The 52,483-nt window shown below is 41.4% G+C and carries 55 protein-coding genes and 4 pseudogenes; 29 read left to right on the top strand and 30 right to left on the bottom strand.

Annotated features, from left to right (window positions below):
- Positions 1-397: 397 nt before the first annotated feature.
- The 5 genes from eno to IM509_RS09250 form a co-directional block, all read right to left on the bottom strand.
- Complete coding sequence (gene eno / locus IM509_RS09270; RefSeq protein WP_004161573.1) at positions 398-1,696, bottom strand: phosphopyruvate hydratase; 1,299 nt, start codon at positions 1,694-1,696, stop codon at positions 398-400.
- A 46-nt stretch (positions 1,697-1,742) separates the two neighbouring features.
- Positions 1,743-2,504: a DUF3887 domain-containing protein gene (locus IM509_RS09265; protein WP_185238001.1), complete on the bottom strand. Its 762-nt coding sequence runs from the start codon at positions 2,502-2,504 to the stop codon at positions 1,743-1,745.
- A 115-nt stretch (positions 2,505-2,619) separates the two neighbouring features.
- Positions 2,620-4,698 carry a glycogen debranching protein GlgX gene (gene glgX, locus IM509_RS09260; protein WP_185238002.1) on the bottom strand — a complete coding sequence of 693 codons (2,079 nt, stop codon included), beginning with the start codon at positions 4,696-4,698 and terminating at the stop codon, positions 2,620-2,622.
- A gap of 506 nt (positions 4,699-5,204) precedes the next feature.
- Positions 5,205-6,098 carry a DUF4351 domain-containing protein gene (locus tag IM509_RS09255; RefSeq protein WP_185238003.1) on the bottom strand — a complete coding sequence of 298 codons (894 nt, stop codon included), beginning with the start codon at positions 6,096-6,098 and terminating at the stop codon, positions 5,205-5,207.
- A gap of 85 nt (positions 6,099-6,183) precedes the next feature.
- Positions 6,184-7,098 (bottom strand): DUF4351 domain-containing protein, encoded by a 915-nt coding sequence (locus IM509_RS09250; protein WP_072923937.1) that lies wholly within the window; start codon positions 7,096-7,098, stop codon positions 6,184-6,186.
- A gap of 150 nt (positions 7,099-7,248) precedes the next feature.
- Here IM509_RS09250 and IM509_RS09245 point away from each other — a divergent pair, with 150 nt between their 5' ends.
- The gene (locus tag IM509_RS09245; protein WP_079210197.1) at positions 7,249-8,955 is read left to right on the top strand and encodes a potassium channel family protein; all 1,707 of its coding nucleotides are present in this window, start codon (positions 7,249-7,251) and stop codon (positions 8,953-8,955) included.
- The gene (locus IM509_RS09240; RefSeq protein ID WP_002750132.1) at positions 8,952-9,206 is read left to right on the top strand and encodes a hypothetical protein; all 255 of its coding nucleotides are present in this window, start codon (positions 8,952-8,954) and stop codon (positions 9,204-9,206) included. Before IM509_RS09245 ends, IM509_RS09240 begins: the two co-directional genes overlap by 4 nt.
- Positions 9,207-9,323: 117 nt before the next feature.
- On the opposite strand, the gene IM509_RS09235 is transcribed toward IM509_RS09240, so the two are convergent.
- Positions 9,324-9,935, bottom strand: coding sequence for a Uma2 family endonuclease (locus IM509_RS09235; RefSeq protein WP_002793139.1), 612 nt, complete (start codon positions 9,933-9,935; stop codon positions 9,324-9,326).
- Positions 9,936-10,303: 368 nt separating this feature from the next.
- Here IM509_RS09235 and IM509_RS09230 point away from each other — a divergent pair, with 368 nt between their 5' ends.
- Entirely contained in the window at positions 10,304-10,510 is a 207-nt protein-coding gene (locus IM509_RS09230; RefSeq protein WP_002740011.1) for a UPF0223 family protein, read from the top strand.
- A 78-nt stretch (positions 10,511-10,588) separates the two neighbouring features.
- Here the strand turns inward: IM509_RS09230 and IM509_RS09225 are convergent.
- The 3 genes and pseudogenes from IM509_RS09225 to IM509_RS09215 form a co-directional block, all read right to left on the bottom strand.
- Positions 10,589-10,861, bottom strand: a pseudogene (locus tag IM509_RS09225) (pentapeptide repeat-containing protein); the annotation flags it as partial.
- A 50-nt stretch (positions 10,862-10,911) separates the two neighbouring features.
- Positions 10,912-12,828 (bottom strand): pentapeptide repeat-containing protein, encoded by a 1,917-nt coding sequence (locus IM509_RS09220; RefSeq protein WP_260441367.1) that lies wholly within the window; start codon positions 12,826-12,828, stop codon positions 10,912-10,914.
- Positions 12,829-12,869: 41 nt separating this feature from the next.
- Positions 12,870-13,370, bottom strand: coding sequence for a hypothetical protein (locus tag IM509_RS09215; protein WP_396754481.1), 501 nt, complete (start codon positions 13,368-13,370; stop codon positions 12,870-12,872).
- A 73-nt stretch (positions 13,371-13,443) separates the two neighbouring features.
- Here IM509_RS09215 and IM509_RS09210 point away from each other — a divergent pair, with 73 nt between their 5' ends.
- The 8 genes from IM509_RS09210 to IM509_RS09175 all read left to right on the top strand — a co-directional run bounded on the left by IM509_RS09210 (position 13,444) and on the right by IM509_RS09175 (position 18,776).
- Positions 13,444-13,698: a hypothetical protein gene (locus tag IM509_RS09210; RefSeq protein ID WP_185238005.1), complete on the top strand. Its 255-nt coding sequence runs from the start codon at positions 13,444-13,446 to the stop codon at positions 13,696-13,698.
- A gap of 383 nt (positions 13,699-14,081) precedes the next feature.
- Positions 14,082-14,318: a hypothetical protein gene (locus IM509_RS09205; protein ID WP_002768195.1), complete on the top strand. Its 237-nt coding sequence runs from the start codon at positions 14,082-14,084 to the stop codon at positions 14,316-14,318.
- Positions 14,319-14,320: 2 nt separating this feature from the next.
- Positions 14,321-14,761 (top strand): hypothetical protein, encoded by a 441-nt coding sequence (locus tag IM509_RS09200; RefSeq protein WP_185238006.1) that lies wholly within the window; start codon positions 14,321-14,323, stop codon positions 14,759-14,761.
- Positions 14,761-15,351 carry an RES family NAD+ phosphorylase gene (locus IM509_RS09195; protein WP_052277993.1) on the top strand — a complete coding sequence of 197 codons (591 nt, stop codon included), beginning with the start codon at positions 14,761-14,763 and terminating at the stop codon, positions 15,349-15,351. Before IM509_RS09200 ends, IM509_RS09195 begins: the two co-directional genes overlap by 1 nt.
- A 383-nt stretch (positions 15,352-15,734) precedes the next feature.
- Positions 15,735-16,301 (top strand): nicotinate-nucleotide adenylyltransferase, encoded by a 567-nt coding sequence (locus IM509_RS09190; protein ID WP_072923928.1) that lies wholly within the window; start codon positions 15,735-15,737, stop codon positions 16,299-16,301.
- Complete coding sequence (locus IM509_RS09185; protein WP_185238007.1) at positions 16,298-17,026, top strand: NUDIX hydrolase; 729 nt, start codon at positions 16,298-16,300, stop codon at positions 17,024-17,026. Before IM509_RS09190 ends, IM509_RS09185 begins: the two co-directional genes overlap by 4 nt.
- 12 nt (positions 17,027-17,038) lie before the next feature.
- Positions 17,039-18,697, top strand: coding sequence for an NAD+ synthase (locus tag IM509_RS09180; RefSeq protein WP_185238008.1), 1,659 nt, complete (start codon positions 17,039-17,041; stop codon positions 18,695-18,697).
- Entirely contained in the window at positions 18,654-18,776 is a 123-nt protein-coding gene (locus tag IM509_RS09175) for a hypothetical protein (protein WP_287716813.1), read from the top strand. The genes IM509_RS09180 and IM509_RS09175 overlap by 44 nt, the downstream gene beginning before the upstream one ends.
- A 75-nt stretch (positions 18,777-18,851) precedes the next feature.
- On the opposite strand, the gene ygfZ is transcribed toward IM509_RS09175, so the two are convergent.
- The 3 genes from ygfZ to gap all read right to left on the bottom strand — a co-directional run bounded on the left by ygfZ (position 18,852) and on the right by gap (position 21,787).
- Positions 18,852-19,865, bottom strand: coding sequence for a CAF17-like 4Fe-4S cluster assembly/insertion protein YgfZ (gene ygfZ, locus IM509_RS09170; RefSeq protein WP_185238009.1), 1,014 nt, complete (start codon positions 19,863-19,865; stop codon positions 18,852-18,854).
- Positions 19,862-20,230 (bottom strand): hypothetical protein, encoded by a 369-nt coding sequence (locus tag IM509_RS09165; protein WP_002743680.1) that lies wholly within the window; start codon positions 20,228-20,230, stop codon positions 19,862-19,864. Before IM509_RS09165 ends, ygfZ begins: the two co-directional genes overlap by 4 nt.
- 522 nt (positions 20,231-20,752) lie before the next feature.
- Positions 20,753-21,787, bottom strand: a complete 1,035-nt coding sequence (gene gap / locus IM509_RS09160; RefSeq protein WP_052277988.1) for a type I glyceraldehyde-3-phosphate dehydrogenase — start codon at positions 21,785-21,787, stop codon at positions 20,753-20,755.
- Between the two features lie 710 nt (positions 21,788-22,497).
- Between gap and IM509_RS09155 the strand changes: the two genes are divergently transcribed.
- On the top strand, positions 22,498-24,918 hold the full coding sequence (locus IM509_RS09155; RefSeq protein WP_052277987.1) for a phosphoketolase family protein: 2,421 nt from the start codon (positions 22,498-22,500) through the stop codon (positions 24,916-24,918).
- A gap of 427 nt (positions 24,919-25,345) precedes the next feature.
- On the opposite strand, the gene IM509_RS09150 is transcribed toward IM509_RS09155, so the two are convergent.
- The 7 genes from IM509_RS09150 to IM509_RS09120 form a co-directional block, all read right to left on the bottom strand.
- On the bottom strand, positions 25,346-25,591 hold the full coding sequence (locus IM509_RS09150) for a PIN domain-containing protein (RefSeq protein WP_002768185.1): 246 nt from the start codon (positions 25,589-25,591) through the stop codon (positions 25,346-25,348).
- 3 nt (positions 25,592-25,594) lie between these two features.
- Positions 25,595-25,855, bottom strand: a complete 261-nt coding sequence (locus IM509_RS09145) for a hypothetical protein (protein ID WP_185238010.1) — start codon at positions 25,853-25,855, stop codon at positions 25,595-25,597.
- 395 nt (positions 25,856-26,250) lie between these two features.
- Positions 26,251-26,490: a type II toxin-antitoxin system HicA family toxin gene (locus IM509_RS09140; RefSeq protein WP_072923910.1), complete on the bottom strand. Its 240-nt coding sequence runs from the start codon at positions 26,488-26,490 to the stop codon at positions 26,251-26,253.
- Positions 26,483-26,746 carry a type II toxin-antitoxin system HicB family antitoxin gene (locus IM509_RS09135; RefSeq protein WP_072923908.1) on the bottom strand — a complete coding sequence of 88 codons (264 nt, stop codon included), beginning with the start codon at positions 26,744-26,746 and terminating at the stop codon, positions 26,483-26,485. Before IM509_RS09135 ends, IM509_RS09140 begins: the two co-directional genes overlap by 8 nt.
- 806 nt (positions 26,747-27,552) lie before the next feature.
- Positions 27,553-27,792: a type II toxin-antitoxin system HicA family toxin gene (locus IM509_RS09130; protein ID WP_002747313.1), complete on the bottom strand. Its 240-nt coding sequence runs from the start codon at positions 27,790-27,792 to the stop codon at positions 27,553-27,555.
- Positions 27,789-27,998, bottom strand: a complete 210-nt coding sequence (locus IM509_RS09125) for a hypothetical protein (RefSeq protein WP_002747310.1) — start codon at positions 27,996-27,998, stop codon at positions 27,789-27,791. The genes IM509_RS09130 and IM509_RS09125 overlap by 4 nt, the downstream gene beginning before the upstream one ends.
- A 387-nt stretch (positions 27,999-28,385) precedes the next feature.
- Positions 28,386-28,625 carry a UPF0175 family protein gene (locus IM509_RS09120; RefSeq protein WP_002754053.1) on the bottom strand — a complete coding sequence of 80 codons (240 nt, stop codon included), beginning with the start codon at positions 28,623-28,625 and terminating at the stop codon, positions 28,386-28,388.
- Between the two features lie 809 nt (positions 28,626-29,434).
- Between IM509_RS09120 and IM509_RS09115 the strand changes: the two genes are divergently transcribed.
- The 3 genes from IM509_RS09115 to IM509_RS09105 all read left to right on the top strand — a co-directional run bounded on the left by IM509_RS09115 (position 29,435) and on the right by IM509_RS09105 (position 32,141).
- Positions 29,435-30,718 carry an O-antigen ligase family protein gene (locus tag IM509_RS09115; protein WP_185238011.1) on the top strand — a complete coding sequence of 428 codons (1,284 nt, stop codon included), beginning with the start codon at positions 29,435-29,437 and terminating at the stop codon, positions 30,716-30,718.
- Positions 30,719-30,741: 23 nt separating this feature from the next.
- A complete protein-coding gene (locus IM509_RS09110) occupies positions 30,742-31,695 on the top strand; it encodes a glycosyltransferase family 2 protein (RefSeq protein WP_228020893.1) in 954 nt (317 codons plus the stop codon).
- A gap of 293 nt (positions 31,696-31,988) precedes the next feature.
- Positions 31,989-32,141 (top strand): PIN domain-containing protein, encoded by a 153-nt coding sequence (locus IM509_RS09105; RefSeq protein ID WP_072923905.1) that lies wholly within the window; start codon positions 31,989-31,991, stop codon positions 32,139-32,141.
- An 11-nt stretch (positions 32,142-32,152) separates the two neighbouring features.
- Here IM509_RS09105 and IM509_RS09100 read toward each other — a convergent pair whose 3' ends face one another.
- The 3 genes from IM509_RS09100 to pheT all read right to left on the bottom strand — a co-directional run bounded on the left by IM509_RS09100 (position 32,153) and on the right by pheT (position 35,644).
- A complete protein-coding gene (locus IM509_RS09100) occupies positions 32,153-32,494 on the bottom strand; it encodes a helix-turn-helix domain-containing protein (protein WP_002763718.1) in 342 nt (113 codons plus the stop codon).
- A gap of 4 nt (positions 32,495-32,498) precedes the next feature.
- Complete coding sequence (locus tag IM509_RS09095) at positions 32,499-32,840, bottom strand: type II toxin-antitoxin system RelE/ParE family toxin (RefSeq protein WP_002763716.1); 342 nt, start codon at positions 32,838-32,840, stop codon at positions 32,499-32,501.
- A gap of 368 nt (positions 32,841-33,208) precedes the next feature.
- Positions 33,209-35,644 (bottom strand): phenylalanine--tRNA ligase subunit beta, encoded by a 2,436-nt coding sequence (gene pheT / locus IM509_RS09090; RefSeq protein ID WP_185238013.1) that lies wholly within the window; start codon positions 35,642-35,644, stop codon positions 33,209-33,211.
- A 170-nt stretch (positions 35,645-35,814) separates the two neighbouring features.
- Here pheT and IM509_RS09085 point away from each other — a divergent pair, with 170 nt between their 5' ends.
- A complete protein-coding gene (locus IM509_RS09085; RefSeq protein WP_185238014.1) occupies positions 35,815-37,155 on the top strand; it encodes a DNA cytosine methyltransferase in 1,341 nt (446 codons plus the stop codon).
- Here the strand turns inward: IM509_RS09085 and IM509_RS09080 are convergent.
- Together IM509_RS09080 and IM509_RS09075 are read right to left on the bottom strand one after the other, a co-directional pair.
- Positions 37,147-37,917 carry a hypothetical protein gene (locus tag IM509_RS09080; protein ID WP_254064523.1) on the bottom strand — a complete coding sequence of 257 codons (771 nt, stop codon included), beginning with the start codon at positions 37,915-37,917 and terminating at the stop codon, positions 37,147-37,149. The genes IM509_RS09085 and IM509_RS09080 overlap by 9 nt on opposite strands.
- On the bottom strand, positions 37,898-38,143 hold the full coding sequence (locus IM509_RS09075; RefSeq protein WP_002749478.1) for a helix-turn-helix domain-containing protein: 246 nt from the start codon (positions 38,141-38,143) through the stop codon (positions 37,898-37,900). The genes IM509_RS09080 and IM509_RS09075 overlap by 20 nt, the downstream gene beginning before the upstream one ends.
- A 191-nt stretch (positions 38,144-38,334) precedes the next feature.
- On the opposite strand from IM509_RS09075, the gene IM509_RS09070 reads away from it, so the two are divergent.
- From IM509_RS09070 to IM509_RS09060, 3 genes are all read left to right on the top strand, one after another.
- On the top strand, positions 38,335-38,967 hold the full coding sequence (locus tag IM509_RS09070; protein ID WP_185238018.1) for a 2OG-Fe(II) oxygenase: 633 nt from the start codon (positions 38,335-38,337) through the stop codon (positions 38,965-38,967).
- Between the two features lie 27 nt (positions 38,968-38,994).
- Entirely contained in the window at positions 38,995-39,774 is a 780-nt protein-coding gene (locus tag IM509_RS09065) for an ABC transporter ATP-binding protein (protein ID WP_185238015.1), read from the top strand.
- A gap of 114 nt (positions 39,775-39,888) precedes the next feature.
- Positions 39,889-41,265 (top strand): MlaD family protein, encoded by a 1,377-nt coding sequence (locus IM509_RS09060; protein ID WP_185238016.1) that lies wholly within the window; start codon positions 39,889-39,891, stop codon positions 41,263-41,265.
- A gap of 75 nt (positions 41,266-41,340) precedes the next feature.
- Here the strand turns inward: IM509_RS09060 and IM509_RS09055 are convergent, their stop codons facing one another.
- Positions 41,341-41,562 carry a type II toxin-antitoxin system HicB family antitoxin gene (locus IM509_RS09055; protein WP_052277980.1) on the bottom strand — a complete coding sequence of 74 codons (222 nt, stop codon included), beginning with the start codon at positions 41,560-41,562 and terminating at the stop codon, positions 41,341-41,343.
- A gap of 358 nt (positions 41,563-41,920) precedes the next feature.
- Between IM509_RS09055 and IM509_RS09050 the strand changes: the two genes are divergently transcribed.
- The 9 genes and pseudogenes from IM509_RS09050 to IM509_RS09010 all read left to right on the top strand — a co-directional run bounded on the left by IM509_RS09050 (position 41,921) and on the right by IM509_RS09010 (position 50,081).
- A complete protein-coding gene (locus IM509_RS09050) occupies positions 41,921-42,352 on the top strand; it encodes a DUF29 family protein (RefSeq protein ID WP_052277978.1) in 432 nt (143 codons plus the stop codon).
- A 272-nt stretch (positions 42,353-42,624) separates the two neighbouring features.
- Positions 42,625-42,828, top strand: a pseudogene (locus IM509_RS09045) (DUF5678 domain-containing protein); the annotation flags it as partial.
- A 36-nt stretch (positions 42,829-42,864) separates the two neighbouring features.
- Positions 42,865-43,878: a WD40 repeat domain-containing protein gene (locus tag IM509_RS09040; protein WP_052277977.1), complete on the top strand. Its 1,014-nt coding sequence runs from the start codon at positions 42,865-42,867 to the stop codon at positions 43,876-43,878.
- A gap of 46 nt (positions 43,879-43,924) precedes the next feature.
- A complete protein-coding gene (locus IM509_RS09035; protein ID WP_052277976.1) occupies positions 43,925-44,497 on the top strand; it encodes a Uma2 family endonuclease in 573 nt (190 codons plus the stop codon).
- Between the two features lie 186 nt (positions 44,498-44,683).
- Positions 44,684-45,592: a 2-carboxy-1,4-naphthoquinone phytyltransferase gene (gene menA, locus IM509_RS09030; RefSeq protein ID WP_072923901.1), complete on the top strand. Its 909-nt coding sequence runs from the start codon at positions 44,684-44,686 to the stop codon at positions 45,590-45,592.
- 172 nt (positions 45,593-45,764) lie between these two features.
- The gene (locus IM509_RS09025) at positions 45,765-47,459 is read left to right on the top strand and encodes a helicase HerA domain-containing protein (RefSeq protein WP_072923899.1); all 1,695 of its coding nucleotides are present in this window, start codon (positions 45,765-45,767) and stop codon (positions 47,457-47,459) included.
- Between the two features lie 56 nt (positions 47,460-47,515).
- Positions 47,516-47,968 (top strand): DUF29 domain-containing protein, encoded by a 453-nt coding sequence (locus IM509_RS09020; protein WP_185237647.1) that lies wholly within the window; start codon positions 47,516-47,518, stop codon positions 47,966-47,968.
- Positions 47,969-47,970: 2 nt separating this feature from the next.
- On the top strand, positions 47,971-49,338 hold the full coding sequence (rlmD, locus tag IM509_RS09015) for a 23S rRNA (uracil(1939)-C(5))-methyltransferase RlmD (RefSeq protein ID WP_052277973.1): 1,368 nt from the start codon (positions 47,971-47,973) through the stop codon (positions 49,336-49,338).
- A 341-nt stretch (positions 49,339-49,679) separates the two neighbouring features.
- A complete protein-coding gene (locus tag IM509_RS09010) occupies positions 49,680-50,081 on the top strand; it encodes an ATP-binding protein (RefSeq protein ID WP_002763681.1) in 402 nt (133 codons plus the stop codon).
- Here the strand turns inward: IM509_RS09010 and IM509_RS09005 are convergent.
- On the bottom strand, positions 50,078-50,359 hold the full coding sequence (locus IM509_RS09005; protein WP_002735085.1) for a DUF6439 family protein: 282 nt from the start codon (positions 50,357-50,359) through the stop codon (positions 50,078-50,080). The genes IM509_RS09010 and IM509_RS09005 overlap by 4 nt on opposite strands.
- A gap of 72 nt (positions 50,360-50,431) precedes the next feature.
- Here IM509_RS09005 and IM509_RS09000 point away from each other — a divergent pair, with 72 nt between their 5' ends.
- Positions 50,432-50,833 carry a sll0565 family protein gene (locus IM509_RS09000; protein WP_002763677.1) on the top strand — a complete coding sequence of 134 codons (402 nt, stop codon included), beginning with the start codon at positions 50,432-50,434 and terminating at the stop codon, positions 50,831-50,833.
- Positions 50,834-50,874: 41 nt separating this feature from the next.
- Here the strand turns inward: IM509_RS09000 and IM509_RS08995 are convergent, their stop codons facing one another.
- The 4 genes and pseudogenes from IM509_RS08995 to IM509_RS24065 form a co-directional block, all read right to left on the bottom strand.
- Positions 50,875-51,489, bottom strand: a complete 615-nt coding sequence (locus IM509_RS08995) for a pilus assembly FimT family protein (RefSeq protein ID WP_185237646.1) — start codon at positions 51,487-51,489, stop codon at positions 50,875-50,877.
- Positions 51,467-51,961 carry a type 4 pilin gene (locus IM509_RS08990; protein ID WP_185237648.1) on the bottom strand — a complete coding sequence of 165 codons (495 nt, stop codon included), beginning with the start codon at positions 51,959-51,961 and terminating at the stop codon, positions 51,467-51,469. Before IM509_RS08990 ends, IM509_RS08995 begins: the two co-directional genes overlap by 23 nt.
- A 170-nt stretch (positions 51,962-52,131) precedes the next feature.
- A pseudogene (locus tag IM509_RS24070) lies at positions 52,132-52,284 on the bottom strand (RNA-guided endonuclease TnpB family protein); the annotation flags it as partial.
- 26 nt (positions 52,285-52,310) lie between these two features.
- Positions 52,311-52,483 (bottom strand): annotated as a pseudogene (locus tag IM509_RS24065) (RNA-guided endonuclease InsQ/TnpB family protein); the annotation flags it as partial.

The raw sequence follows: 52,483 nt of genomic DNA, 5'->3' as shown, positions 1-52,483 counted from the left end.
GCAAGATTTTGAGAGAATCGTCGTTCAAAACCTCGCGTCTTCATCGGCCCGCGTCCTGTAGGGGCGAAGCATTCGGGCAATAACCTATCGGTGAAACCGGAGATTTTCTATCCGAATGCTTCGCCCGTACTTTTTCAGCAAACCCTAAATAAATACTTCGCCGAAAAAGGTTCCAGCGAAGTACCACAATAGTCAGTGACCAGTTATCAGTTATCAGTACCTTTACTATAACACCTTTGATCCCAAAATCATACCTTCGTGCAGAAAAAGGCCAAAAATAAATACTTCGCCGAAAAGGGTTTCAGCGAAGTACCACAATAGTCAGTGACCAGTTATCAGTTATCAGTTTCTTTAGTATAACACCCTTTTTCGATCAGTGCAAGACTTTTTGCAAATTTTAGGCCAAGAATTTTGGACCCAAACCGACTTTCGGCGCGTACACCGCCCGATCGCCTAATTCTGCTTCGATGCGTAATAAGCGATTATACTTAGCCACCCGTTCACTGCGACTGAGAGAACCAGTTTTAATCTGTCCGGCATTAGTAGCCACCGCCAGATCTGCGATCGTAGTGTCTTCCGTTTCTCCAGAACGATGACTGATGACAGAACGATAACCGTGACGGGTAGCCAGGGCGATCGTTTGTAGGGTTTCCGTCAAAGAACCGATCTGATTGAGCTTAATCAGGATCGAGTTAGCAATACCCAGATCGATCGCTTTTTGCAGACGGATAGGATTAGTCACCATCAAATCATCGCCCACCAACTGAATCCGCGCCCCCAGTTTATCGGTCAATAATTTCCAGTTATCCCAATCTTCCTCGTGTAAACCGTCTTCAATGGAAACAATCGGATAGCGATCGACTAAACTGGCCAAAAAATCCACCATTTCGGCGGGAGAATGGGCCGAACCATCGTAGAGGTATTGACCATCCTTATAGAATTCACTGGCGGCCACATCCATAGCCAAAGCCACCTCCGACCCCGGTTTATAACCAGCACGTTCGATCGATTCAATCAAAATATCCAAAGCTTCCTGATTTGAAGCCAAATTAGGAGCATAACCGCCCTCATCGCCCACACCGGTCAGTAATTTGCGTTCGTGCAAGGCCTTACCCAAAGCGGCGAATACTTCCGCTCCCCAACGCAAACCCTCCTTAAAAGAATCGGCCCCGATGGGGAAGATCATAAACTCCTGAAAATCGACGTTATTATCAGCGTGAGAACCACCATTGATCACGTTCATCATCGGGACGGGTAGCACATTGGCCATCGGACCGCCGAGATAACGATAGAGAGGCAATCCCAGATCCGCCGCCGCTGCTTTGGCCGTAGCCAGAGAGACGGCTAGGATAGCATTAGCCCCTAATTCTCGTTTATTGGCCGTGCCATCGCGATCGATCATCGCTAAATCGATACTAGCTTGGTCGAAAGCATTCATCCCCTCCAAAACCGGGACGATTTTTTCGTGGACATTGCGAACCGCTTTCAGGACACCCTTACCACCGTAACGCTGGGGATCATCATCGCGTAATTCGTGGGCCTCAAAACTACCCGTAGAAGCACCACTGGGAACCTGGGCCAAACCGAGTGCCCCCGATTCTAATAGCACTTCCGCTTCGATCGTGGGACGGCCGCGGGAGTCTAGAATCTCCCTAGCTGCGATCGCTTCGATGGGAACTTCGATTTTATCTAACATAACTTATCGTCTCCAACTCAATTTACGGGGTAATTTCGGCTGATTACTAATTGCCTAAAGGGAAATCCACGTTGACAATCTGCTTTTGATCATCAAAAACGAGGATTAAGGTATCCGTCAGTTTTTCAAATTGAATCGTCACCAACACCAGATCCACACCGTCCGCACCCGAACCTCTTCTGACCTGAGTTCCCACGATCCGACGCACGGGGCCGGTACGCTTGAGTAAATTCTCCCAAGCGCCTTGTACTCTGGTGGGGAAAACTTCCGCTTTCAGGAGAGGATGTAAAAAACCTCGGGCCAGGCCGTAGTCTTTATTGGCCAAGGCCGTGACAAAAGCGGTGCCAATCTCAGAAATACTGCGAAATTCGGGAAAATCGGCGGCAACTATCTGACCGGACCGGTTAAAGGTAACTATCACATCGTCGGTAACTTTCTCAAATTCAACGGTGACAATCACCAGATTGGCATTGATAGCATCGAGTACCTTGGTTTTGACAATGCGCTTAAACGGTCCAGTATTGTCAGTAACCTGGCTTTCCCAGACCTTTTGCAATTTTTCGGCAGTCCAGAGGGGTTTTAGTTGGGGTGACAAAGCTGCAATAACTTTACCGTATTGTTTAGTTCCCAACCATTCTACTAACTGCCGAGCTTGCTTTTCTTCCCGAACAGGATCACCAAGAGCGATCGCATTCGGTTCTAGGTTCGCCTGTACCGGTGAAACAATGAAAGTGGTCGAAGGCAGGGAAAAACCAATTAAACACAAAGAGAGAATCGATACCCGTTTCGCTAATGAAAGCCGCATCATTTCAGCTATTGCTCCGCAAATAAATAACGTTTTTCCACTTGACGATTGAATTGATGCCATTGTTCATTAGTTAAAGCATTCAACATCGGTCGATCGAGCAATATCTCTCCTCTTGTTATACTGGTTTAACGATTAAGACTACCGCGGAACGCGCTTGCACCCGATAGGTTTCCGATTCAATAGCGGCTGCGGCATCTAAATCACAGGCTGCCTCGGACAATTGCCAAGCAGTATCGATGACGCGATGCCATTTTTCCCCTTGTCCCAAGGGGGGTAACTGGAAGTTGAGAGATTCCCAGTAAGCGTTCAGCATAATGTGTAAATACTCGTTCGCCTTGGGATGACGCAGGGAAAAAGCTAAACTGTGGGAATCTTCCGACCAATCGGGTTTACTCAACTGTACGCCATGCCAACTGAGATGGGGTTCAAGACTGGTATAGGTGACTTCTAGCAATTTTTCCTGACGGAAAAGAGCTAATTTTTGATTAAAATCGATCAGTCTCCTTACGAAACACCAAAGATCGAACTCTTGCTCTACCGCACTCCAATCGAACCAACTTAACTGGTTATCCTGACAATAGGCGTTATTGTTGCCCTTTTGGGTGCGTCGCACTTCGTCCCCCATCAACAGCATAGGTGTTCCTTGGGAAATAAACAGGATCGTTAAGAGATTTTTTATTTGTTGCAGTCGCAGGGTTTTAATCCTCTCGTTATTGGTTTCCCCTTCTACCCCACAATTCCAGCTAAAATTATCGTTGCAACCGTCCCGATTCTCCTCGCCGTTAGCCTCGTTGTGTTTCTCGTCGTAGGAAACTAGATCGTTAAGGGTAAAGCCGTCGTGACAGGTAACAAAATTTATACTTCTATTGACATCGGTATCGGGTCTGTGGTATATGTCGGGGCTTCCTAAAATCCGCGCCGCTAATTTGCTGACTATGCCGGCATCTCCCCGGACAAAAGCGCGCACATCATCGCGAAAAGGACCATTCCACTCGGAAAACCAATCGGCAAATTCGACAAATTGACCGACACTATACAATCCTGCTGCATCCCAAGCTTCGGCGATTAATTTTGTGCCGGCTAAGACCGGATCCGATTCGATCGCCCAGATCATGTTATAACCTTTTTGCAGAATCGGTTCCCCGTCCACATTGCGCGATAATACGGCCGCCAGGTCAAAGCGAAAACCATCGACGTGCATTTCCGACACCCAATAGCGCAAACAATCGAGAATCATTTTGCCAACAATGGGATGACTGCCCTTGAGGGTGTTACCACAGCCGGTATAGTTGCTATAGAGGCTTTTATCTTCCCCGTCGAGGATGTAGTAGGTGCGATTATCGATACCTTTCAAGGAAAGAGTCGGCCCGGTTTCGTCCCCCTCGGCGGTATGATTGAAAACCACATCGAGAATCACTTCGATCCCCGCTTTGTGTAAAGCTTTCACCAGATCCCGAAATTCATTCAAAGGACCCAGGGGTGAGCGATCGCTACTGTAACCGGCATGGGGCGCAAAAAAGCCGATCGTGCTATAACCCCAATAGTTAGTTAACCCTGGCATAGCGGCAGCGGGATCAAAGTAATGAATCGGTAACAATTCCACGGCAGTAATGCCTAGGTTTTTCAAATAGGGTATTTTTTCGATTAATCCCGCAAAAGTACCTCTTTTTTCCTCGCTAACGCCGGAATTCGGGTTACGAGTAAAACCACCGACGTGCATTTCGTAGATCAAACTGGCAGAGTAGGGAGTGCGTAGCGGTGCGTCATCTTCCCAATCGTAGCGGCCTGGATCCACTACCAGACCCCGCAAAGCTCGATGACAATTATCGCCTTTTTCGCTGGCAGCTTGTCGATCATAAATTTCCGCACCGACAATCGCTTTCGCATAGGGATCGAGAACTACTTTATCAGGATCGAAGCGATGACCCTGGGCCGGATTATCCGGACCATAGACTCGATAAGCATACACTTGACCGACTCCAATGCCGTGAACGAAAATATGCCAATAGAAAAAAGTGCGATTTTCTTGGGGATTCAGACGAATAATTTGACTAGGTTGCGGGGAATTGGCATCATCAAATAATAATAATTCTATGGCAGTGGCATACTTAGAAAATAGTGAGAAGTTGACACCATCGGCCAAGACAGTCGCACCGACGGGATGGCTTTTACCGTGATCGGTTTTTAAGGTCATTGTCAAGAGATAAGAAGTGATTAGGAGTAGTATAAGATTATTCGGCGTTGCTGAATCAAGCTATGAATGGCAAATGTGTGTCCTATCCAAAAGTTATACCAAATCCGGTTATTAAAAACTGATTAAGTAGGGAGGCACAATTATTTGTAGGATGGGTTAGCGGTAGCGTAACATAATCGGGCGTTGGGTTTCATGCTTCAACCCAACCTACGTTCATCTTATATTTAATTCCACCCACCCACTTATTTATTTACCCTTTTGCCTCTTGCCTGTTGCCTATTGCCTCTCCTGATATGTAGCCTATACTCAACGGATTTAGTATTAGTTTTGGTCTAGGTTTTAAAAATATCACAAAAGAATGTTCAGAACTCAAATCAGCAACGCCAGATTTTAATGGAGATGGCGTGATTAATTTCCAAGACCTTGCCCTATTCAATAAAGCTCTCAATTTCCCGATAGATAAAGAAAACAATTAGAGGAGTTTTCAATGGCCTTTCCCGAAGATTTTAGGCTTGATTAAGCCAATTGATTAAGTCAGCTTGAGTCTCAAAGTCTAGCAATGCTTCTCCTAAGTCTTCTAATTTTTCTACTGAGAGTTTTTGGATAGTTTCAGTGATATGGGGGGGCAGTTCACCAAAACGTCGTTTAAGTAAGCGTAGCACTAGGTTGGCTTCTCCTTGTTGAATCCCTTCGATTCTACCTTTTTGAAGTCCAATGGCTTCTCCTTGTTGAATCGCTGCTTCTCTATCTTGTTCGTATAAAGGGGCTAAACGCATAATAAATTTCCTCTCCTCCTGGGTTCTTTTGGGTAAGGCTTGCAAGTTTCTACTCAAATTGTATAATAATTTTAAGGAAGCTGATTTAAAGGGATGACTAGGAGACAAGGCCTCTAATTCATCAATCGCTCTGGTTCTAGTTCCTCCTCTGCCTAATAATCTTAACCAAAGGGTTTCAGGGGTTTCAGGTAATTGATGCAGGACAATAATGGCTGTGGTTAATGCTGGGGGTAAAAAGTAAATTCCTTCTCCCCAATCTGGATGATTGAGAGCGGAAAAAGCAGTTATAATCCTCTGACTGGCCGTAGGAGTTAGTATCCATAGTCTAGGGATATTTTCTGCTAATAAGGGTTGTTGATGACGGTGAGCTTCTCTTTGTAATTGTTCCCGCACAGTCAACAGTTTAGATAAACAAGCGAGAATTCCCTCAATCGTGACCGGATTGCGATAGGGTTCCAATAAACAAGGGGTTTGAGCTAATTTGCCCAATAAACCTAATTCGGGCGGCATTTCTGGGGAAGTCGGTCGAAAATACACATCGATTTCTTGAGTTTTTGCCGTCACATCAAGGCTAGTTTTCACGTCACCGGAAGAAGAGAGAAAGGTTTCGAGGTAGTCTTTCACTAAATTTATCCCAAAGAAAGCGAGTCAAGACCTAAGTTATTAAATCAATGATGATGATTATTTTATCATCTTCAAAGCCTATTTATTAGTTCAGCCAATTAATTAAGTCAGCTTGACTCTCAAAGTCTAGTAATGCTTCTCCTAAGTCTTCTAATTTTTCTACTGAGAGTTTTTGGATAGTTTCGGTGATATTCGGGGGAAGTTCACCAAAACGTCGGTTAAGCAAGCGTAGCACTACTTTAAATTCTCCTTCTTGAATCCCCTCGATTCTCCCTTCTTGAATCCCTTCGATTCTGCCCTTTTGAATCGCTGCTTCTCTATCTTGTTCGTATAAAGGGGCTAAACGCATAATAAATTTCCTCTCCTCCTGGGTTCTTTTGGGTAAGGCTTGCAAGTTCCTACTCAAATTGTATAATAATTTTAAGGAAGCTGATTTAAAAGGATGACTAGGAGACAAGGCCTCTAATTCATCAATCGCTCTGGTTCTGGTTCCTCCTCTACCTAATAATCTTAACCAAAGGGTTTCAGGGGTTTCAGGTAATTGATGTAGGACAATAAGGGATGTGGTTAATGCTGGAGGTAAAAAATAAATTCCTTCTCCCCAATCTGGGTTATTGAGAGCGGAAAAAGCAGTTATAATTCTTTGACTGGCCGTAGGAGTTAGTATCCATAGTCTAGGAATATTTTCTGCTAATAAGGGTTGTTGATGACGGTGAGCTTCTCTTTGTAATTGTTCCCGCACAGTCAACAGTTTAGATAAACAAGCGAGAATTCCCTCAATCGTGACAGGATTGCGATAGGGTTCCAATAGACAAGGGGTTTGAGCTAATTTGCCCAATAGGCCTAATTCGGGCGGTATTTCTGGGGAAGTCGGTCGAAAATACACATCAATTTCTTGAGTTTCTGCCGTCACATCAAGGCTAGTTTTCACGTCACCGGAAGAAGAGAGAAAGGTTTCGAGGTAATCTTTACTAAATTTATCCCAAAGAAAGCGAGTCAAGACCTAAGTGATCAAATCAATGATGATGGTTATTTTATCATCTTCAAAGCCTGATTAGGAAAATTGGCAATATTGCAGCTTTAGTTACAGATTTTTCCTAGTTTTTGCGCTAGAAATGAAAAGTTAATCAGCAAAAAACGCCCTCGATGAATGAAACCGCAAATCATCGTCTGTGGATTAGGTCGCACGGGTTATAAAATCTTTTGTTTACTCAAACAACAATCTGCGGCAGTAGTAGCGATTAGCGATCGCCAAATGGTCTGCGAATACCAGTCTGATATTATTATCGGCGATCCCTGCTCTCCTAAAACTCTCCTGCAAGCTGGCCTTCCGGATGCAGAAACCCTAGTTTTGGCCATCGATAACGACGCACTCAATCTGGAAATTCTCACCCGCGCCAGGATAATTAACCCGAAAATTCGGATAGTTAACCGACTATTTAACGAAACTTTAGGAGAAAGACTCGATCAAACCCTCCCTGCTCACGTTAGCATGAGCGTTGCTTCCCTAGCAGCCCCGATCTTTTCCTTTGCTGCCCTTGGTAATAAAGCTATCGGTCAATTACAGCTATTCGATCGCCTTTGGCCAATTCAAGAGATAATTATCGAGGAAAATCATCCTTGGTGGGGATTACCCCTCTACGAGCTTTGGGACGATCCGGCCCGGATGTTAATCTATTATCTCCCCGCTCACGACGAAATCGATCTGGTTTCCGCAGTTCTTTTAGGCAAAAAACTCCAAACTGGCGATCATCTCATTATCGGCAATAAACCGACAATTAAGGCAAAACAGCGTTTTAAACTGCAAAAGTGGCTGAGAAATCTGCTCAATCTCCGTCCCTATCAGCACTATGTCCAACCGGTAATTCTTGTCACCCTTTCCCTCCTGGGGATGATTTCCCTTGCTACCATTACCTATCTCAGCGTTAATCAAAAAATTTCCCTTGTCGATTCCCTCTATTTCTCCGTCGGGATGATTACCGGCGCCGGAGGTAACGAAAAAGTGGCCGAATCTACCCCCGATAGTATCAAAATTTTTACCGTGGTCATGATGATTGTCGGTGCGGGGGTTATCGGTATCTGTTATGCTCTCCTCAACGATTTTATTCTCGGTAGTCGCTTTAAGCAGTTTTGGGATGCTACCCGCATTCCCGTCCGCAATCATCACATTATCTGTGGTTTAGGAGGTATCGGCACCCGGATCGTGCGACAATTGCACGACCAAGGCTGTGAAGTGGTGGTGATTGAATCTGACCCCAATAATCGATTTTTGCATTCCGTGCGCTCCTGGGGAATCCCCGTTATCATCGAGGATGCGCGTCTAGTGGCTACCCTAGAAACGGCTAATATTAACAACGCCGAATCTTTGATCGTGGTTACTTACGAGGATATGATTAATGTGGAGATTGCCCTCACTGCTAAAGCGATCGCTCCTAAAATTAATCTAGTTTTACGCTGCTCTCAGGAACAATTCGGGCGATCGATTCAAGAGGTTTTTGATTTTGATACGGTATTATGTCCCCGGGATCTGGCCACCTATTCCTTCGCTGCGGCCGCTTTGGGCGGTAGAATTCTCGGTAATGGCATGACCGATGATCTCCTCTGGGTTGCTTTGGCTACATTAATCACACCTAATCATCCTTTTATGGGGCAAATTGTCAAGGAAGCGGCGATGAATGCCGATTTTGTGCCACTTTACCTAGAAAAACAGGGTCAAACTATCCACGGTTGGCAATTACTGGAAATCACTCTCGATCAAGGTGATATTCTTTATCTAACTATGCCGGCTATGCGTTTACAACAGGTTTGGCAAAATACTTCCCTAACTATTCCCCAATCTTTCCCCGATTTAAAATGATTTCTGGTCTTAATTATCTGAGCAAAGCTAGTTATCGCTGTATCTTGAGTTTAGGCAGTGCCGGCAGTATTTTAAGTCTCGCTAGTGCCAGCAGCATTTTAAGTCTGGTTAGTATCGGCAGTATGCTCAGTATTGGCAGTGTCGGCAGTATTCTCAGTATTGGCAGTGTCGGCAGTATTCTCAGTGTCGGCAGTGTCGGCAGTATATTTGGCATCTTTCAATATCATTCTCTGCCTAACTATCCAGAGTAGTTCTAATGAACTACTTCTCACCGCTTCTTTGTCGATGGCGGTTTTATAAGTTTAAACTGTGGGGCGCTCGCTTTTTATGCAAACAAAATAGAAAGGTTATTAATCGGATTAAGGGATTTATGAGGCTGCGGCAAAACTAACACGACGATAAATTTCTAGCAAGGGAAGTTCAACGTTTAAACTCTCCAGAGGGATTATTTGACTAAGTTGATCGTAGGTTTGTAGTTGCCAGCGATCGCTCTGTGCGAGTCTAAAATATTGCTCAATGTAGGGTTCAGTTTGGCTAACGAGCAGATATTCACAAAAACTTGGCAGGGAACGATATTTTCTAAATTTATCACCTCGATCATATGCTTCCGTGGCGGGGGAAAGCACCTCTACAATAAATAAAGGATTAAGAATTTCGTCTTTGCGATCGCCGTTAAATTCCGGTTCATGGTTAACAACCATGAGATCGGTATAGGTTCCACAATGATATTCAGGAATCCACAGCCGCAGATCGCTGTTATACAGACGAAAATCCCTATCTCTCAATAAAAATCCCAAAAAAACCGAGATATTGATCGCAATTGCGCTGTGGGTTGCGGTTCCTCCAGGCATAAGAATCATTTCTCCATGGCAATATTCATAACGTTCCTGAGAAGTTTCAGCGATCGCCCGATATGCTTCCAAAGTGACAGGGGTTTTGGTGACTGTCGCAATAGTTGGTTTTTCTTGAGCGATAATCATCTTTGTCTTTCTCCGATATTCTAAGTGGCTGGTTATAATTAAATTAATAATGGATTTTAGGTTCGATCCCCCCTGCCCCCCTTGATAAGGGGGGTGCCGATAGGCGGGGGGATCCCCCTTAATAAGGGGGCATCTGATAATTTTTAACGCCTACCCACTTATTAATTAATTTTATGGTTATTTTTTAGGGATTGTGGGGAAGCGATCGCTTTTTATCAAAATAGAATAGAAAGAGCGATCGCAGTTTTTCTGAGGTGAGAGAGAAAAATTTTTTAAGAGCGAACTATCGTTAATTTGATTGTATGTATTATAATTGAGTCGTTAAATTTAAACAAAATACTATACTGTCCTCATCGAGGTTATTGTTGATGAAATCAGAGTATGATCTCGCTAATATGAAAAGTCGTCCTAATCCTTTTGCTCAACAACTCAAGCGGCAGGTCACTTTACCTTTAAGGATTGATGTCATTGATTTCTTTGAAAAAAAAGCAAAAGAAAAAGGAATTTCTTATCAGGAACTAATTGATTTATATCTTCAGGATTGTGTGACAAACGACCGAGAAATTTCTTTTTAGCGATCGCTTTTTATCAAAACAGAATAGAAAGAGCGATCGCATTGTGAGCATCAGTTAATAAAACAATAAAGTTCGGGGTCAGGTATTCAGGTTTGCTAATTGTTCCTGAATATTAGCTTGAGTAGAGAGTTTTTCGGATTTTTCCCATAGAGCGTTAAAGATACTTTTATCTGTCTCGACAACTCTTGTTTGATAGGAAATATAACCTGATTCTGTTTGACCATTCATAATTCTTCTCGCTGTAAAAGAATTTCTGGGAACAGATAAGTTTTCGCTAATCAATAGGTTGGTATTATCCCAACGATAGCCTTCAACATCTTTGGCTTTTTCCTGACAAATACAAGCAACTTCGGCTCTTCTCGACTTTGTGTGATAATTTTTGCTTATGTAAGGTTAAATGCTTACTGGGCAAGACTTTTAGGACTATTTTGAAAGAAGAAACTATCAGTATAGACCTCGTTTACACACAGAAACCAGAAGAGCCCAACTTCTATGCCACAGTTAAGTTGTTCCTGAATCACCTGTAAATGCTTTTGAGTCGGAACTTCAGGAAGAATAAAGACTCGTTGAATAGAAATCTTCCTTTCGATTAGTTCTTGGTTAACTTCCCAGAATTTTTGACCAAGGGGATTATCCCACCAGATGCAATCTGTCATGGAGTGAACAGCCAAGATTCGAGATTGACTTTTAGGATCAATGTGTTTGAGTAGTTGACCAACCTTTTCTAAACGGGATTCGCCGCTAATTTCAATGTTAATTTCAGGCATAATTGTGTTAGTCAAAATTGTGCCATCAAGGAGGGTTAGATTATTTTCATCTAATTTAACATCGGTCAAGTTAGCTCCCGTTAAATTAGCTTTGCTCAAATTGGCTCTTGTTAAATCAGCTTTGCTCAAATTGGCATGACTTAAATCGGCTCCTGTTAAATCAGCATTAGTTAAATTAACCTCCAAAAGATTAGCCTTACTGAAGTTACATCCCATCAATTTTGCATCGGAAAGATTGGCCTCACCATCCATTAAATTGACTTGGCTGAAATTCAGTCCCCGAAAATCTCGTTCGCCAATTTTGTGCAAATATGTCAATTCTTTTGTGCTATGAATATCAGGGTGATATTCCTTGGGTGCATAAACGGCAATCATCGCTTTGACGTAGGCGAAAAAATAAGCCTTGAGAATATTTTCATGGGTGTGGATGGTAATAACTTCTTTACCATCATACTCGACCACCGCCTTGACAGTTACTTCTCCTTGTTGACCCGGTGTCAAGTTGGCTAAATAGATAGATTTAAGGTGATGTTTAATTTCAACTAAATGAGCTAGAGCCTCATTAAAAGCAGTAAAAAGTGCATCTACTGAACCTTTTTTAAAGGCCGATTCAGTGTAACGCTCTTGGGTTTTTGTATTACATAGGATAACTGTCGCGGAAGTTAAATTGTTATTGGCACAGAGAATTTCAAATTTCTCAATTTTCCAGCCTTGAAAAAGCAAAAGATTATCTTCAAAGAATAAGTTGTGTTGAGGCTCGTTTTCTAAAAGCTGATTGAGTTTTACTTTCTCATGTTCCATGGCAGCTTTACCGAGATTTTTGAGAGTTCTTTCGATAGATGCTGGCGAGGTATCTTCCCCTAAAAACTGTAAGAATAGGGAAGGAGAACCCACAAAAGGATACCCACTGGCAATGAATTCTCGATCTCTGATGGTGATAATACTTTCTAGGCTATACTTTCTGGCAATCTCAACTTGAATTGCCGTTGTTAAATTAACGTTGGGATATTTTTCTAGGTCGATTTCTTTCAAGTTAACTTGGCCGACGTTAATCTTGCTCAGAAGTTCAATGATCGAACGATTGGCATATTCTTGAGATTTAAGATTTTGCATACTATGCCAAATTTGTATTAATCCCATTTCGCCGCTGTAAGGATTAATTTTTTCCTCTAAAACAAGTCCCATAACCCTAGTAGCTTCACTGTTAAGAGTCGTCTGATTTCGTAATAAAAACTCTTCAATTAGATCAGCGTCAATTAAGACTTTTGGAGCTTGAGAATTGTTATCTTTTGATTGGAATACCTCTAAGTTATCCAGAAAAAAATCAATATTTATACTAGGATGATTAGTCACTTTATGTAAACTAAGCTTGATTTCGTACTGCACAAAATCATCAGATTCGCTTTCGAGATTATTTCTCAAATCCCAAAGTTTTTTAATCACTTGAGGCTCAGGATATTCTCCCAATTTCCTTATGATTTCAGCACGATGATCGCTATTCTGTTCATTGTCTAGTTGAGCTAACAACCCATTAATAATGGTGTTTTCCATTTTTAAATCAATCTCCTTGATTGGTGGTCTTCTCATCCGCACTAATTGTGTCTGACAGGAAAAGACTGCTCTAATTGAGAATTTTCAGCGTAGCGTGTTCGCAAAACTCTCACTGATTCATCATCATTAATGTCAACAAGATAGCCCTTTTTAAAGAGAATCCTTCTTAGGGAAGTAATTCCCAGACGATCACTGTCATCTAAATCAAGATAAAGTTTAAGATGGGATCCTAGATTTTTGTTGAAATCTGCGTTTAGATTTTTGCCGCTGCTATGATTGAACATTTCAGCCAAATCATCGGCGGAATAAAGTCCTGTAGCCGCCAGATAGAAAAGAATTTCGTATTTTTCAGATAGGGGTCCGATTTCTGCCAACAAATCTCGTAGCTTGGAAATATCCAAACCACAGTTTCTTGCCTGCTTTTGGGCATCACACAGTGATGGGGGCATTGACGAGAGCGTCTTCATGGCTGTATTACAGTTTCTTGCCTGCCTTTCGGCATCGGATAGGTTTTGGGGCATTTCGGATAGGTTTTGGGGCATTTCGGATAGGTTTTGGGGCATTGACGAGAGCGTCTTCATGGCTGTATTTTCGAGCTAGTTAGCATATTTTGAAATGGAGTACCAACAATTATTGTTTAATGATAGCAACAATTATTGGTTTAAATGGGCAATATTTGTTGGTTTAAATGGGCAATATTTATTGGTTGATATCCTTACAGTAAGTGATTATATTGTGGATACCATTGAAGAAAATAGAGCGATAGTAAAAAACAGTACAAAAAAGCTGGTCGAGTGTTGCCGCACTGCCCAGCCTGAATTAAATAAACGTTCTACCTATCGCTTCCCGTCTTTATTATCTCCACCCTGACGTTTTGCTAGTTCGTTGATGGTGTAGATAAAAACGTAGTCGTAGGGATGAATCTTCCCGACAGCTACGCCGTAAGCAAGGGAGCTTAGGAGCATGACAGTGAGTAAGTTCTTCATTGATTGACCTCCTGGCTTCTTAGTCCACTAATAAGGTTTTTAAGTCTCCTGGTGGGCTGTTGAGAGGGCTAATCCCGATGATGCGAAGCTAGGAGAGGGCCAGTATCCTCGCGGGTGCTGGCTCTTTACTCATCATTATCATCCCCGCATAGTAGCCCATGAGGGTAGATTGAGTCAAGCTAATAATGTTAGGGATTCCTGACACGAGGAGCAAAACACTACTAGGCAAAAACAAAGATCCTGATCAAATCAACTGCCACCTTAGCCATGAAAGCACTTAGCCACAAAACAGAAGATTTGAGTATAGCCGATGTCTCATCCTATTACCCCGATCAATGGGTGGTCGTAGAGATCACTGGTCGCGACAAATATGGCTGGCCAGAGAAAGGTAAGGTTATTGGCTACTCGGACGATAAACGTAAGCTGATACAAGAAACTAAACATTTGAAGGGAGACTTGTATTTGTTTTATACAGGCCTTGTTGACGGTGGTAGAGTTGCTTAAAAATGTTAGAATCTATACAAAAAACACAATCTCCTTTAGCTTTGGCCCCTGCGTTGGAGGCTGCCATTAAACGAGGCGAAGAAGCGAAGAAACGGTTCCTATCTAAGCAAGGCGGAACCTTAACCAGCGCCGAGGTTTGTAGTGTTTTAGCCTGTAGTTCTTTGGAATTAGAAACTATGAGGCTCAATCATCGGGTCTTAGGTTTATCTGTCAACGAAGAATTAGTTTATCCTGCTTGGCAATTTATTGATGGCAAAGTTTTGTCTGGTTTAGACCAAGTGTTAGCCGTCCTAAAAGAAGACGGTGCTTGGACACAAATGCTCTTTCTGCTTACGGGTGATATTCGTTTAGAGGGAGCAACCCCGCTAGAAAAACTCCAAAAGGGAGAAATCGAGCCAGTGGTTTGGGCCGCTAAGTGCTACGGGAGTCATAGCGCGGCGTAATGGGTTTGCCTCCTTTTCCCCTCCCACCAGACGATTTTAGTCAGCGTCAATTGCCCGTCATTGAAACCCCAGGCCCCTGGCTAAGATTAAATAAAACCGGACACCTTTCTAGTCTTCATTTTGACCGCAGTGGTAGCGGTCGTTTCGATGGACCCAATCAGGGCTATGGGCTTCTCTATGTGGGTGATGAGTACAGTACCTTTATTGAATGTTTTGGCCGAACATTTGACGGAGCCGTAACCGTTACAGCCCTAAGAAATAGAAATCTTTTTAGAATTAGAAGTGATCGCACTTTACTGTTGGCCGACTTAACGGGGCCGGCCCTTGTTCGTATAGGAATAGATGCCCGCATTTCTTCCGGTGATTATGAATATTGTCGGACTTGGGGGCAGGCAATTTGGGAACATCCCCAAGGAGTAGATGGGATTAGATACCGTTCTCGTCATGATGATAGTGTCTATTCCGTTGGGCTTTTTGATCGGGTTAGAAACCATTTGCAAGAAGACAACTTAGGTAATTTATACGATGATAATTCATCCTGTTTAGGTGAAATTTTGGAGCATTATGATTATGCTCTTATTCAAGAATAAGTATATTTTTGCAATTAGACGCAATCTCCCCTATTCAGAACGGCCAAGTGTTAGGGAATTTTCTGTTAAGTTAATAGCAGCCCACTCGTCGCAAAACTTCACTGATCACTGATTACTGATCACTGATCCTCTTGCCCTATTTTGGTAAAATCAACTATAATGGGGAGAAGTTAAGTAGCTGGTTATAATTAAATTAAAAATAGATTTTAGGTTCGATCCCCCCTGCCCCCCTTAATAAGGGGGGTGCCGATCCCCCCTTAGTCCCCCCTTAATCCCCCCTTAATAAGGGGGGCATCTGACAACTTTTAACACCTACCTACTTAATTTTTGCCAAGCTTGAGCAGACTTAAACTAATCCCTCAGTGAGCAAGCAATTGAATCCTATGCTTAAAATTGCCCTTTTTGGAACCAGTGCCGATCCTCCTACTGCCGGTCATCAAGCCATACTAAAATGGTTATCGGAACAATACGATATTGTTGCGGTTTGGGCTGCCGATAATCCCTTTAAAAATCATCAAACCAGTCTCGAACATCGTCTGAGGATGTTAAATTTGCTCATCCGGGATATTCAACCCCCAAGGGATAATATACAACTGCGACGAGAATTAAGCGATCGACGTAGCTTAATTAGTGTGGAAAAAGCGCAAGCAATTTGGGGAGAACAGGAGGAATATACCCTAGTCATCGGTTCTGATTTAGCTGGACAAATTAGGCACTGGTATCGTAGCCGAGAATTACTAGAAAAAGTCAAAATTCTCGTGATTCCTCGTCCAGGCTATCCTATTAATCAAGATGATATTGAACAACTGCAAACATTAGGGGGTGATTGTCTGATTGCCGATGTCTTTGCTCCGGCTGTATCCTCAACAGATTATCGAGAAAAAGGCGATAAACAGGCTGTTCCCGCACCGATTAAAGATTATATCGAAGGTCAAAAACTTTACGCATGAAACCGCAAAAGACCCTAGCTAATAAATCTCTAGCTGATTTTAAAGTGGGAGTTGATAACGTGATCTTTTCCGTTGATACCCAATTAAATCGGCTGCTAGTGCTTCTGATTAAAAGACGGGAAGAACCCTTTAGTAATTACTGGAGTTTACCCGGAACTTTAGTTAGAAATGGGGAATCACTGGAAACGGCAGCCTATCGAATTTTAGCCGAGAAAATTAGTGTTAATAATCTCTACCTGGAACAGTTATATACTTTTGGCAGTCCAGAGGGAGATTCCCCAGCAGCGGCCGAGAGTTTTGGGAAACGTTATCTATCGGTGAGTTACTTCGCTTTAGTGCGGTTTGAAGAAGCAAAATTAATCACTGAACGGGATTATAACACCACTTGGTATATGATTGATAAAGTGCCAGATTTAGCCTTTAATCACGGTCAAATTTTGGAATATGGCTGGCGAAGATTACGCAATAAAGTAGAATATAGTCCCGTCGCTTTTGAGGTTTTACCAGAATTATTTACTTTAAATGATCTTTATCAATTTTATGAGACAATTTTAGGTAAAAATTTTAGTGATTATTCTAACTTCAGAAATCGGCTATTGAAATTAGGATTTCTCAAGGATATGGGTTTAAAAGTCTCTCGTGGTGCTGGTCGTCCCGCTAGTTTATATCGCTTTGATGAAAAAGCTTTTGCTCCCTTTAAAGAGCAACCGTTAGTTTTTGTTTAAATAGGAAAAAATATGAGAATTGCTATCGCTCAATTAAATCCCATTGTTGGAGATATCGAAGGAAATGCCCAAAGAATTTTAGAGGCTGCTCAAACGGCATTTAATCAGGGAGCAGAATTACTTTTAACCCCAGAATTATCCCTCTGTGGTTATCCTCCCAGAGACTTATTATTAAATCTGGGTTTTGTGGAGAAAATGTCTCAACAATTGCAATTATTGTCCCAACAATTACCAGAAAAGTTAGCTGTCTTAGTCGGTTTTGTCGAAAAAAATCCCTCGGCAACGGTCAGAGGGGAAAAGCCGTTATTTAATAGCATAGCTTTGTTGAAAAGTCAAGAGATTAAACAAATTTTTACTAAACGTTTATTGCCTACCTACGATGTTTTTGATGAGGATCGTTACTTTGCTTCTGGGAAAGAAAGTCAATATTTTCAAATAACAGAAAATAATGTAAAAATCGGTGTAACTATCTGTGAAGATGTTTGGAATGATGAACAATTTTGGGGTCAGCGTCAATACGCAGTTAATCCCATCGCCGATTTAGCTAATTTAGGAGTGGATTTAATCGTTAATCTTTCCGCTTCTCCCTACAGTGTCGGTAAGCAAAAATTGCGAGAATCTTTATTATCCCATAGTGCCACTAGATATAATTTACCGATAGTTTATGTCAATCAAGTGGGAGGTAATGATGATTTAATTTTTGATGGTGACAGTGTTGCTTTTAACCGACAAGGAGAAGTGATTTATCGCGCTCAGGCATTTACTTCTAGCCTAGAATTGATCGAGTTTAATCAAGATTTGTTACCCGCAGTTATTCATCCTTTACCTGTCGATGAAGATGAGGAAATTTATCAAGCTTTAGTCTTAGGAGTGCGAGATTATGTGCAGAAATGCGGTTTTAAACGGGTAATTTTTGGCTTGAGTGGTGGCATTGATTCCAGTTTAGTTGCCGCTATTGCCAGCGACGCATTAGGTAAAGAAAATGTTCTCGCTGTGATGATGCCTTCTCCCTATAGTTCCGACCATTCGATTAGCGATGCAGTGGCTTTAGTTAATAATTTAGGTATCAAAAGTGAGAAGTTAGCAATTAAAGAAATTATGAACGCTTATGATCAACTTTTAGATGGTCTTTTTGCGGGGACTGATTTCGGTATTGCTGAAGAAAATCTTCAGTCACGCATTCGCGGTAATTTATTGATGGCTCTCTCTAATAAATTCGGACATTTACTATTATCCACTGGCAATAAATCAGAAATGGCGGTGGGATATTGCACCCTTTACGGTGATATGAATGGTGGTTTAGCAGTGATTGCTGATGTGCCGAAAACCCGCGTTTATTCCCTCTGTCGCTGGTTAAATCGGCACGGGGAAATTATTCCCCTTAATGTGATTAATAAAGCTCCTAGTGCTGAATTAAAACCCAATCAGAAGGATCAAGATTCTTTACCTCCCTACGAGATTTTAGATGCCATTTTAGCACTATTAATCGATCGCCATCAATCTGCCGAACAAATTATCGCCGCCGGTTTTGAGGCTGAAATTGTGCAGAAAGTGATTAAATTAGTTAAAAATGCCGAATTTAAGCGCAAACAAGCTCCCCCTGGTCTAAAAATTAGCGATCGCGCTTTTGGCACTGGTTGGCGAATGCCCATCGCTAGTCGTTGGGGTTAGGGGGGTTTTTCAGTTATCAGTTATCAGTTATCAGTTATCAGTTATTAGTTATCAGTTATCAGTTATCAGTTATCACTAACCCAGGCGGGCGTTGGGTTTCATACTTCAACCCAACCTACGTTCTGTTCACTGATTACTGATTACTGATTACTGTTCACTGAAAGGGGTATTCGTGAGAGAGGAAGGGTAAGGGGATTAATTCTCCTGTTGCCTCGCCGATTTGTACTTTTAAACCCTCTCCTCCCGCTTTTGTTTTCACATAACCCAAGCCAAAATCCGCCAGCACACTGGTGAGTAAACCGACTTTTTGCGCTTCTAAAATAATCGGGGTATTGCTGGGGACGGGTTGGCTGAGTTTTATACCCCAAAGTCTTTGTTTTACGCCTTTATAGGTGTTAAGACGGGCGATAGTTTCTTGACCAATATAACAACCCTTATCAAAGACAATCGCTCGCCATAAACCAGCCTCTAAAGGGTTATAATCTTCAGTTAATTCTCGATCGACTGCCGGTCGGCCCTGATGGATTCTTAGGTATTCCCACACCTGTTCATCGGCGGGAGTAACGCCATTTTTAATTAAATTTTCCCAAAGGGGACCGGCTTCGGCGGCGGCAACGATTAAAGTATATCCGGGTAGATCTAAGCCGGTGCCGACGGCGACTCTCAGGGCGGGTTCAGAAAGGAGATAATGACTATGCTGCATCCCCGTTAAAATCTGCTCTGGAACGGCGATTTTTTGCAGGTATTGCCCGCTTTCAGTACCGATTAGGGTGAAAATGCTAAAATTATCGGTTAAGTCGCTAATTTCCACCTTATCGAAGGGGAAAATATAGCGATCGATCAATTCCAGTAAAAATTGACGACGTTGGGGAGAAACGAGGATGAGGAGGGAATCATCGCCGGCGTAAACTGTGACAAAATCGAGGGTACGACCGGTAGAGTTAAGGAAAATTGTCTCACAACCTTGACCCGGTTTCAGGCGATCGATAGCGTTACTGGTTTGATTGTGGAGAAAACGCAGTCGATCCTGGCCTTTTAATTCTAATAAACCCCAATCGGAGCGATCGATTAAAATTGTTTGGGATGCTAAACTTTGGGGATCATTGTGGTAATCTTTGAGAAAATTAGCGGCATACTCTGCCTTGATCGTGTCTAAATCTGCTTTCATTGGGGTAAATTAGCGAATAATTGCTTAATAATACGCTCGGTTTTTGTTTCCAAACTCTGCCAATCTAGTTCACCGGTGGGGTCGAGGAGACTGGTATCGATGGTGACGCTCTCTCCCTCATCGGTGGGATAATCGAGAAAACAGACTTGAAAACAAAGTTCCCAAATATTTACAGTAACGGAGCGATCGAGATAAGTCAAACAGAGCAGATAACTGGGATAGGGATCTTGAATTTCTGTATAAGTTCCTTTCCAGAGGGAATTTTCTAACTGTTTGCGCAGATTATCCAGCACCCGAATAAATGCCGGTTGCATTAATAATTGTGCCTGTTCCCAAGCAGTAATATCTTTAAATTTTGGATTCATCTTATCAGTTATCAGTTATCAGTTATCAGTTATCAGATTTGAGGATTAAGTGGGGGGATACCCCTGCCACCCTTGATAAGGGGGGATCTGGCAATTTTTAACACCCACCTACTTATTAAGTGAGCAATATTAAATAGGGTTTACTGAAAAAGTACGGGCGAAGCATTCGGATAGAAAATCTACGGTTTCACCGATAGGTTATTGCCCGAATGCTTCGCCCCTACAGGACGCAATCGCCGCTCAAGATGCCCGGTTTTGAAGCGCGATTCTCTCAAAATCTTGCACCTGTGGGAGCGAGAAAAGCCACAAAACCCTTGCCTTGCCTACATTTCACATTTATTCAGCAAACCCTAAATAGACAAAGACATACATTTCAGCCCTAGAACTATTTTGTTTAACTCTTGGAGATGTCTAATGGCATTAACAGTGCTGTCTTTTCACTGTTTACTGTTTACTGGTTACTGTTCACTGTTCACTGTTTACTGATAACTGGTTACTGATAACTGATAACTGATAACTGATTTAGGCTGTTACTAGGGTTGCTTCCTTAGCTGCCATCATTTTCATCAGGTCTAACATCCGGCAGGAGTAACCCCATTCGTTATCGTACCAAGAGACGACCTTAAAGAAATTGGCATTAAGTTGAATGCCAGCTTTAGCATCAAAGATACTGGAATGGGGGTCGGTGATAAAGTCACTCGATACCACTTCCTCATCGGTATAACCGAGGATACCTTTCATCGGTCCTTCGCTGGCGGCTTTCATAGCGGCGCAGATTTCCTCGTAACTGGTGGCTTTTTCGGTTTTAAAGGTTAAATCCACCGCCGAAACGTTGGGAGTTGGCACACGGAAGGCCATACCGGTTAATTTGCCTTTTAGGGAAGGAATAACTAGGGTTACTGCTTTGGCTGCTCCCGTGGAGGAGGGGATAATATTTTGACCAGCGCCGCGACCACCGCGCCAATCTTTTTTCGATGGACCATCCACGGTGGGTTGAGTGGCGGTCATCGAGTGTACCGTGGTCATTAATCCTTCCGCTAGTCCGAAGTTATCGTTAATAACTTTGGTGATCGGGGCTAAACAATTGGTGGTACAACTAGCGTTAGAGACGATCAGATCCTTAGCGGGATCGTACTCATTGTCGTTAACGCCCAGTACAATAGTACGAATTTTGTCCGGATCTTTGGTGGGTGCGGAGATAACCACTCGTTTGGCCCCTGCTTCTAGGTGTTTTCCGGCCCCTTCTGCGGTGGTAAATAAACCGGTGGACTCAACCACATAATCGGCCCCGGTTGCACCCCAGGGCAGTTGAGCAGGGTCTTTAATCGAGTAACAGGGGATAAACTTACCATCCACGACGATGCCATCTTCTTTCGCTTCTACCGTACCCTGAAAACGTCCGTGGGTGGAGTCGTATTTGAGCAGATAGGCAATATTATCGGGGGGGACGAGATCATTGATACCAACAAACTCGAAATCAGGATTTTGGATACCCGCCCTAAAAACGAGGCGACCGATACGACCAAATCCGTTGATAGCGACTCTTACTTTTGTCATGAAAAAAACTCCTTTGCAGCTGCGATAAGCTTAGGCACGATCAAGAAAAAATAATTTGAGAATTGATTGGCCTTTAGAGAATCACTATATATGCTAATCAGCTTTTGTTGATCGCTAGATGAAGTATAGAAAGATTTTAAGTTTCAGTGCTTCAAAAGCTCTCCTGCAAAAATCAAAAATCTTTCGTTAGGTGAGAAGACAGGAGACTCCGAGACAGGAGACTCCGAGACAGGAGACTCCGAGACAGGAGACAAAAGATAACTATAATATCCATAAAATCTAAGATTATGTCAAATTTATCCGATTTTTTTAGATATTTTGACCTGATAGCGGCTCTAAAACTTACTTTTGCAGGAGGTCTAAAGATAAAAAATAATAAATTTGCTATCCTAGTAGTCCTCACCACCGGCATCGAGAAGGCCTAATTAGGCTCTTCCCGACAAAAAAGTTCTCAGAGAATTTATTGCTCTATAAGTTAAGAAGACATTAATTTTCCTTTAAAAGCCATTTAAAAACCCCGCCCGACTGACATAAATTACCCAAGCAGGATCGGCAAAATATAGCTTATTTTAATAGTTTTTTGCGCCCCAAAAGGTTAGACTCTTGATTACAGTTTGAAAACTGACCGAGGGTTAACCCTCTCGATAATCTGGAGAAATTGTCTATCAACTCTCTTAATCTCATCGTTCATAGATATTGGAGAAATATTCATGGTATCCGCACCAGAAAGACCCTTAACAGAGCAAAATCCCCTTTCTCAAGACGAACTCTACAAAACCCATGCCTATTGGCGCGCTTGTAACTATTTAGCTGTAGGTATGATTTATCTGCGCGATAATCCCCTGCTCAAGGAACATCTTAAACCCGAACACGTTAAGTATCGCTTACTTGGTCACTGGGGAGCAAGTCCGGCCTTAAGTTTTACCTACGTTCACCTCAACCGTTTAATCAAAAAATACGACCTCGATGTGATTTTTATGGCCGGTCCCGGCCATGGAGCGCCGGGGGTACTCGGTCCGGTTTATCTAGAAGGAACCTATTCGGAAATTTACCCCGATAAAAGTGAAGACGAGGAAGGATTACAAAAATTCTTTAAACAATTTTCTTTTCCCGGTCACATCGGTAGTCACGTCACCCCCGAAACCCCCGGTTCTATCCATGAGGGCGGCGAACTGGGTTATAGTGTTTCCCATGCCTACGGTTCTGTTTTTGACAATCCCGACCTAATTACGGCCGTGGTGGTGGGTGATGGGGAAGCAGAAACCGGTCCCCTTGCTACCGCATGGCACTCGAATAAATTCCTTAACCCGATTCGCGATGGTGCGGTACTGCCAATTTTAAACTTAAACGGTTATAAAATCGCTAATCCCACCATTCTCTCCCGTATTTCGACCCACGAGTTAGAAAGTCTCTTTGTTGGTTACGGTTACACTCCCTACATCGTCGAATGTAAGGAAGATGAAGACCTGCTGCACTGCCATCAAAAAATGGCCGCCACCCTAGAACACTGTATCAATCAGATTCGCTCCTATCAACAGGAAGCTCGCAGCACGGGAGTAGCTAAACGTTACCCCTGGCCAATGATTATCCTCCGGTCTCCCAAGGGTTGGACCGGTCCGAAAAATGTTGATGGTCATAAAGTAGAAGGATTCTGGCGCGCTCACCAAGTCCCCATGGGTGGGATGCACGAAAACCCCGACCACTTGAGAAAATTAGAGGAGTGGATGAAAAGCTATAACCCGGAGGAATTATTTGACTATACCACGGGTCAATTTAAGCCGGAATTTAAAGAACTCGCTCCTATTGGTCATCGTCGCATGAGTGCTAATCCGCACGCTAATGGCGGATTGCTGCGTAAAGATCTAAAAATGCCCGATTTTCGTCAATATGCCGTAGATGTCACCCACCCGGGCCAAGTGGAAGCGGAAAATACGGGAGTGATGGGGGTATTTTTGCGGGATGTAATGCGAAATAATATGACTAATTTTCGCGTTTTTGGTCCCGATGAAACTGCTTCTAATCGTTTAGCGGCTCTCTATGAAGTGACTAAAAAAGCTTGGTTAGCTGATACCTATCCCGAGGATTTAGATGGTAGCCAATTATCTCCCGATGGTCGTGTGATGGAGATGCTGAGTGAACATACTTTAGTCGGTTGGTTAGAGGGTTATTTATTATCCGGCCGTCACGGTTTATTTCACTCCTACGAGGCTTTTGCTCATGTTATCGATTCCATGTTCAACCAACACGCTAAATGGCTCGATATCTGCAAAAATCATGTACCTTGGCGTGCTTCTGTTTCCTCTTGGAATCTGTTATTATCCTCGGTGGTTTGGCGGCAGGATCACAATGGTTTTAGTCACCAAGACCCCGGTTTTATCGATTTAGTAACCAATAAAAGTGCCGACGTGGTGCGGGTTTATCTTCCCCCCGATGGTAACTGTTTATTAAGTGTGGCTAACCACTGTCTCAAGAGCAAGGATTACACTAATATTATCGTTGCTGATAAACAGAAACACCTGCAATACTTGACTATTGAAGAAGCAATTAAACACTGCACTAAAGGTATCGGTATTTGGGATTGGGCCAGTAACGATGATGACGGAACAAATCCCGATGAACCAGATGTAATTATGGCTTGCTGTGGGGATATTATCACTAAAGAATCTTTAGCGGCCACGGCAATTCTGCGGGAGGAATTCCCTTACTTAAAAGTTCGCTTTATCAATGTGGTTGATCTGTTTAAATTACAGTCGGAAAGTGAACACCCCCATGGTTTATCGGAACGGGATTTTGATAGTTTATTTACCCCTGATAAGCCAATTATCTTTAATTTCCACGGTTATCCTTGGCTGATTCATAAACTTACCTACCGTCGCAGTAATCAAGAACGTATTCATGTGCGCGGTTACAAAGAAGAGGGGAATATTAATACTCCCCTAGAATTGGCGATTCGTAACCAAGTTGATCGTTTTCATTTAGTAATTGATGTCATTGATCGCGTGCCGAAATTAGGTTCTGCTGCTGGTCATGTGAAGGAACGGATGAAAAATGCTATTATCGAAAATCTCGATTATGCTTTTACCAATGGTATCGATAAGGACGAGATTACTAACTGGAAATGGCCCTATTAATTAGGCTAGAAAGTGGTTTAGGTGATGATAATTTATTAGTTTATTGATAAATTTCATCTTCCTATTCCACCTAAAAAATATTCTTGATTTTCTACAGGGTGAGAGCATCTCAAAAGCTATTGACAATTGGCCAATGTTGAAAAGGGTTAATTAGGGTTTGCTGAATAAATTTGAAATGTAGGCAAAGTAAAGGTTTTGGGGCTTTTCTCGCGAAACAGGTGCAAGATTTTGAGAGAATCTTCGTTCAAAACCTTGCGTCTTCATCGGCCCGCGTCCTGTAGGGGCGAAGCATTCGGACAATAACCTATCGGTGAAAAGGTAGATTTTCTATCCGAATGCTTCGCCCGTACTTATTCAGCAAACCCTAATTAGATTTAATTTACTAAGAAAATTAAAATCATCAATATTGCGAGTTACAATTGTTAAATTATAAACGAAAGCTGTTCCCGCAATAATGGCATCTTCTAAGGACATCTTTCTGATTTATTTTAAAGTTACTGCTTGTAAAAAATTCTTCAAAATAGACTTTATCTTGATGAGTTAACCGATGGTAGCCTAAAACTTCCAGATAGGATAAAGCAGAGACATAAGGAGAATTTTCTGCAATAAACTCCCGGAGAAACTCATTTTCCAATTGAGCGGCATAGATAATAATATTACTATCTAATAACATGATTTAATCCCGATCAGGAAGATAGCGATCGCACCGATTTTGTTGTTGCCACTGTTGGGTATCAACATCAGTAAAAGTATTATTGTTAGCAATTTTTTTCAAAGCATTGGCCATTTTTTGACCGTTAGATCGATTTTCACCAATGATATTTTCTTCTAGTAAGGTAATATAAACATTAACAGGATATTCTGAGTTGATTTCAGGGGTTTCATCAAGCCATTGAAGGGTATTATTTTTCAAAATTGCTTTAAAGGTTTTTAGCATAGTTTTCTCCACCGTTAAATGATACAGGATAAATGATTCAGACTAGCCCTAACCCAATTTTAACACAAGACCAACCCAACAAACTCCCCTGAACTCAATCTTTTAAGTTAACGTCTTTGGATCATTTCCTAATCAAAAGTTCATTACCAGAGCGAAAAATTACGCAAAATGGTGATAGTCACTTTACCTGTTTTTAAGGGAGGCTAATTTATCGGCGATGACTGGGTGAAAATTAATCATTAAATCAATTTATAACAAGCAATCGAGGGTTTTACTCTTGTGTTAATGTACCTTAAAAAAGTAGCTATCACTTTATTTTAGCTTTTGGAAATAAAATTAAGATAAAGCGTACTAGAATAGATAATTTATTCGTTTGAAAAAACGCATTCAATCATCTATTTTAATAAATGTTCTATTTCTTCATCTGTAAAACCAAATTGTCTAAAAATTCGTAAAACATAAGCAGGGGACATTTCTTTTGCAGCTATATCGATAGGAACGATTCGACGTTGATTATACAATACTCTACAATATAAACGATGATCACCTTTTCCTTCTCGATAAAATTGACAGCCTCCTTTTTCAAGAATTCTAATTAGTGCTTTGGGTTTAAGAGAAGGAATATTTTTAGGCATAAACTTTTCTGAGTTCGTAAGTTTCGGGAGTTTCAGAATCTCCCACAGTTAAAAACTCATGAAGTTCGTCTATAGGAATAGGACTGGTATAGATATTGGCTTGATCATGATAAATCTCCCAAAAAGATTCAAGCGCTTCTTTTAGTTTCTCAATAGCTTTTTCCTGAGTTTCTCCCTGTCCAACTAATCCATTTTCAAGACATAATGAAACCCAATAATTTGCACTTTTTCTCAGAATAACGGTATAAAAGTTCATGGTGATTGTTCCGTTGAAATTTTAATCGGGGATTAGAATTTACTCCAGCTTAATTTTAACACAAGACCAACCCAACAAACTGCCTTACCTCAATCTTTTAAATTAACGTCTTTGGATCATTTCATCAATAGACAATAAATAAGGTGCATTAACAAAGTATAATGCACCCGATCAGAAAAGCGATCGCACTTCTAATATTCTGCCAAATGCGATCACAAATCCCCATTTTTACATAAAAAATGATAATATAAAACTCAAATTTGAACTATTGTTGTGGAAAGATAGTAAGATGACAAAGTTACAATTAACTCAAGCGGAAATTGAAAGCCTTACTTTTGATGAATTTTTGTATTTAAGAAATTGGATTAATAAGTTAGACTATCAACAATGGGAAAAACAAATCAAATTTTAGCAAGAAAGAATTTTGAGCTTTTAAAAAGTGACTTAAACCATTCTTCTTTGTCTTTTAAAAAAGTTGGAGAATTTTGATCGGCAAGATTTGGTATTAATTATAGAACTTTAGCTTTTAAAGATGGTGAAGATTATATTTGGGTGTGGATAGGAAGTCATGAAAAATAGGAAAGATTATTAAAATAAAAGCGATCGCCTCTTTATTGCCAAAATGTAGTTAAGTACCTAGGCAAAATTATTTACACATGACGATCATTGCCCCGTAAGGGTTTTAGCTCGATCGGGCAGGTAATTAATTTTGCATGACTACTTAAACAAAGTGCAACCCAACACCAACCAAATAAATTAATAATTGATCATCTTGGATCGCACTCAATCTACAGGTGATCGCCATTTTAAAACAGTCTTTTTAATAGTTCATCTTTACTTAGATTAAAATGTAGAGCGACATCACGCAAAATATTATTTAAAGTGCCTATTTTGACAGGATTATGAGCAGGAATAGTAATCTGATGTGTACCATTTTCAGAAGTAGTTAGTCTAATATGGCTACCCGTTTGACGACTCACTTCATAACCTAACTCAGACAATTTTTTGATTAAGTCATCACTGGATAAATCTCTGGGTAGCTTCATACCGCAAATACCTCATCCCTAACAATATGTAAACGAATAATTTTAGGGCGATTTTCCCTATCATCATAATGACAATTAACGGCATCTTTTACCATTTCTCGTAAAGACTGTAAATCATCGGCTTCGGTAAAAATAGACTCGCCTAATGCCCTTGCTGTATATCCCCCTTCCGGTGCATCTTCCACTAAAAAAACTATTTCTGTCATATTTCCTTCTTTACTCTCTAAATTTTTGCAGTAATTTTAATTATAGTTTGTTTAGTTTTTTATATAGCACTTTTTAAAGCTTACAAGATTAGCGTTCGCCGTTTATCAACCCTAATCGCCTCTTTATTGCCAAAATGTAGTTAAACAAAGTGCAACCCAACACCAACCAAATAAATTAATAGTTGATCATGTTGGGTTTCGTGCCTCAACCCAACTACAAGATCGGCGATCGTACTCATAAGTTAGAGAATTGCTATAGTTGATCATGTTGGGTTTCGTGCCTCAACCCAACCTACCAGATCGGCGATCGCACTAGGAATTTTTCTAAAAATTCTAACTGAGACAAAAAGATTAAAGGGGAAGAATTGAAAACAATTTTCATAGAGATTACCATTTTTTTTCTCTATCTATGTCTTCTGTAGTAAGATAAGAAAAATCGATTCCCATTAATTCTAAAATTTTCAAGAACATTTCTGTATCCATTTCCATGATTTCTGCGGCTTTATGAAGACTGATGATGCGAGAAACTAAAGCACCCACCACAAAAATAAATTGTTCTTTTTGTTCAATATTATCAAATAATTGTATTTCGGCGGCAATTTCTTGAAAAGTAATCGAAGTATTCATTGTCTTGCTAAGTTTCATCAATTAAGACATATCTAACTTAATTTTAACGCAAAATCAACCCAACCAACTGCCCTTATCTCAATCTTTTAAATTATAGACAACAAATAAGGCGCATTACACTGTGTTAATGCACCCGATCAAAAAAGCGATCGCACTTCATCAATTAACTCCGAGTTCGCCTTTTGAATTCCTCAATTGTTTTCTCTATCACTCTAGGGTTCGGGTTTTCCCAGTCATCTAGAGAATTATAAAGAATTGCTGGAATTAATACTTTTCTCTTTTTGTCAAATTTTATGTTAAGAAATATGTGACTATAGGATCGAGAAAACGGGTTTCTTTAAGAAACCCGTTTTCTCGACTCTGAGTCAAGTTAATCAGGTGGCTGGTAGGAGAAATCAAGGTTTAACCGCACCGAATTTAATTTGATTTTCTCTGATTTATAAATAAACCTGATGAAAAAAAAAAATAAGCATATTTTATATCCTATTGACGGTAGAAAAAAACGGTCTTAGGATGATGGAAACCATTAATTGATGGTTTGATAGTTTTTAAGCTTAACCAGGACTGCGGGTTAAATAGTTGGGGAGGTTTTGGGGACGGCGAACGGTGTATATTCCAGCAGTAAGCTCAGACGCATTTAAATTTAGATTGTCGATGCTTGAAGCCTTTGGCTGACATCGATTACTCGATCAACTTAAATGTCGAAAAGCTTAACACCATGGTAACACTATGATGAGTTGATGTACTCTAAGGATAGCATATTGAAATATTGAGTCAATGCAAGTTATTTAAATAATAGATGACACATTATGTTTTTAATAAAACATCCAGATCCGAAGCTAAACATTCCTTGGTATTTAACTCAAATTAGTTTTTTGCTGTTGCCTATCAACCCCTTAGGGGGAATGTTAGTTATTTGTACAGCGACTATAATAATTTTTAGATTAAAATATAGAGTCATTATTTCTCAACATATTAATTGGGGATTTGCTATCTTAGGTGGCTCATTAACAATGACGAGCCTTTTTGCCTTTGATCGGGTTTCTGCCATCTCTGGATTGATAAATTTTTTGCCTTACTTTATTATTTTTGCTGGACTCAGCCAACTACTTTACTCAGTGAGTACATTAGAACAATTAGCAAGGATAATATACTTTGGTTCAGTTCCTATAACGGTGTTAGGCTTTGGACAAATTTGGTGGGGATTACAAGGAGAAATACAAAATATATTGATGCCTGGATGGTATTTAAGAGCAATGGGCAATCCTTATGGTAGGATGTCATCTTTATTTTATCATGCTAATTTTCTAGCAAGTTTTCTAACTATTATTTGGGTGTTGGGACTGGGCTTAATAATTCTAGAGTTAAGAAAATCGAATACTGATAAAAAATTTTTTTATCTTAGTCTGCTTTTGGTCATCAATTCCCTAACATTTATTGCTCTAATTTTAACTCATTCTCGTAATGGTTGGATGACTACATTGGTAACTTGTCTTGCTTTTGCTATTTATTTAGGCTGGCGATGGATTTTGCTAACAGTAGCAATCGTGAGCGGGGCGATTATTATCGCTGCTTTTGGCAATCCTCCAGTAAGAGATTGGTTTAGATTAATTGTTCCAATGTTTATTTGGGCTCGAATAAACGATCAATTTTATCCTAATCGAGATGTAGAAACTCTCCGAATAACTCTGTGGAAATTCTCCTGGCATTTAGCCCTTAAGTCACCTTGGAAAGGATGGGGTTTAGGAAGTTTTAAACATCTCTATCAGCCTCAATCTCAGATAGTAATAGGACATTCACACAACTTAACACTGATGCTTCTGTCTGAAGTGGGGATTCCCTGGACAGTTTTTTTCTATTTTTTAGTTGGCTGGATATTGGCAAAAGGGATTATACTTTTAACCAAAATAAATCTGGATAACTCAGAAGAAAAATTGATTATATTTACTTATTTAACAGCTTTTTTTGCTTCTATATTATTTCATGTCTTTGATGTTACTATTTTTGATGAAAGAGTCAATCTTATATCTTGGTCGATTTTGTCAGCGATTCATGGCTTAACAAATAATAAAAAAAGAAAATATTTTACCTAAACTAAATATTATTGTAAATGCTCATGAAATTCAGTATTGTTATCACAACATATAATCGCTTACCATTTTTAAAATGGTCATTAGAATCGGTACTCAATCAAACTATAAATTGCGAAATTATTGTTGTAGATGATGCTTCTTCTGATCAAACTGAAGAATATATCAAGCAATTAGGTGAGCGAGTTATATATCATCGCAACTCGATAAATTTAGGACATTCAGAAAGTGTTAATATTGGAGTCAAAATTGCCAAAGGAGAATGGATTAAGCTGATTGATGATGATGATTATATTACGCCTGAATGTATCGAAACTATCAGCAGATATCTCGTTTATTTTCCTGATGCTGTTATTTGCTCTTGTCAAGCAAAAAAAATTGATATAATGGGGAACATTATCGATAACAAACATCAATTTCAATTTAATGATTTAGCTCTTTGTATTCTGCAAGAGGACATACACTACGCTATGCTTTTGGATATCTGTCCTTTGGGAACACCTGTTCAAGTTGCTTTTCAAAAAAAAGCATTTTTGCGATCAGGAGGCTGGGATAAAGACTTTGACGGTAATTATGATGATGTTAACTCATGGATAGAAATTGCCAAGTACGGCGATGCTGTATTTGTCGGTAAGTGTCTATGTTTTAAAAGAGTATGGTCGGGATGTTGCCATAGCAATATATCAATAAAAGAGCGATGCAAAAAAAATATTTTAATCAAACAAAAAATTTATGACATGGTACATCCTAAACATCGGGAAAAGTTACCAGAATTGTCAGTTATAGAAGATTATATTTGCCTGCATTGGCTTTTGATTTGTATCAAAAAATTAAACATAAAAATTGTCCTAGAATTTGTCCCCTATGATGCAATTAATTGGGATGCTTTAACATTGATGTTTAAAATAATATGTATAAAAAGATTTAGGCTTTTATTTAAAGAACTTTTACCAGAATTACAGCAAATTGATATTAAATAATGGTACAGCCAATACCCGACTAGATGCCGAAATACTAATGTTTTTTTGTTTGTCTAGGATTTAAGAGATTTCCTGTTGCTTTTCAATAGCACGGGCAATGAGAGGAGCTTTTCTTGCTAATCCCTCTAGGGTGATTTCACCTTGTTCATACATTCTAAACAACGGGAAGCAAACCTCAAATCCAAGCGGGGAAATCTGTTGCGCTTGCGAGGTGTTTCTGAGATTTCGGCAGCTACAGGGGAAACTAACGCCCCAACCGATTATGTAACCTATCTGATCGAGAAGCATCAGTAATGGGAGTTCTGATTGATAACAATGTCATTCTTGATTTTCTACAAGAACGAGAGCTATTTGTGGAAAAAGCAGCAAGATTATTTGAGCGTATTGATGCTGGGGAAATTCAGGGATTTATCGCATCAACGACAATAACTAACATTAGTGGATAGAATGCACAAAATTAGCATTCAGGTCTTGATTCAGCAACGCCTTTGACACTGGCAATGATTTGTCCGATGTCTTGAGGAGTGGCACCTGTTGCCAACAGCGATGGGATAAGCAATTCCAGTGAAACTGACGGATCGCCATTTTCAGCTTTGGCAATCCGAGGTTGACTAGAGCCGATTTTATTGGCCAGTTCACTTTGAGTCATTATCTTCTGCCGCTGACTTTTCAAACTTTTGCTAAGAGCTAGTTTGATTTCAACAAGGATAATCTCTTCGGGCGTTAACTCTAAAAAGTCGGAAACGGTTCCGATTTTCCAGCCTTTTGATTCCAAAAGCCCTTTTTTAGTCTCTTCCATCCTCTTATTCCTGCTGATCAGTATCGTATTTACTCAAGCGTTTCTTACAAACCTCAATTACACTTTTGGGTGTTGCTCTTGTTGTCTTATTAAACACCTCAATAATCAAGATTGCATCTTCATCAATTCGATAAATAATCCTCCAATTTTTATCGATGTCTCTAATGCGTAGCTCATGACAATGATAGCCTACACTTGGCATAGGACGCGAATGTGGCAAACCAAGAGGTTCGCCTTCCTGTAGTTGCCTGAGTAAGACACCCGCTTCGATCCGTGCTTCTAAACTGAAAGGTGGGGTCTTGATCTCACCATGCAGCCAAGCTAAAGGTTTGCTTTGATCAGCCATGATGTATTTATATCATATCTGATGTACTAAAATATGGCAATCGCCTCACTACTATCTAACAATTCAAAGGTGGCGGAGCGACGAAATATGAACAGCGAACCTACTTTGAGCAACTCTCAAACTGATTGGTAACAATTAGAGGCAATCAGCGATATTGATAGCGATGTGTGAGATTATTCTTGAGATAATAAATGGCTGGTTATAATTAAATTAACAATGGATTTTAGGTTCGATCCCCCCTGCCCCCCTTGATAAGGGGGGTGCCGGTAGGCGGGGGGATCTCCCTTAATAAGGGGGGCATCTGATAATTTTTAACGTCTACCTAATTATAAGGCCGATGTCTGATAACTGTTAACTGAGCGCTGAATTTAACTTCTTAAAGAAACTTGGAACTGTTTAACTAAAGCTTCTCGCACTTTTGTCATTAAAGGTTCCACATCTTCATCGGTTAAAGTTCGATCGCTGGCACGATAGACTAAACTAAAGGCCAAACTACAATGATTTTCTGGCACATTCTGCCCCTGATAGCGATCGAATAATTCAACTTTTTCTAAGAGATTACCTCCAGCATTTTTGATAGTTTTTGTCAATCTATCTACGGGTATATCTGTGGAAACAAAGAAGGCGATATCTCGCGCTGCCCCCGGATAGGTAGAATAGACCTGTAAACGTGGGGTAATTTTGGCACTATCCCTAAGAGTTGCTAACAGGATCGGGAACTGGATTTCAAAGGCATAAACTGCCTCAATTAATCCTTTTTGCTGACGCAATTGCGGGTGTAGTTGACCGAATATACCTAGGCGTTGTTTGCCAATCCATAAAGAGGCTGTTCGTCCGGGATGAAAACGCGCATCTTCGCCATATTTTTCGTAGCTTACTGTCAGCGAAAGGCGATCGAATACTGCTTCTAAAATGCCTTTTGCTTCATACCAAGTCATGGCCACCTCTTTACCCGATCGCAGCCAACGTCCGGCAGGGAAGAAATCACCACCGAAAATACCAGCAATTGCATCGTATTCGTTGATATTATCCGATTCTAAGCGGAAAACTCGCCCGATCTCGAAGCCATTTAAGGAACCGTTACCCTGAGACTGATTATACTCAAACGCTTCGATTAAACCGTCTAGGAGATTAGTCCGCAAAGCAGAATACTCGACAAAAAGGGGATTAGCGAGGACAACTTCCGCTAATTCCGGTTTAACTAGGGAATACTGGACTAATTCCGTCAAACCCACTGCGCGAAAAGCTTCCCGCAGCCGACGCTGTATAGTTTCCTCAAAGGATAATCCTCCGGCTGCGGTTTTTGCCGGCAAAGTATCGACAAAGCGATCGTATCCGTACAGTCGCGCCACTTCTTCAATTAAGTCAATTTCTCGTTCTAAATCCCGATAACGGTAGTCTGGCACTGTTACAGTCCACAGAACAGGATTTTTTGAGGTTAACTGTAATTCACAGCCCAAATTGCCTAAAATCCGTTCCACATCTTCGGCGATAATTTCACCGATCGCACCATTATCTAGGGTAACTTGACCCAGTAGCTGCTGCAAACGTTGTAAACGCAATTCGATCGAACCACTGGACTGATCGGCGCGATAATCAGCTTTAACCTGACTGCTGACAGTTCCCCCAGCTAACTCTAGAATCAAATCGATCGCCCTTTGACAAGCATATTCCAAAGCGGCGGGATTAACACCGCGTTCATAGCGTCCGGAAGATTCGCTGCGTAAACCCTGCGCTTTTGAGGAACGACGGATAGCGATCGGATCGAATAAAGCCGACTCTAGCACAAGATTAACGGTTTCCTCGTTAACTTCCGTATCTTGACCTCCCATCACCCCCGCTAAAGCTACAGGCTTATTATTGGCAGTAATTAATAAATTAAGCTCTTTTAAGCTTCTTTCCTGACCATCAAGGGTAATGATTTTTTCCCCTTCCTCAGCAAAACGGACCCCAATAGTAACGGATTTACCTCCGGCAAAACTCTGTAAACGATCGCAATCGAAAGCGTGTAAGGGTTGTCCCCACTCCAAGAGGACATAATTAGTAATATCGACCACATTATTGATTGATCGCAATCCGGCAGCCTGTAAACGCTGTTGCAACCATAGCGGAGATGGGCCAATTTTTACCCCCTCGATCACCGTACCAATATAAGCAGGACAAGCTTTATTTTCTGATATTTCCAGCGTTAAATCTTTTTTAGGGGAAAATTCCCCTAATTTCACTTTTGGTAGGCTTAATTCTCCTCCTGTCAAAGCTGCCACTTCCCGCGCAACTCCGATCATACTCAAAGCATCGGCACGGTTAGCGGTGGGAGAAATATCTAAAATCACCTCATCGAGTCCTAAAAGGGGACGAACATCTGTACCTAAAGGGAGATTTTCCTGACTAAAAATGTGGATTCCTTCAGAATCCTTAGTTAATCCTAATTCTGCGAGGGAACAGATCATCCCTTCCGATTTTACCCCCCGCAATTTAGCCGGTTTAATCGTTAAATTGATTTTGGCTAAATAAGTTCCCAAAGTAGCCACAGGAACTAGAATATCAGCCCTAGCATTGGGCGCACCACAGACAATTGTACTAAGATTTTCCTGACCGATATCCACCTGACAGACACTTAATTTATCTGCATTAGGATGGGGTTGACGATCGATAATTTTACCAATAACCACACCCTTTGCCCATTCTCGGCGATCCTCGATCTCTTCCACTTCTATTCCCGCAATTGTCAATAATTCGGCTAATTCTTGGGGAGATTGGGCAATTTTGACTAATTCTCGTAACCAGTTGATCGAAATCCGCATCGTTAATTCTTGCTTGCCGTTGGTTCTTAACTATTGTAAACGGGAGGTTGTCACCGCGACCGGGTTGACAGGAAAGATCGCTTTCAGGTTTGCTGGGGATACTCATTTTTAAAAGTTGCCTTCAGCCAATTATTATTATAGACTATAAGTTACATGGAGTAAGAAAATCGATGAGGAAAGCAATCAGTCTATTTGCCTGTGGTGGAATTGGAGATATGGCTCTTCGCTCTGGGGGATTTGAAGTTGTAGTGGCGAATGAATTATTGAAAGATCGTGCAGAAGTATTTAAATTTAACCACCCAGAATCATTAATGATTATTGGGGATATATGGGATACAAAAAATGAGATAGTCGCAGAAACAAAGCAGCGACTCTCTGGACAAAATTTAGACATTGTTTTTGCGACTCCTCCCTGCCAAGGTATGTCTAGAAATGGCAGAGGTAAGCTGCTTAATTCTATTCGTAAAGGCTCAAAAAATGAAATCGACCAGAGAAATTTATTAATCATTCCCACCCTAGAAGTTTTTCTGGCTAGTGGAGCAGAAACACTGGTCATGGAAAATGTGCCAGAAATGCAAAATACTTATATACCCTTTCCCGAGAAAGACGATTATTTGGTAAATATTTTATGTTATATAAAACAGCGTATTGGTGATAAGTTTTTAAGTTCGATTAGCATTATAGATTTTGCTGATTATGGAGTCCCGCAGAATCGTCAACGACTTATTTCAATATTTACTAAAAATGAGAAACTGAAGAATTATTTAAAAAAGAACAATTCTCTTTTTCCTAAACCAACTCATAGTAAAGAAGGATTAGAACTTCCTAGATGGAAAACTGTTCGAGACGCAATATATCATTTACCACCACTTGACTCTCAACGAACAGAAACTGCTAAATCAGATGATATACCATATCACTATGTACCCCTATTAGATGAAGAAAAATATTTTTGGATCAGTAATACACCCGAAGAAAAAAGTTCATTTGATAATCAATGTATTAACCCTGTTTGTAGATATAATGGTAATCCAACACACAGCGCACGCAAAAATAATGAAGGAATTAATCGAGCTAGTACAGAAACCCCCCTTTACTGCCTTAAATGTGGACACATTCTTCCTCGTCCATGGGTGAAAGAAGAGGGAAAATACAGGTTGATGAAAGGTTATACCAGTGCCTATAAAAGAATGAGTTGGGACGCACCAGCCAGTACAATTACACGAAATCTCTCCTATGCTTGTAGTGACAATAAACTACATCCTATTCAAAATAGAGTATTATCTCTGTATGAAGCAATGATTCTTCATACAATTACCGAATACCCATTTTCATGGAAACGGGCAGATGGCAAAAGAGTTAGTGATAAACTAATTAGAGAGTTAATTGGCGAAAGTATCCCACCTGCTGGATTACAAAAAATATTTGATCATTTAGTATCCATCCTCAATGATGATTGTTCTCTTGAGGAGCAAATCAAGGAAAAATATGAGCAGCTCTGTCTATTTTGAAATTAAATTGTCTTTGTTATATTTGTTGACAAAATTAATATATCTATCGTCATTCTTTATCATAATCCAGTTTTTATACATTTTCTTAACGCCTTGTCGTGACATAATTGAGACGCTAGTTGTTCTTCCACCGCCTTCTTTTGGCTGAACAATTTTACCCCAATCATTGTCAGTTAAGTTGTTGCAAAAAAAGACAGCAACTATTTGAGGTATAGTATTCTCAAAATCCCAGAGAATGCCAATAAGATTGTTAGTTTCTCTATGGTGAGCCTTCCAATCATAGCTTTTCATTACCTCGATTCTTGTGTCTCCCATATCAGGTTTTTCTTTTCCAGTCTTCTTTAATTCTCTTGGTGTAGGAACACTGCCACAAGTGGCTTTAACCTCTACTCCCCCATTAGCAAATGGACTAAATGGAGACTTATCTCGCATTCGTCTTTCTTGGGAAAGTTGTTCAAAAAAAACTTTGCCATTTTTATCCATTAACAGCAAATCTGGATAGCCGTCTTGATGCGGATTGTTGATAAATAATCCCTGGGATTTATTGGCAAATTCTATAGCAAATAGCTCACCAATAAATGCAGAAAGATTTCTCATACCTAGAATTCTAAATATATCTACTGGTATATCTTGGACTATTTTTTTAACAACAGAATGACATTCAACTAATGAATGCTCAAATATGACTTTATCGATAGTTATTTTCTGACCCTGTTTTGAGAAAAAGCTGGTATCAGAATGTTTATTTATGATATAACTCATTAATTTCTTCCGCAACAGTATTGACAAAAGTAACAATATCCATGTCCAGAGCTGAAATAATTTGTTCTAAGGAGTCCAAAGTAATGTTTCTTACTCCCCTTTCAACTCCAGATATGTAGGTTCTGTCAAGATTAGCTCTATACCCTAAAGCTTCTTGACTCAGATTACGTTTCTTCCGCAATTTTCTTACAGTCACAGCAACAGCAGTGACTAGCTTTCCTGCCATATATAAACTACCAAAGAAGATATTGAAATTCTCTACAGTCCATTTTCCTTCTATGATGACTATTAATCTACGGACTATAAGTCACAAAAGCTGATTCTCAATAAACCTGTATTCGGGAGCGGCAAAAACTCTGATTTTGTGTTTGACTAAAAATGTATCCTAAAGATTGCCATCCCGTTGCGATTCTATCCGTGCCTTACTATTCCCAATATCCCGACGCTTTCACTCCCAGTTATCTGAGCGAACTACAAGGACAGATTCTCGCTTGTCCCCACTTCACAGTTAACAATTTAAATCGAGATTTCGTTAAAACCAAAGGCTTTTCCATCGCTTTTCGACGCACACAAATCAGCGAAGTTGAACGAATGTTTCCCTATTTTAAACCCTATCTCGATCGCAGTTTACAAGCTGACTGCAACGCTTTTTATCTTAACCCCTTACTCCTACAAACCGGTTCACGGGTAGATCCCCATATCGATCGCTCCCTGCGCTCCTATTGTAAAACGATCGATCCCCCGCTCCTAGTTAGCGTCCTTTATGTGCAGGTTCCCAGGGATATTCAAGGGGGGGAACTGGTACTAGCAACAGGCAATCGTTCCGTGGCCCAGATTCGTCCTTGTGCTAACACCCTGATCCTCTTTCAAGGAGATCTCACCCATTCAGTTAATCCCGTTAGCTGTTCCGGTATTCGTCTGAGTCTTGTCTGCGAACAATATCGTTTAGATGCCGAAGAATTGCGAGAGATTCCCGAAATGCAGATAGAATCGCGAACCATAAAACCAGAAAAGAAAAAAAAGAAAGATCGGGTCGTTGCCCTACAATAAAAGGGGATTTTTGTAAAGATATTCTAGATGGTGATGCGCGAACCGATCGTCGAATTAAGGGGAGTGACCAAAGCTTTCGGTAAGAAAGTAATCTTAAATAACGTCGATCTGAAAGTGTACGAAGGGGAAGCGATCGGCGTGATCGGTCCATCCGGGACGGGAAAATCGACCATTTTACGCTTAGTCGCCGGATTACTGGCCCCCGATCGAGGAGAAGTGTACATCTACGGCACAAAACGCCAGAGAACCGTAGAACAGGGGGAAGATCCCCTCGGTGTTGGTCTAGTTTTCCAACAATCAGCCCTTTTTGACTCCCTCACCGTCGGGGAAAATGTCGGTTTTGCTCTCTATCGCAACTCAAAGCTAAAACGAGCCGAAATCCGGGATTTAGTGGAAGAAAAACTGGATTTAGTGGGAATGTCTGGTTCCTACGACCTCTATCCCTCGGAAATATCCGGAGGGATGCGAAAACGCGTCAGTTTAGCCAGAGCAATTATCAGCGATCCCTCGATCGCCGCCGATCGAGCGAACATTCTCCTTTACGATGAACCCACTGCTGGACTCGATCCCGTCGCTTCTACCCGCATCCAGACGGTAATTATGGAACTTCTCAAGGTAAAAAAAGCCTGTGGGGCCCATCTGATTGTCACCCACGTCCACAGCACCATCGAAAATACCACCGATCGCATCGTTTTTCTCTATAAAGGTCAATTTCAATGGGTTGGACCGACTCAAGAGGCTTATCACTCCGAAATCCCCGTACTCAAGCAATTTTTTACCGGCAGTATCGATGGACCAATTCAGTGATCAGTAAACAGTAAACAGTAATCAGTGAACTGATAACTCGCATCTGATCACTGATCGCTGAAATCCTCCGATTTCTCCTGTAAGATACTGTGTAGAGATGAGGAGTAATTATTTATGGAAGCTGGCGGTTCACAACAGGGGATTTCCCCAACTCTGCGGCAAAGTGGTATCGGTTTAATGTTACTAGCATCGGGGGGAATATTAATCTGGTTTCTCGCTTGGTTAAGTAATTTTAGCTTCGGGGGACGCAGTTATCGCGCCACCTTCCTTTTTCCTAATGTGGGGGGCCTGATGGTGGGAACCCGCGTCGGTTATCGGGGAGTGAGAATCGGGCAAGTGACGGCAATTACCCCAGAACCGGAGGGAGTCGCCGTAGAAGTGGAGATTTCGCCAGCAGATCGCCTAATTCCCAGTAATTCCCTCATCGAAGCCATTCAATCCGGTTTAGTGGGTGAAACCACGATCGATATTACTCCCCTGCAAGCTTTACCCGTCGGTGGTGTTAAAGAACCCCCTTTGAGTCCTAACTGCAATGGGGAAGTGATTATCTGTAACGGTTCCCGTTTACAAGGGCAATCGGCGCTAAATGTCAATACCTTGATCAGATCTTTACTGAGAATTTCTAATCTAGTTAGCGATCCCGATATGGTGGCTGGATTTCGTTCTTTTACCCAACGCGCTGCCAATGCCTTGGGGGGACTCGATCGCTTTAGTGGTGAGGCAACCACCGCTTTAAGCGAGGTACGTCGCAGCGGTACTCTAGGTAAAGTTAATTCGGGGATGAGATCCCTAGAATCCTTACCGCAAGTATCCGGTTCCCTCGATCGCCTTTCTAGTGATCTTTCCGGTGTCGGGGGATTGAGTCAGGAAGCGACTACTTTACTGAGAAGTTTACAGGGAAGTGGCGGCCTGAAAAATTTAGACGCTACCCTAGTGGAGGCCCGAAAAACGCTGCTTTTGGTGGGACAAACTACGGAAGAACTGCGGGTTTTTTTGGCAGCTAATCAAAATCGTTTAATTGCCACTCTCGATAGTATCAAAACTACCAGCGATCGCCTACAAACTACTCTCGCTGCTTTGGATCCGATTCTGACGCAAGTGCAGAAAAGCCAAATTATCGAGAATTTAAATACTATTTCGGCAAATGCTGTTAAATTAAGCGAAAATTTGGGCAACTTTACCGCTTATCTCTCCGATCCTGCCACTGTTGTCACCCTACAGCAACTCCTCGACTCCTCTCGCGCTGCTTTTGCCAATCTTCAGAAAATCACCTCGGATGTGGATGAAATTACTGGTAATCCGCAACTGCGACAGGAAATTATCCGCTTAATTCAGGGTTTAAGTCGTTTGGTTTCTTCTAGCGAACAACTACAGCAGGAATTCGCCCAAGGTCAAGCAATGACAAGAATGGCCGCCCAAATTGCGACAATAGCCCCAAATCCCGCCCCTAATACCCCAGAAAAAGACCCTAAGAAACCTGAATCTGAGTAGCAGAATTTGGGGTTAGGGGTTGGGAAAAAAAGTCCGATCATTTGTACTAAATTTTTCAAGACCCTGCTAGTGTGCCTAATTTTTTGTCATAGCTAAATGAGGAATTTCTTCACCATGTTGACGATAACTTTCTTTAACGCCTTCCCAAGCTAAAATTAATTGATTGAGTGCTGTTTGGGGGCTATCAGCAAAAGCGGAAACGCTAGGAATTTCTACTAAGTATGCTATCCAATCTCCCTCCTCATCTTGGAAGATATTAATGCTAAAACCGTTAAAATCCTCGGTGGTTGGATTCATTTTCTTCCTCCTGTATTTTTAAAAATTGTTTAACTTGATCAGCTTTCGCCTCACCGTTTTTTGTCGGTACCAACTCAATCTATTTTAGCTTAAAGTTAAAAGAAGGAGATCGCATTTATACATCAGAGATAGAATGCAATTCGCCGCTACAATACCCGCAAATCAATTAGTTTTGCTAATCTTCGAGTTATGACTAAAAACTCCATTTTCACAAGAACGGCCACACCATAGCACAGAAAAGCTTAAAATAAATGAAAAAATGATTAACTTTTTGCTCAAGATGGCCTTAAATGAGCTTTGGGATAGAGAGACTTGTGGCAAGATATAATTAAGGGGTATTTGGGGAAGAAATTGGATTATGGAAGAACTTTTAGAATTAAAAGCTTTACTCTTAAAAGGTGATATTAAAGGTTCACTGGCGATTGTAGAAGAACTTGAAGATATGGGCAAAAATGGGATTATTAGCACCATTCGTAGTTATGCTGTTATCTTATTACTTCATTTAATTAAACAACAGGCAGAAAACCGAACCACTCGTTCTTGGGATGTCTCCATTCGCAATAGCGTTAGAGAAATTCAACGCCACAATAAACGCCGAAAAGCAGCAGGATATTATTTAAGTGATGAGGAATTAACAGACACTTTAAACGATGCTTATCTTAATGCTTTGGATGCCGCTCCTCTAGAAGTCGAAGCAGCTTGTTATCAATCGGAGCAACTAGAAGCTATAATTAACAAAAATAAACTGATTAGCGATGCTTTTATTTTAATCAAAACCGTCTCTCCTTAGAAAGATTATGACAGACTCAATCTCTCAAGAACAAGCCCAAAAAATGTTAAGTAGCTGGTTATAATTAAATTTAAAATGGATTTTAGGTTCGATCCCCCCTAGCCCCCCTTGATAAGGGGGGAAGCCGAAGGCGGGGGGATCCCCCTTGATAAGGGGGGAAGCCGAAGGCGGGGGGATCCCCCTTGATAAGGGGGGTGCCGATCCCCCCTTAGTCCCCCCTTTAATCCCCCCTTAATAAGGGGGGCATCTGACAACTTTTAACGCCTACCTACTTACGTTGGTTAAACAAAAATCGTGACACCGTGATTGATTTATATAAAAATCAATACATTGCCTATAATGAAAAAGGGGTCATTGCTCACGGTGAAAATTTACAGAATGTTCTAGAAGAAGCCAAGACAACCAATCAAGAATTTGTCATTTATCTTGTTCCTCGTTGTCGTTATTCTATTCAAATTCTACCCCTTCAAGTTTAAAGTAGTTTAAGATGATTTTGACAACGGCAAAATTCTATGAAAATAACCCTTTATCAACCGACATTATCTTTATTATTACTGCTGTTGCTATCCGGTGGTTGTGCAGTCAATCGGGAAAAAGAGAAAACCACCACCCCGCAAGCGTCTCCCCTAGCAGAAATCGTTCCTTGGCAGATGGTCGAACGGGTTACTATTTTAAAAGCCGATCAGGATCCCATCTATGCTTTGGCCATTAGTCCCGATAACTCCCTGCTGCTGAGTGGTAGTTTTGACGGCACTGTTAGGGAATGGGACCTAAAAACCCAAAAACCTCTCAGGACTTGGCAACTAGGAGATACTGTTAACGCTATCCAATTTAGTCCCGATGGCAAGAGTTTCGTAACTGCCGATGCGGGGGGAAAAGTGCAACGCTGGAATACGCGCACGGGAAAATTAGAAATGACCTATCCTGGCCATGCTTTTCTCGTTACTGATGCCGCTATTTCTCCCGATGGCAAAATTTTGGCCACGGGTAGCTGGGATCGTACAGTTAAACTCTGGGATTTTCAGACGGGTACACTGTTAAAAACCCTGCGCGGTCATAATCATCCGATTCAGGCGATCGCATTTAGTCCCGATGGTAAAGGAATTGTCAGCGCCGATTACGATGGTTTCGTTAAACTGTGGAAAGTGAGTACCGGTCGCTTTATTCGGGCCTATGCGGGGAATTTATTCCCCGTTTATCGGGTGCTTTTTTCCAAGGATGGTAATACCGCCGGTACTGCTAGTCAAGACGGTTCGATCCGCGGTTGGCAAGTGAAAAGCGGCATCGGCACCACTACTATTCTCGCCCATAACGACGCTGTTACCGATATGGCCCTGCTGGATGGGGGTAAAGTTTTGGCCAGCACTTCCGGGGATGGAACTGTCAAATTTTGGGATGTTAATACCCGTCGGCACTTGAATACTCTCAAGGGAAACGTCATCTTAAGAATGGTTGCCAGTCGAGATGGTCGTTGGTTAGTCACTGGAGATCGAGACGGTGCGATCGCAATCTGGCGGGGAATCTAATTAACTATAATTAAGACTAGAGTGTTTTCTAGGGCGAAATATAGCTATGGCAGCAGTGATTTTAAACTTAGATACAGTCAATCTCAGCGATGAGCAGTTTTACCGTCTCTGTCAAGTTAACCCAGATTGGCAACTGGAAAGAAACGTTCAAGGAGAATTAATTGTGATGCCACCTGTTGGGGGAATTAGCGGCAACCGAGAAGCCGATTTTATCATTGACTTAGGTATCTGGAACCGTCAAACCCGATTGGGTAAAGTCTTTAGTTCGGCGACGATTTTTCGTTTACCGAAAGGCGGAGATCGCGCTCCCGATGCCGCTTGGGTGAGTTTAACTCGTTGGCAAGCTCTGAGTCGAGAAGAACAGGAGAAATTTCCGCCTATTTGTCCCGATTTCGTCATTGAACTGCGCTCCCGTAGCGATTCCCTCCCGGAAATTCAAGCTAAAATGCGGGAATATCTCCACAGTGGTTTGCGATTAGGTTGGCTAGTTAATCCTCAACAACAACAAGTGGAAATTTATCGTCCTCAGCAACCCGTAGAAATTATGGAACTACCCGCTAATTTAAACGGAGAGGATGTCTTACCCGGTTTTAGTCTATTTATCTCTATTTTTGAGTAAAATATCCTTAAAACCCAGGTATGATCAGACCTCTGGTCAAAATCAAAATAGGAGTCGCTCGTCAGTAGTCAGGGTAAATTCAAGGACTTTTTCCCTGAAAATTGGCTAATTGACCCCCTGAAAATCGGTAAAACCCCACACCCCACACCCTACGCCTAGGAAAAACTTTGTCAGCAAACCCTAACTATGACCACCGATACTGTCACCACTCCCTCGCCCCAAAAACTCTGGTTAGCAGCCATTAAACCACCAATGTATAGTGTGGCAATTATACCGATTATTCTGGGAACAGCGATCGCTTATCAGGAAACAGGTCTATTTTCTCTGCCGATTTTTGCCACTTTTATCCTCTCAGCTATTTTAATTCTCGCTTGGTTAAATCTCAGTAATGATGTTTTTGATGCCGATACCGGGATCGATGTCAATAAGGCACATTCGATCGTTAATTTAACTGGCAATAAATCTTTAATTTTCTGGCTGAGTAATCTTTTTCTATTAGTGGGTATTGCTGGTATTCTTGCTATTAGTTATTGGCGAGGCGATTGGACTATACTAGAATTAATCGCCCTCTGCTGTTTTTTGGGCTATACCTATCAAGGTCCTCCCTTCCGTCTCGGTTATCAAGGATTAGGTGAAATTATCTGTTTCTTTACTTTTGGACCCTTAGCGATTGCCGCTGCCTACTATTCCCAAGCTGGTGCTTTTTCTCTCTCTAGTCTAGCGGCTTCAATTATTATCGGGATTACCACTTCTATCATCCTTTTTTGTTCCCATTTCCATCAAGTCGCCGATGATCTCAAAGCGGGTAAAAAATCACCTATTGTCCGTTTAGGTACTTTAAAGGGTTCTAAAGTTTTAACCGTAGTGACGGTTCTCGTTTACGTTTTAACGGTAGTTTTTGTCCTGCTCCAGGTTTATCCCCCTCTCACTCTTTTAATCTTCCTTAGTCTCCCTTTCGCTTGGCAATTAGTCAACCACGTTAACCAAAATCACGACCAACCTCAGCTAGTCAGTAACTGCAAGTTTATAGCGGTTAATCTTCACTTTTTTAGTGGCATTCTCTTCTCCCTTGGCTATTTCCTTGCTTCCCGTTGATCAACACGATTTTTTTTCTTAAACCCCTTTATCAGTTATCAGTTATCAGTTATCAGTTATCAGTTATTAGTTTTGAGTTTTAAGTTCAGTGATCACTGTTTACTGATCACTGAAAACACTTCCTCATTCATAATTCATAATTCATAATTCATCGCCACAAATCAAGGTTAGCATGAGTGAACAACCCCTCGGATCGGTTATTCAAGGTTCCCTGAGTGAAGGTTTAGAAATTCGTCTTTATCCGGATATTTCCGTGGAAGATATGCGCGTCGGTAAATTTTTAGTGGTGCAAGGCACTCGCTCGCGTTTTTTCTGTCTCCTCACCGATGTCTCCCTGGGTAACTCCAGTCCCCGGATTATCGCGAATCCTCCCCATCCCGATGATAGTTTTATGCGCGATGTTTTAGCGGGTAGCGGTACTTATGGTACTATTGACCTATCTCCCATGCTCATGTTTACTCCGACTGGAGGTAATTCCCCGGCAGTTTCTGACACTTCTTTAGGCTCTTTTCAACCCCAAACTAGCGCCGATTTAGAATTACTGCCAGTTAAAACTATTCCCGCCCATTTTAGCCAAGTTTATGAAGCTTGTGAGCAGGATTTTCGCATGGTTTTCGGTTGGGAAGATGACCCCACCAGAAAGAATTTTGCTATTGGTCAACCCCTTGACATGGACGTGCCAATATGTATTAATCTCGATCGCTTTGTGGAACGTAGTAACGGTGTTTTTGGCAAATCCGGGACGGGAAAATCCTTTTTAACTAGATTACTAATTTCGGGCATTATTCGCAAACAAGCAGGGGTTAACCTCATGTTTGATATGCACTCGGAATACGGTTGGGAAGCGATGAAAGAAGGGAAGGAGGTTTCTACGGTGAAAGGATTATGTCAATTATTCCCCGGACAGGTGGAAATTTATACCCTCGATCCCGATTCTACCAAACGTCGGGGAGTACGAGGAGCGCAGGAATTATTTTTAAGTTATAATCAGATTGAAATCGAAGATATTCGTTTAATCGGTCGGGAATTAGGTATCTCGGAAGCTAGTTTAGATAATGCCAATATTCTCTATAACGAGTATGGAGAATCTTGGATTACTCAGTTATTAAATATGAGTAACGAGGATATTAAAATCTTCTGTACGGAAAAACAAGGCCATGCGGGATCAATCATGTCCCTCCAGAGAAAATTAATGCGTCTAGATAGTTTGAAATATTTAAGAAGTGTTTGTCCCCACAATTATATCGATCAGGTTTTACAAGCTTTAGATGCAGGTAAGCACGTTGTTATTGAATTTGGCTCCCAAAGTAATATGCTTTCCTATATGTTAGCCACCAATATGATCACCCGTCGGATTCATGCTAATTATGTTAAAAAAGCTGAATATTTTTTACAAACTAAAAACCCCGTTGATCGGCCGCAACAGTTAGTAATTACCATTGAAGAAGCTCATCGATTTCTTGATTCTGCTGTGGTACATCAAACTATCTTTGGAACTATCGCCAGGGAGATGCGAAAATACTTTGTTACTCTCTTAATTGTCGATCAAAGACCTTCAGGAATTGATAACGAAGTTATGTCTCAGGTAGGGACGAGAATCACCTGTTTATTAAACGATGAAAAAGACATCGAAGCCATATTTACTGGGGTTTCTGGAGGGGGAAGTTTGCGATCAGTTTTAGCGAAATTAGACTCAAAACAACAAGCTTTAGTTTTAGGTCATGCGGTCCCTATGCCAGTAGTAATTCGTACTCGCGCCTACGATCAAAAATTCTATGCTGAAATAGGTGCGACCGACTGGAAAGAATTACCCGATGAGGAAGTATTAGCGGCGGCCAAAATTGCCAAAGCTGATCTAGGATTTTAGAAAAATTAACTTTTGATTGTAGAATAGAGTTGGATTGTTTTTACTGTTTACCTCCCATGACCGCTCAAATACCGATCTCGAAGATCAGCTTATACGATCGAGATTTTCAGCTATGGATCGAGACAACCGTTAACCAATTACGACAGGAGGATTTTGCCTCGGTTGACTGGACTAATCTGATCGAGGAATTAGGAAGCATAGGAAAAAATAATCGACAGGCTCTCAAAAGTTTGTTAATTCAATTATTAGCTCATCTGCTCAAGTTAGTTTATTGGCAGACGGAAAGAGAGTATAATGCTAATAAGTGGGAAGCGGCAATTATTGATTTTCGAGTTCAAATTGCCGATCTGCTGGAAGACAGTCCTAGCTTAAAACCTTATCTCCTCGAAATTTTCGATTCTTGTTGTGGAAAAGCTAGGCAAATAGTCTCGAAATTGAGCAGGCAAGAAATTCCCAGAGAAGTCATTATTACCCCAGAAGAAACCCTGGATGAAAACTGGTTTCCCTAACTATGCAACAAGGTGATTTAATCGAGATCGAGATTACCGACCTCAACCATACGGGCGAAGGTGTGGGAAAATACCGAGGACAGGTGATTTTTGTGCCGGATACGGTCATTGGCGATCGCATTCAAACTCGCATCACCTATATCAAAAAAAGTCATGCGATCGGCAAACTACAAACTATTCTACAAGCTTCTCCCCATCGTATCCGGCCCCGCTGCATCGTCGCCGATAAATGTGGTGGCTGTCAATGGCAACACATCGAGGACCAATTTCAGCGCCTAGTCAAAAAAGAGCAAGTACAAGAGGTATTAACCAGAATTGGCGGTTTTAGCGATCCTTTGGTTTATCCTCCCCTCACCGGTAATTCTCCCCTCGCTTATCGCAATAAAGCTACCTATCCCCTCGGATTTTCCCCCACCGGCAATGTGCAAGCAGGTTATTATCGTCGCGGCAGCCATCATCTGATTAATCTCAATCAATGTCCGATTCAAGATCAGGCTTTAAATCCGTTTCTAGCAGAGATAAAACAGGATATTCAGGGTCAAGGCTGGTCAATTTACGATGAAAAGACCCACCAAGGACAATTACGCCATTTATCCCTAAGAATTGGCCGCCACACTGGAGAAGTTTTATTAACCCTGATTAGTACCGATAATAATTTACAGGGAATTGAGGCACAGGCGCAGCAATGGCTGGCAAAATACGCCAATTTAGTCGGTGTAACCGTGAATTATCACCCCGAGCGAGGTAATGCTATTTTTGGCGCTCAGACCACAACTATCGCCGGAAGGGACTATATTACCGAAAAGTTCGCCGGATTAACCTATCAATTGGCTGCCGATACCTTTTTTCAGGTTAATACAGAGGCTGCTGAAGCCTTATTTGCGGTTATTTGTCAGAAATTAGACCTTAAAGGTGAAGAAATTCTCATTGATGCCTACTGTGGTATCGGTACTTTTACTTTACCCCTCGCTAAACGGGTTAAAGAGGTGATTGGACTAGAATCCTATAGCTTTTCCCTCGATCGAGCCAAGATTAACGCCCAATTAAATGATATTACCAACACAACCTTTATTTTGGGGGCAGTAGAAAAAACTTTACCGCAACTGACAGTTAAACCCGACATTATTCTACTCGATCCGCCCCGCAAAGGTTGCGATCGATCTGTCCTCGATAGTCTGTTACGGCTGCAAAGTCAACGCATTGTTTATATCAGTTGTCAAAGTGCAACTTTAGCCAGAGACTTGCAATATCTCTGTCAAACAGGCGATTATCAACTGCTAGAAGTGCAAACCGCCGATTTCTTTCCCCAAACTCCCCACGTCGAATGCGCTGCTTTTCTTAGACAAAAAACAGCGAATATGGTAGGATGAAATAGGAGGAAAAACCCGACACTTTAGCCGTTTATGGTCGAAAAGTCAATGGGTAAGGATGATAGCATATTAAAGACCGTTCCAGTCAACTACTTTTTTGATTAATTACCCGCTCAAAGTGGCCTTGATTCTCGATTGGTGTGTAGATCAATCATAAAAATATCTAATCAATCTCAGAGACAGAAAAGGGATAAAACATGACTCATTAGGTATGGCAATCAACTAGATCGACGGTTAAGAGACCTTAATCTTTCTGTAAGAGAACAGTCATTGAATATAAGCTAGAGGTAAAGTGCGTGATTGCTATTTCACTGCCAACAAGCAAACGAAGTTGGAACACCATGAGTTTCGCTTCCACCTTGTATCTTTGTCCGATTTTAGATTTATTGACCGCTAGTATTCCCGAAGAATTAGAACCAGAAATTAGATTAGGATTGCAAGAAGCTTTAGTTAATGCCGCTAAACACGGCAATCATCTCGATCCCAGCAAAACCGTGGTCGTTCACTTTTCCAGCAGTAAAGACGAGTATTCTTGGGTAATTACCGACGAAGGTTGTGGATTTACGCCAGGTTGTCCCCATCATGGCTGTAGTTGCGATTGTCCCAATTTTCCCCCCGAAGAAGCGGAAAATGGCCGAGGACTGTGTATGTTATATCAAATCTTCGACCAAGTTCACTGGAATCAACAAGGAACCCAACTGAAACTTTGTAAACAAATTAAACAGGAACGCTGGTTTAATTAATGACCGTGACCGTGAGAAGGACAGGGAGGAGCAGAAATCGAGCGATCAAGCCAGCCTGTAGCCTGTTGTAGCCGAGGAAGTGCTTCTTCTGGCTGATTATCTAATAAAAACACCAAAGCCGTCCCTAATTGTTCGGCGGCCCGAGCATTACGATTGGCTTTCAGACGATGCCAGTCAATCGGTGCGATCGCCAAACGTTCCGCCAAAATCCGCGCCAATTCCAGGGTAGATAGATCATCAACAGTCTGAGATGAGGAAGAGACAGGGGATGGAATCATAATCAAAAGGTTTCGTAAAACCGTAAAATCGTCTATAACTATAGTTTAGACGCAGGAAATCCCATTGAGTCCATGTCCTTAGAAGAAAACCCGTACCCTAACGATGAATCGGCAGAATTTACCGAAGCAATTGAAGAAGTCGAAGCGGCGATCGCAACACTAAAAGACCGTTATCGACAGATCAACGAAGCAGAACAGCAAAAAAAAGACCTAGAGGCACAATTTAGCCAAATAGAACCCCAATGGCGGGAAAATCCCCTACCTGAACTAGAAAAGGAATTGTTACAAATTCGCGAACAGATTCAAGAATTAGAGGTAATTTTAGAAAGCAATTTACTTAAAGAAGGGGAATTAAAGCGCCTATTCTGGGAAGGAATCCGTCGCGGACTGCTGGGGGAAGTTTTTTGGCAAATTGTCCGCTTTGGTGGTATCGGAGTCTTACTGGGTTGGATTCTGCGATCCTGCAGCGGGTGATTAACTGCACAGGAGTGGGGTGTGTTGCCTTGAGAAGCTGATTAGGGTTCGGTTCCATCGAGACGGATTTGACAATTATTGGCATCGAGCGTACCTAGAGGATTGCCGTTATAAGTGCCTTGTTTAACTATTCCTAACAGAGAAGCGATAACTATACACTTTCTTTCTTGGTTGGGATAGGGCTCGTCGGCATTGGCGGCGGGATATAATACGATTATCGCTTGGTTTGCCCGCGGCTCAAAGGTTAACCCCGGCACATGACCCCGAAAGGAAAACTGTACCCCCGGACTGTCACCTTGGATGGGAAAATTCGTCACCATAAATACTTCCTGCGGCAGACTTAAGGAACCCCCATTAGTATTAGTCGCCACTAAACAACCCGGTTCATTGGCCTTTATTTGCTCGTAAACCGTGGGATTAGCACCAGTCCCTTCAGTAAAATTAATCGTGCAAATTCTCCCTAGACGGATGGCTTGTCTTTGGGCATCCCGTAGGGCTGATTGTATAGAATCGGTGGCTTCTTGGACTTTATTTCTATTTAACCAAGCTAATAAATTAGGTCCAGTTAAGGCGGCAAGAATTCCCGCAATTGCCAAAGCTACCAAAATTTCTAACAGGGTAAAACCCTGATTTTTATGGACAGTTGAACGACGCATCGGGAATCACCTCGACAGAACTTTCGGCAATAACATCTTCTTGGTTTTGGTAATCTTTAGCAGTTTTATCTGTTGCTTCGACTCGATAATCAATACGGAGACGATGGGGATTAGCCAATTGCTCAGCAATCTTAAAAGTTTGAAAGAGAGAATAGTCTTTACCGACAATTGGTTTTTCCGCTACTAATCGTTCCGCCGGTATAGGGGTGGTGGGGGGGGGAATAGCCGTTAGTTGTCTTCTTAAAGCTGTGGCATAACCCTGATTGATATTTGTACACACATCTGCGGTGATGTATTTGTTATCTAAAGTCGAAGCTAAAAATTTGACATCCTCGAAATCTTCTTGTATCCAAAAGTTAGCTTGAGCTTGTCTTTCTGCCCGAACTTTATATAAGGCATTCACTGCCATTAACTGTAAGGTTCCTGTTAAGAAAGCGGTAATAGTTAAAATGGCAATTATCACTTCTAACATCGAGAAACCTGACTCGGACGACGGTAGTTTTAACGGTATTCCCTTTTCTTTTGATTTCACTTTTCAACCCTCCCCGTTTTTCCTGAACACTACTGGCTTTTTTTAGCTATCAACTACAGAGTACCCAGTTGACATCCTCACCGCCGTAAACGGACGGTGATTCCCAAACCTCACGATTTAGGTTTCTGCTTCTTTCCCGAAGGATTTTTCGCACCTGCCTTAACAGATTTACTCTGTTCTGGTCTTATGGTCGCTCGACAGACTGACACCGCAAGCCCTGCGGCCAAAATATTTTTACTAGCGTTAATATCTCGGTCATGGTGAGTCCCACAGTCTGGACAGTCCCATTTTTGTCTTTAAATTTCAAGGCTGATTTGGTAAGTTCGGCACTTCCTCCCTGATGTTTTTTCTTAAAGTTAGGATACTTAGTACGACCAGCAAAGAAGTTAGTAAAAGCTGTTTGTAGGTGTCTTAACCCTTGTTGTAAAGGTACACAGCTAACTTCATTGAGAAAGTTTAATT

This window comes from Microcystis sp. M31BS1, assembly GCF_020245285.1.
In the GTDB taxonomy this organism is placed as follows: Bacteria; Cyanobacteriota; Cyanobacteriia; order Cyanobacteriales; family Microcystaceae; genus Microcystis; species Microcystis panniformis.
Note: the sequence above shows the minus strand (reverse complement) of the source record. Positions and strands in the feature narration are given on the sequence as shown.

What these genes read in the sequence shown, in the direction of transcription:
- eno (WP_004161573.1), bottom strand. Translation starts at nt 1,696, where the DNA reads ATGTTAGATAAAATCGAAGTTCCCATCGAAGCGATCGCAGCTAGGGAG.
- IM509_RS09265 (WP_185238001.1), bottom strand. Translation starts at nt 2,504, where the DNA reads ATGATGCGGCTTTCATTAGCGAAACGGGTATCGATTCTCTCTTTGTGT.
- glgX (WP_185238002.1), bottom strand. Translation starts at nt 4,698, where the DNA reads ATGACCTTAAAAACCGATCACGGTAAAAGCCATCCCGTCGGTGCGACT.
- IM509_RS09245 (WP_079210197.1), top strand. Translation starts at nt 7,249, where the DNA reads ATGAAACCGCAAATCATCGTCTGTGGATTAGGTCGCACGGGTTATAAA.
- IM509_RS09240 (WP_002750132.1), top strand. Translation starts at nt 8,952, where the DNA reads ATGATTTCTGGTCTTAATTATCTGAGCAAAGCTAGTTATCGCTGTATC.
- IM509_RS09235 (WP_002793139.1), bottom strand. Translation starts at nt 9,935, where the DNA reads ATGATTATCGCTCAAGAAAAACCAACTATTGCGACAGTCACCAAAACC.
- IM509_RS09230 (WP_002740011.1), top strand. Translation starts at nt 10,304, where the DNA reads ATGAAATCAGAGTATGATCTCGCTAATATGAAAAGTCGTCCTAATCCT.
- IM509_RS09220 (WP_260441367.1), bottom strand. Translation starts at nt 12,828, where the DNA reads ATGGAAAACACCATTATTAATGGGTTGTTAGCTCAACTAGACAATGAA.
- IM509_RS09215 (WP_396754481.1), bottom strand. Translation starts at nt 13,370, where the DNA reads ATGCCCCAAAACCTATCCGAAATGCCCCAAAACCTATCCGATGCCGAA.
- IM509_RS09210 (WP_185238005.1), top strand. Translation starts at nt 13,444, where the DNA reads ATGGAGTACCAACAATTATTGTTTAATGATAGCAACAATTATTGGTTT.
- IM509_RS09205 (WP_002768195.1), top strand. Translation starts at nt 14,082, where the DNA reads ATGAAAGCACTTAGCCACAAAACAGAAGATTTGAGTATAGCCGATGTC.
- IM509_RS09200 (WP_185238006.1), top strand. Translation starts at nt 14,321, where the DNA reads ATGTTAGAATCTATACAAAAAACACAATCTCCTTTAGCTTTGGCCCCT.
- IM509_RS09195 (WP_052277993.1), top strand. Translation starts at nt 14,761, where the DNA reads ATGGGTTTGCCTCCTTTTCCCCTCCCACCAGACGATTTTAGTCAGCGT.
- IM509_RS09190 (WP_072923928.1), top strand. Translation starts at nt 15,735, where the DNA reads ATGCTTAAAATTGCCCTTTTTGGAACCAGTGCCGATCCTCCTACTGCC.
- IM509_RS09185 (WP_185238007.1), top strand. Translation starts at nt 16,298, where the DNA reads ATGAAACCGCAAAAGACCCTAGCTAATAAATCTCTAGCTGATTTTAAA.
- IM509_RS09180 (WP_185238008.1), top strand. Translation starts at nt 17,039, where the DNA reads ATGAGAATTGCTATCGCTCAATTAAATCCCATTGTTGGAGATATCGAA.
- ygfZ (WP_185238009.1), bottom strand. Translation starts at nt 19,865, where the DNA reads ATGAAAGCAGATTTAGACACGATCAAGGCAGAGTATGCCGCTAATTTT.
- IM509_RS09165 (WP_002743680.1), bottom strand. Translation starts at nt 20,230, where the DNA reads ATGAATCCAAAATTTAAAGATATTACTGCTTGGGAACAGGCACAATTA.
- gap (WP_052277988.1), bottom strand. Translation starts at nt 21,787, where the DNA reads ATGACAAAAGTAAGAGTCGCTATCAACGGATTTGGTCGTATCGGTCGC.
- IM509_RS09155 (WP_052277987.1), top strand. Translation starts at nt 22,498, where the DNA reads ATGGTATCCGCACCAGAAAGACCCTTAACAGAGCAAAATCCCCTTTCT.
- IM509_RS09150 (WP_002768185.1), bottom strand. Translation starts at nt 25,591, where the DNA reads ATGTTATTAGATAGTAATATTATTATCTATGCCGCTCAATTGGAAAAT.
- IM509_RS09145 (WP_185238010.1), bottom strand. Translation starts at nt 25,855, where the DNA reads ATGCTAAAAACCTTTAAAGCAATTTTGAAAAATAATACCCTTCAATGG.
- IM509_RS09140 (WP_072923910.1), bottom strand. Translation starts at nt 26,490, where the DNA reads ATGCCTAAAAATATTCCTTCTCTTAAACCCAAAGCACTAATTAGAATT.
- IM509_RS09135 (WP_072923908.1), bottom strand. Translation starts at nt 26,746, where the DNA reads ATGAACTTTTATACCGTTATTCTGAGAAAAAGTGCAAATTATTGGGTT.
- IM509_RS09130 (WP_002747313.1), bottom strand. Translation starts at nt 27,792, where the DNA reads ATGAAGCTACCCAGAGATTTATCCAGTGATGACTTAATCAAAAAATTG.
- IM509_RS09125 (WP_002747310.1), bottom strand. Translation starts at nt 27,998, where the DNA reads ATGACAGAAATAGTTTTTTTAGTGGAAGATGCACCGGAAGGGGGATAT.
- IM509_RS09120 (WP_002754053.1), bottom strand. Translation starts at nt 28,625, where the DNA reads ATGAATACTTCGATTACTTTTCAAGAAATTGCCGCCGAAATACAATTA.
- IM509_RS09115 (WP_185238011.1), top strand. Translation starts at nt 29,435, where the DNA reads ATGTTTTTAATAAAACATCCAGATCCGAAGCTAAACATTCCTTGGTAT.
- IM509_RS09110 (WP_228020893.1), top strand. Translation starts at nt 30,742, where the DNA reads ATGAAATTCAGTATTGTTATCACAACATATAATCGCTTACCATTTTTA.
- IM509_RS09105 (WP_072923905.1), top strand. Translation starts at nt 31,989, where the DNA reads ATGGGAGTTCTGATTGATAACAATGTCATTCTTGATTTTCTACAAGAA.
- IM509_RS09100 (WP_002763718.1), bottom strand. Translation starts at nt 32,494, where the DNA reads ATGGAAGAGACTAAAAAAGGGCTTTTGGAATCAAAAGGCTGGAAAATC.
- IM509_RS09095 (WP_002763716.1), bottom strand. Translation starts at nt 32,840, where the DNA reads ATGGCTGATCAAAGCAAACCTTTAGCTTGGCTGCATGGTGAGATCAAG.
- pheT (WP_185238013.1), bottom strand. Translation starts at nt 35,644, where the DNA reads ATGCGGATTTCGATCAACTGGTTACGAGAATTAGTCAAAATTGCCCAA.
- IM509_RS09085 (WP_185238014.1), top strand. Translation starts at nt 35,815, where the DNA reads ATGAGGAAAGCAATCAGTCTATTTGCCTGTGGTGGAATTGGAGATATG.
- IM509_RS09080 (WP_254064523.1), bottom strand. Translation starts at nt 37,917, where the DNA reads ATGAGTTATATCATAAATAAACATTCTGATACCAGCTTTTTCTCAAAA.
- IM509_RS09075 (WP_002749478.1), bottom strand. Translation starts at nt 38,143, where the DNA reads ATGGCAGGAAAGCTAGTCACTGCTGTTGCTGTGACTGTAAGAAAATTG.
- IM509_RS09065 (WP_185238015.1), top strand. Translation starts at nt 38,995, where the DNA reads ATGGTGATGCGCGAACCGATCGTCGAATTAAGGGGAGTGACCAAAGCT.
- IM509_RS09060 (WP_185238016.1), top strand. Translation starts at nt 39,889, where the DNA reads ATGGAAGCTGGCGGTTCACAACAGGGGATTTCCCCAACTCTGCGGCAA.
- IM509_RS09055 (WP_052277980.1), bottom strand. Translation starts at nt 41,562, where the DNA reads ATGAATCCAACCACCGAGGATTTTAACGGTTTTAGCATTAATATCTTC.
- IM509_RS09050 (WP_052277978.1), top strand. Translation starts at nt 41,921, where the DNA reads ATGGAAGAACTTTTAGAATTAAAAGCTTTACTCTTAAAAGGTGATATT.
- IM509_RS09040 (WP_052277977.1), top strand. Translation starts at nt 42,865, where the DNA reads ATGAAAATAACCCTTTATCAACCGACATTATCTTTATTATTACTGCTG.
- IM509_RS09035 (WP_052277976.1), top strand. Translation starts at nt 43,925, where the DNA reads ATGGCAGCAGTGATTTTAAACTTAGATACAGTCAATCTCAGCGATGAG.
- menA (WP_072923901.1), top strand. Translation starts at nt 44,684, where the DNA reads ATGACCACCGATACTGTCACCACTCCCTCGCCCCAAAAACTCTGGTTA.
- IM509_RS09025 (WP_072923899.1), top strand. Translation starts at nt 45,765, where the DNA reads ATGAGTGAACAACCCCTCGGATCGGTTATTCAAGGTTCCCTGAGTGAA.
- IM509_RS09020 (WP_185237647.1), top strand. Translation starts at nt 47,516, where the DNA reads ATGACCGCTCAAATACCGATCTCGAAGATCAGCTTATACGATCGAGAT.
- rlmD (WP_052277973.1), top strand. Translation starts at nt 47,971, where the DNA reads ATGCAACAAGGTGATTTAATCGAGATCGAGATTACCGACCTCAACCAT.
- IM509_RS09010 (WP_002763681.1), top strand. Translation starts at nt 49,680, where the DNA reads ATGAGTTTCGCTTCCACCTTGTATCTTTGTCCGATTTTAGATTTATTG.
- IM509_RS09005 (WP_002735085.1), bottom strand. Translation starts at nt 50,359, where the DNA reads ATGATTCCATCCCCTGTCTCTTCCTCATCTCAGACTGTTGATGATCTA.
- IM509_RS09000 (WP_002763677.1), top strand. Translation starts at nt 50,432, where the DNA reads ATGTCCTTAGAAGAAAACCCGTACCCTAACGATGAATCGGCAGAATTT.
- IM509_RS08995 (WP_185237646.1), bottom strand. Translation starts at nt 51,489, where the DNA reads ATGCGTCGTTCAACTGTCCATAAAAATCAGGGTTTTACCCTGTTAGAA.
- IM509_RS08990 (WP_185237648.1), bottom strand. Translation starts at nt 51,961, where the DNA reads ATGTTAGAAGTGATAATTGCCATTTTAACTATTACCGCTTTCTTAACA.